The following is a 57671-nucleotide window of genomic DNA, read 5'->3' as shown; positions in this document are numbered from 1 at the left end:
CGACAACCTGGAGCATGATATCTACAAGAAGGGACTCGAAAAATTCCTCGTTTCCGAATGGACGCCCGCGAAATATTCGCCTGCCTTCGACAAGCTGCTGGAAAACTTTTTGGCGGAGTATAAGAAATTCTATCAGGGCATCTACAACAAGGCCGTGGCCGGTCGTGAGAAGCTGATCTTCCAGATGGAAAACGCCACCGAAAATCCTTACAACACCAATGTGGTGAAGAACCTTTACTTCAACGAAAGCCTGGCCGACCTGGTGAAAAACGTGACGGAAAAAGAACGTATCACGGAGTATAACGGCGAGCTGATCCAGCAGATCAACCCGGTATTTCTGGATCCCCGGCCGTCGGGTCCGCTAGACTACCGCGCGCAGTTCTTTGCCCCCCAGAAGGAGTTTCTGGGCATGCGAATCGACACCTTTGTGTTCAACAACATCGTGATCTGGCTCATGACCCTGGTGCTCTACATCACGCTGTACTTCGAATGGCTCCGCAAACTGATCAACTCCTTCGATAAGGTTCAAGGAAAGATCAACCTTCCCAAGGCAAAACCGAAAAATAAATAAAGCATTCAGGTAACTTTTTGGCCGGGAATGCTGAATTTCTAACTTTGTAAACGAATAATTTTATAGCTATGAGAATTGTAATAATTGGGGTTATTCTGGCACTCTTCAGCAGCGCGTGCGGCTCATCCAAAAAGACGGATGACCAGGCGTTCCTCGAGGGGCTAGACACAGCCAAGGCTGAGGGGCCCTCCATATCCGAAGGTGTTATTGGCGATATCCTCCAACAGATTCCCAGCCCACTGGAAATTTCGGTGTTGCTAAAGGAGTCGGGCAAGAAATACAACGTGTCCTACCTCAACTCGGCCGACAATATCTCCAAGTACAACAGCAACTATAAGAAAGCTCTCAACCTTGGCGTGTACGGAACCGATTTGGGATACACCAACATCTATGAGCAGAATCAGGATGGTGTAAAGTATATGGGGTCGATCAAAGAACTTGCCGACGGTTTGAACATCGGCCAATTCTTCGACATCGAAACCATTGGTCGTCTGGCCACCAACAGCAAGAACCTCGACTCGTTGCTGCTCATCACCACACAGAACTTCAACAGCATCAACCACTACCTGCAAACGCAAAACCGCTCGAACCTCAGCGTGTTGTTCCTCACCGGCGGCTGGCTTGAAGCACTTCACATCACCTGCGAAGTGGCCCAGGCAAACCCCACCAACAAGCAGTTGCAAGAAACCATCGGCGAGCAAAAAATCATTCTCGAAAACATCCTGCTCCTTCTCTCTTTCTACAAGGAAAGCGACCAGAACATGGCATCATTGTTGACTGACATGGAAGAGCTGAAAAAAATCTATGACAAGGTAAACATCACCTATACCTACAAAGAATCCACGTTTGAAATTGTGGACGGCGTTATGGTCATCAAAGACAACAGCTCGAGTACGATCGACATCAAGCCCGAAGACATCACCAACATCCGGGCCACCACCAGCGCCATCAGAAACAAGATTATAAGCTAAGTATATTTAACAGGAGCCTATGAAAAAGTTAATTGCAATTGTTCTATCCGTTCTCGTTCTAAGCACATTAGAAGTAATCGGACAGTGCAACTCAGAAGCCTTAAGCAACCAATGCATCCCCAAGCTTGCTGCCGGTTTCAATTTCTTGAAGAGCTATAAAATCGAAAAAGGAGGAAAGGACTTTGTTGAGTATTCATATGTGTTCACCAAGGGCACGCAATATATGATCAACATCTGCGCGGCAGCACAACCCACCGACGGCATCGTGGTGAGCCTCTACGACTCCAACCGTAACAAAGTGGCGACCAGCAAAATCAACGGCCAGTTTATCTCGGCCATTGCCTATCCTTGCAACACCACGGGCATCTACTATATCCAGTACACCTTCGATGGTTCGACCGGATATTGTGGTGGCAGCGCCCTAGGCTTCAAACGCTAGGGAGTTCACCAAACCAGCATCAGAAAGCCCCGACGTTGTCGGGGCTTTTTTTGTTACCTTCGCCTGCCATGGATCAACATCATGTCGCCATTTCCTACCGCGCCCGCTACTTCACCCTGGGCACACTGAACAGCCAAACCCGGCAGATCTGGTTTGTTCTCCATGGCTATGGCCAGCTGGCCGAATACTTCCTGAAAAACTTCAGTGCGCTGGAACAGCAAAACATTTTTGTGGTGGCTCCCGAAGGCCTTTCACGCTTCTATACCGACAGCCTTCAACCCACGGGCCGCGCTTCCGATCGCGTAGGCGCCACGTGGATGACCAAAGAAGACCGCCTCACCGACATTCAGAACTACCTGTCCTACCTGAACACCGTCTATGCCACGGTGGTGACCAACCCAAACCTGCCCGTGACGGTGCTGGGCTTTTCGCAAGGCGCGGCCACAGCCTCGCGGTGGGTGGTGGATGGGAAAATAAAATTTGACCGGTTCATTCTCTGGGCAGGTGTGTTGCCGCCCGACATGAACGTGGAGGTGGGTGTTCATTTCTTCGAAGGCAAGGAAGTCTATTTTGTGCACGGCACAGCCGACCCTTTTCTCAACGACAGTCGCTTCGAAGAAATGAAAGTGTTAACGGCCCGGCTGGGTATCACACCCAAGGTGATCACCTTCGAAGGAAAACATCAACTGCACACCGAGACGCTGCTCACGTTTGCCTAACTTCTTTTCACGATGGTGGCACTGGCCTGTGCTGTGGGGAACACAGTGATGTCGGCAAGCTGCACGTGCGCAGGAGCCTGCAACACATAGAGCATGATGTCGGCAATGTCTTCGCCCACCAGCGGCTTCATGCCCCGGTAGACCAACGACGCTTTGTCTTCGTTGCCCTTGAAGCGCACCTTTGCAAATTCTGTTTCCACGAGGCCGGGATTGATAGACGTTACCTTGATGCCAAAGGCATTCAGGTCCATGCGCATGCCTTGTGTGAGGGCGTCTACGGCATACTTGCTGGCGCAATACACATTGCCGTTGGGATAGACTTCCTTGCCCGCAATGGAGCCGAGGTTGATGATGTGTCCGGAGGCACGTTCGGTCATACCGGGAATCACCTCGCGCGACACATAAAGCAGTCCCTTCACATTGATGTCGATCATGGCGTCCCAGTCGTCGATACTTCCGGTTTGGATGGGGTCGAGGCCGTGGGCATTGCCGGCGTTGTTGATGAGCACGTCGATGGCTTTCCAGGCTGCGGGCAGGGAGGCGATGGCATCTTTCACCGCTGCAGCGTCGCGCACTTCAAAGGAAAGCGTGGTGACCTTAGTTTGGGTTGAGAGCTCCTGCTGCAGGGCTGTGAGCCGTTCCTGCCGGCGGCCGCAGAGAATGAGATTGAAGTTATGTTTGGCCAGCAGGCGGGCAGCGGCTTCGCCAATGCCTGACGTGGCGCCGGTGATGAGGGCAATTCGGTTTGACATGTCAGAGAAAGTTGTGTCGTCGTAAAGTACATCAAAAAATGTATCGTTCTAAAATCGTCTATACGGACAATGTGTATCCTGATGGCAAAGGTTATGGAGATTTATTTCAGAAGGATCCGATTGACACCCGCGACTGGAAGATGATGGCTATGAATACGTCTGCCCTTATGAAATACCGGAGGCTTACTGGAACAGAAAGTATAACGTGATGGTGTTGGTGTTCATCCGTCGCAACGGTTGACCGTATTCGTTGTCGGGATTGCCCAGCATGTTCACGATGCCGCGCGAGAATCGGATCTCGGGAGAAAATTTGAACAAGGGATAATACAAATCAAACCCAAAGCCTGCTTCCAGGCTCATGTTGCTTTTCGAGATCTCCAGGCGCGACGATGCCGCATCTTTTTTGCCCGAGGCTTCGATGGCCGGTTTCACACCGCCGATCATATACATGCGAATGTTGCCACGACGTTCGGACTTGTATTTCAACAACAACGGAAACTCCACCATGGTGGATTCCAGCCGCTGATTGTCGGTGTGCTCGTCGGTGTATTGATACATCACCTGTTGCTCATAGAACGCCACGTCGGGTGTGAGGCGGATGTCGAGAAACTCGGTGAGGCGGTAGTTCACGATGAAGCCCAGCGAAAAACCGGATGTCCACGACGACGTGACGGAATGCACCGTATCGAACGCGTGAGAGACAAAGCGGTCGGAGTATTGAGTCTGGTAGATCGATGAATGCAGGGCGATGAGGAAGCCGTAGGTCAGCTTCTTGTTGTCGTAGTTGGGGTTGTTCTTTTGCACCCAGCGCGTGGACTTCTGGGCCTCGGCGGCAAAGGCGCAAACACACAGTGCAAGTGCAAAAACTATTTTGTGCCGGTGTAAATAGAGCTTATCCCAAAAGTGAGTGACTTGCATTGCGTCTGTTTAAAACCTGTTTGGCCCAAGATGCGAAGAAAATCTTCGCCATCCGGGAATGCCTCGACCGACTCCGGCAAATACGTATAAGCCGCCTTATCGCTCGACACAATCCTGCCTATTTTAGGCAAAATGAATTTAAAATAAAAACTATAACCCTGTTTGAAGGGGAACTTGCGGGGTCTTGAAAACTCCAGCACCACCACCATGCCACCCGGCCGCAGCACCCTGTAGATTTCCTGCAGACCGCGTTCGAGGTGTTCAAAGTTCCGCACCCCAAATGCAACGGTCACGGCATCGAACTTATTTTCCGCGAAGGGAAGATTTTCGGAATCGGCCTGTTGCAACGTGATGATTTCGGCCACCCCGCGCGACGCAATTTTTTTGCGCCCCACCTGCAGCATGCCTTCGGAGATGTCGACGCCCACGATTTTTTCGGGGTTCAACGTGAGGGCCTGCAGGGCAAAGTCGCCGGTGCCGGTGGCCACGTCGAGCAGTTGTGTGGGACGAAGTGGACGCAGCAGGTTGATGGCCTTCTTGCGCCAGCCCTTGTCGATGCCCAGGCTCAGAAAATGGTTGAGAAAATCATAGCGGTGGCTGATGTTGTCAAACATGCGGGCCACCTGCTCCTTTTTGGATGTGTTTTCCTCTTTATACGGTACGACTGCCATGGACTCTGCTTTACCTTCTCCTTAAACAGGGCCGAAGGTAGCGGGTTTGATTTTAGGAAAGAAATTCCGGGTTATTTCTCCAGCACCTTGAACTCCACACGCCGGTTCAGCTCGCGTCCATCCGATTCGTCGTCGTTGCTGGCCAGTGGCTTGGATTTGCCATAGCCAACCGGTTTGATGCGGCGTGTGTCGATTCCCTTCTTGGTCAGGTAGTCTTTCACGGCCTGTGCGCGACGTTGCGACAGTTGCTGGTTGTATTCCTTTGTGCCCACCGCGTCGGTGTGACCGCCGATTTCCACCACCATGCTGGGGTTCTGGTTCAACATGGCTTCCAGCTTGTTCAGCTCGGTGTAGGAGTCGGTTTTGAATGTGGCTTTGTCGAAGTCGAAATAGAGGTTTCGCAGAATCGAGTAGGTGCCCACCACCAGCTTGCGCATTTCGATGGTTTTGTTCACCGTTTTCTCTTTTGTGGTGGCGGCTTCGATTTTCAGGTTCTGGTTAAAGAACACGAAGCCCTCCTGTTCCACCGACAGGCGATAGTCTTTTGCCTTGGCGCTGGTGATGCTGAATTCGTATACGCCGTTGCCCTTCGGGGTCATGGGCACAATGATGTTGTCTTTCGAGCCCACCATCCGGATTTTCGGTTCCATCGGTGTTTTGGTTTCGGCGTTCACCACGGTCACCACATATTTCAGCGGCACCACGTCTTTCTTCGCCACAGGCGTTACCACCGGTGTTTTATCAGGCGTCTTGACCGGTGTTTTGTCAGGTGTCACATCGGGGATGACGGGCACAACAGGGGGCACGTTGGCCACTTGTGCGGTGGTGTCGACCGGTGGTGGATCGGTTGGTGTTTTGGAGGTGACGGGCTCTGTGTTCTTCAGGCCCTCGGGAATGGTGATGAGGTAGATGTCGGTATAGCCCATGCCGTCTTCGCGCACGGAAGAATAGTAGGCACGCTTGCTGTCTTTAGACGACACGAAATAAATGTCATCGTCGGGTGTGTTGATGGGGTAGCCCAGGTTTTCGGGTTCGCTCCATTCGTTGGTCTTCAGGTCGAACTTGGTCTTGAACACGTCGAAACCACCCATGCCTTTGCGGCCCTTGCTACTGAAGTATAATGTCACCAGGTCATAGTCAATGAAGGGACCGTCGTCGTCGAGGTCGGTGTTGATTTTTGGGCCCAGGTTTTTCACGTTGGTCCACTCCCCTTTCGAATCTTTGGTGGCCCTGTATATATCGAGCCCCCCAAATCCGCCGGGACGGTTACTGGAGAAGTAAAGTGTCTTTTCGTCGCTGGAGATGGTGATCGATTTTTCTTCGAAGCTGGAGTTGATGATGCCGGGCAACGGCACAGGTTCTGCAAACTCGCCGGTCTCTTTGCGTTCGGCATAGAAGATGTCGCCTCCCCCTTCGTCTTTGAAGATGAAGAGTGTGTTACCGTCGGCCGACAGGGCGAGGTTGGAGTCATGATAGGGTGTGTTCACGGTGGGGCCGATGTTTTTGGCAAAGGACCAGGCACCGTTCGCTTTTTTGGCGGTGAAAATATCTTCGTAGGGTTTGTTATCGTCGAACACGTTCTGGTTCAAGTTGTCTTCGCGGCGGCGGGTGGTGAACACAATCTCGTCTTCCTTTTCGTTGAGCACGGGGGCGTAGTCTTCAAATTCCGAGTTGATTTCGCGGCCGATGTTCACGATCGAGAAGTTGCCGGGGTGTGAGGTGAATTCCTTGCCATTTTCGCATTCAAAGATGGTGCGGTCCACGGTGGCCATATCGACTTTGTCTTTGCCCTGGTAGCTTGCCTTTTTCACAAGCTTTTCCTTGTAAAGGTTGTAATATTGAAGCGCCTTGTCGAATTGCTCGCCGTATTGGTAGCTGCGACCGATCAGGTATTCGATGTCGAATTTGTAGGCGGGGTCCTGGCGATAGACGCGGAGGAAGTATTTTCCGGCGCGCTCCTTCTGCACGGTGCGGAGGTGCATCCAGCCTGCCTCGTAGTTGGCCTTGATGAACGTGGTATCCAGGTCGGCGGCGGTCACCATCAATTCGCGGGCATCGTCCATAGCTTTTGTTTCGCTGAGGATCAATTCAGCCTGCTCCAGGTATTGGCGAGCCGTTTCTTTGGGATCCTGCTGACTAAAACCGGGGGTGATAAGCGCCAAAAAGAGAGATAAAAAAATCAGTACACTTCGGATACTGGTCATTGTCTAAAAAATTTTAACAATAAAGTTATCTAAAAATCTATTCCAATATAGCGACAAGATATGAAAAACACTGAATTTTGACGCATAAAATTGAAATCATAGCCACACGGTTATTACAATCTTAGTATTTTAACCTTAAATCATTACTTTAACCATGAAGATACGCTCCGCCGAATTCATATCCAGCTTTGCCGACGTAAAAAAATGCCCGGCGCCCGATCTTCCGGAGTTTGCTTTCATCGGCCGTTCCAACGTGGGCAAGTCTTCGCTCATCAACATGCTGGCCCATTCCAACAGTTTGGCCAAGACGTCGTCAACACCTGGTAAGACCCAAACCATCAATCACTTCCTCATCAACAAAACCTGGTATCTCGTGGACTTGCCCGGCTATGGTTTTGCCAAAGGAAGCAAAACCAAACGGGCGGGCTTTGGGCAGATGATCGAAGACTATGTGCTGAAACGCGAAAACCTCGGCTGCCTGTTTGTGCTCATCGACTCGCGCCTCCCACCCCAGGCCAACGACCTCAACTTTATTGAATGGGCGGGTAGCAAAGATGTGGCTGTGGCCCTCATTTTCACCAAAATCGACAAACTGAAGCAGGGCGAGCTTCAGAAAAATCTGAAGGTCTACGAAAAGGCCCTGTTGCTGCGTTGGGAGGAATTGCCGGCCATCATTCTCTCGTCGGCAGCCAAGTCGCAGGGCAAAGATGAAATCCTGGACTTTATTGACGAGGCGCTGAAAGAACCGTTTCCCGAACGGAAAGTATGACGCGGGGCACCCTTCATTTTTCAGTGGTCGTGTTCATGCTGGACTTTTCTCGGCATTTCTTTAGCTTTGCCCCTCATTTAAAAATTGACTATGACCATATCTGAAATCGCAACGGTGTCGGGGAAAGGCGGGCTTTACAAAGTGGTTGCTCCCACCAAATCGGGCGTGATCCTGGAATCGCTCGATGAAGCCAAAACCAAACTGGTGGCCACCACCAGCCATCGCTTGTCGTTGCTGAACGAAATATCCATCTACACCACCACCAAAGAAGGTACCGTGGGTCTTGAAGACGTGCTGAAAAAAATTCACAAGGATTTCAACGACGACCTCGGTGTTGACGCCAACGCCGACGCGGTGGAACTGAAGGCCTTCATGAAAGCCGTGCTGCCGGAGTATGATGAAGACAGAGTGTATGTTTCGGATATCAAGAAACTGGTGCGCTGGTATGCGACCATTTTAAAATATGCTCCTGAGTTGCTGACGGAGACGGAAGCGAAAGCAGAGGGATAATCGTTAATAACGCAAGAGATATACGCATTGCAAGAAGTTTTCTACAGTGCCTTTTGAAGGGCCAGGTCGTCTACCTGGCCTTTTTTTGTGTTTCTCCAGATTCGGAAACTCGCTTTGCAAGGTATTTGTTAATAGATCTTAAGTTTCTAAAATCTTCCAAAATCATTATCTTTTAAATGCTTAAAGCTTCAGAGATGAGTGTAGCCGAGTTGAAAGGAGAACTGTTAAGAATGATTGAGCACGAGACCGACATGGATGTGCTGCAATTAATGCGGCAATTGCTTCAGAAAAAGCATAATGAGGCCGCCTATAGGGAAGAACTTATTCGCCGTACTTTAATATCAGAAGAAGACATAAAAAATGGACGTCTCTTTACCCCTGAAGAGGCCATAAAACGCATTCGTTAGCAAAAACAAAATGAAACTGTTCTACGCAGAACAGGCCCCCAAGACATTCAAGACTGCATCAATTTTCTTCCTTGGCCAAATCAAAGACGAGTTAACGCACATCGGAAAATCGCATCGAAGGCTAATTACCGGATTGAAGACGAAACCATATTGGTAACTTCCGTTTTCGACAGCCGAAGAGATCCGTCAGCCATGAAAGGCTAATTATCTCACAAAAACTCCTCTGTCTTCTCCACCATATTTTTCGACCCCACATAAAACGCCGTGCGCTGATGCAGTTCGGTCACGTCGATGTCGAGGATTCGTTTTTTTCCGTCCGTTGCTTTTCCTCCGGCCTGCTCGGCCACAAACGCCAGGGCATTGCATTCATAGATCAACCTAAGTTTGCCTTTGGGCGATTTGGCGGTGGCGGGATAGATGTAGATGCCGCCCTTCAGCATGTTGCGATGGAAGTCGGCCACCAGCGAGCCGATGTAGCGCGCCGTGTAGTTCTGGTCTTTGCAATATTTCAGGTAGGCAAGCATGGCGGGTGAGAAGGAATTGGCCAAGCCTTCGTTCACGGAAAAGATCTTGCCGTCGTCGGGCATTTTCAGTTGGGGGTGCGAGAGGAAATATTCGCCCAGTGTGGGTTCGTAGGTGAAGCCGTTCACGCCGTGGCCTGTGGTGTAGACCATCATGGTGGAGGATCCATAGAGCACATAGCCCGCCGCCACCTGGTCGGACCCTTTTTGAAGAATGTCGATGTTTTGGATGGGCGTGCCTGCCGGGCTCTTGCGCCGGTAGATGGAGAAGATGGTGCCGATGGAAACGTTCACGTCGATGTTTGACGAGCCGTCGAGGGGGTCGATGGCGATCACGTATTTGCCTTCGTTGTTCAGGTCCACATAGGTGTCTGACTCTTCGGAGATGAGGGCGCACACTTCGCCGCCTTTGGCCAGCGCGCGGGTGAAACGGATGTTAGCCAGCACGTCGAGCTTTTGTTGGTCGTCGCCCGCCAGGTTCTGGGAACCCACGGCACCCATCAGGTCGATGAGGCCCGCTTTGTTCACTTCGCGGTTCACTACTTTCGACGCGAGGGCTATGTCGCGCAGCAGCTGCGACAGTTCGCCGCTGGCATATTGAAATTGCTCCTGGTTGTTTTTGATGAAGCGATCCAGCGTGGTGCCGATAGAATGCGCGATTCTTGAAGACTCAATGCTTGGCGCATTACCATTATTGAATGATCTTTGCATGCTCTTAAAATTGACTCAAAGGTAGTCCGCAAACGATTTAGTACAATAGAAATGAAGGTTTTTAAATTTGGAGGGGCCTCCCTGAAAACTCCCGAACGCATTCGCCACGTGGCCTCCATCATCCAATCGCACGCGGAAAACAACCTGCTGGTGGTGGTGTCGGCCATGGGCAAAACCACCGATTTGCTGGAAACACTGGTGGCTCCTGCGGCCTCTGCGCAAGCGGTGAACACCGCGCTGGCGACCTTGAAGAAATATCACTACGACATCATTGAAGCCTTGTTTCAGGACACCGCGGGCGTCTATGCGGCGGTGAATGCCATCGTGGCCGACATCGAAAAAGAAATCACGCTTGGCGATGGCGATCAGCGCTACGATCAGGTGGTGTCGAAGGGTGAGCTGATGTCGTCGGTGATTGTGCATCACTACCTCCTTTCTCAAAACCTGCACAGCCATTGGCTTGATGCGCGCACGTGCATTGCCACCGACAGCAGCTTTCGCGAAGGCAAGGTGGATTGGGCGAAGACCGCGACCAATGTGCAACCGCTGAAAGCCGTGCTTCAAAAACACATCGTCATTACGCAGGGCTTTGTTGGGCGCACCCCCGATGGGCTCACCACCACGCTGGGGCGCGAGGGGTCCGACTATTCGGCGGCCATCTTTGCATCGTCGCTCGATGCCGCGTCACTCACCATCTGGAAGGATGTGGCCGGGGTGATGAATGCCGATCCGAAGCGTTTCCCGTCACCCATCGTGTTTGAAGAACTGCCCTATAAGGAAGCGGCCGAGATGACCTACTATGGCGCCAACGTGATCCATCCGAAAACCATCAAGCCGCTGGCCAATAAAAACATTCCGTTGCTGGTCAAAAACTTCGACGACCCTTCGTTGCCCGGCACGCGCATCCACGCCTGCACCGTAGAAAATCTTCCCCCGCTCATCGTGTTCAAGGATCATCAGTGCCTGATCTCGTGCAAGGTCACAGACTACACGTTCATATCGGAAGAGCAACTCGGCGTCATTTTCCATGCCTTGTCGACGCTGGACATCCGTATCAACCTCATGCAAAATTCGGCCATCTCGTTTTCGTTTTGCATCGACTTCCGCGAGAGTAAGGTGGTGAAGCTGATCGGAATGCTGCAGCAAAATTTCGAGGTGTATTATAACACCGGGCTCACGCTCATCACCATAAAAAATTATGACGCCGCCTCGTTCGAACGCTATCGCCAGCATCCGGGTGTGATGCTGGAACAGTCGTCGCGCAGCACCTTGCAAGTGTTGGTGAAGTAATGACGCTCGGAGGGATCGTTGAAGACGTGGGCATTTTTTCCGGGGTGCCGTCATCCGTTTCGGCTTCCCAAAAAATTCTCTTCCTAACAATAATGGTACATGCCCGGGGGCAGCGGGTGGTTGTGCTGAAAAAAATACTATTTTGCGCCCTTTAGCAGCCGGAAAATAGTTTCATGAAAAAGATTCTCATCCTGTACTTCACCCAGTCGGGGCAATCGCTCAACATTCTTCAAACGATGGCCAAGCCGTTTATTCGTGCGGGGCACCGTGTTCATTTTGAAGAGATTCAACCGGTGGAGAAATTTCCGTTTCCCTGGAGCGCATTCGATTTTTTCAATGCCTTTCCCGAAACGTTTGGCCAGAAACCGATGACCCTGAAAAGTCTTTCGGCTCAGGCCTTTGAAGCCTACGACCTGGTGATTCTTGGCTACCAGCCGTGGTTCCTCACACCGTCGCGCCCCGTGAGCTCGTTCCTGCAAAGCGACGATGCCAAGCGCGTGCTGAAGCAACGCGATGTGGTGACCATCCTGGGATGCCGCAACATGTGGCTGGGCGCGCAAGAAAAAATGAAGCGTAGATTACTGGAGAATGAAGGACGCCTTCGCGGACACATTGCCCTGGTAGATCGCATGGGCAACCTCACCAGCCTCATCACCATTTTGCGCTGGATGTTCACCGGCAACCGGAAGCCGTTCTGGTTTTTCCCCGCTGCCGGGGTGACCGAAGCCGACGTGCAACATTCCGAAACGTTTGGTGAGCTGATCAACCATGCGTTGGAAAAAGAAAACTACGACACCCTGCAAACCGAACTGAACAAGGAGGGCGCCATCGAGATCAAGAGCAATCTTGTGCTGATGGAACGTCGTGGACAGAAAGCGTTTTCGGTGTGGTCGAAATTTATTGCTTCGGGCGGAAGCGTGCAGTCTACGGGCCGCAAGATCAGGGTCTACATTTTTATGTACCTGTTGCCTACCGCCATCTTTTTTCTGTCGCCGTTGTTGTGGCTTTTATCAAAGATCCAGCTCACCGTGAAGCGCAAGGAATTGCTGGAAGATGTGGAATATTATAAACAGAATTCGCTGCGCCAGAGCCGCTAGAATCTCACAACAAACAGAACGCATGTTAGTGCCCCCAAAATGCGTGAATATTTTATATTCTTGATGGAAAGAGGTACTTTCGGGGCTCGAAACTTTAATCAACATTAGCCAAACATAAAGCAGAGGATGAACAGGAGTGTTTACATTACGAGATTAGCCAGTTTTTTACCAAACGAACCCGTCTCTAACGATGAAATTGAGAGCATACTGGGATTGATCAACAATCAGTCTTCGAAAGCCAAGCCCCTAATCCTGCGTAACAACCAGATCAAGACGCGGTATTACGCATCGGACAAAAAAGGCAATACCACCCACACCAATACAGACCTGACCAGCCTGGCCGTTGAGAAACTGCTGGACAAGGATTTCACCAAAGAACAAATTGAAGTGCTCTCGTGCGGCACCACCACGCCCGATCAAATGCTGCCCGCACACGCGGCCATGGTGCACGGTGTGCTGGGAGGCTATCCCGTAGAAATAAACTCGGCCACAGGTGCTTGCAGCGCGGGCATCCAGGCCATGAAGTTCGGCTACCTGTCGGTGCTTTCCGGCAGTGCCGACAACGCCGTGTGCACAGGTTCGGAACGCTTCTCGAAATGGATGTTGGCCAAATTCTTCAAAGAAGAAGCCGCCAAAGTTTCGCAGCTTGAAGGCGACGGCATCATTGCATTTGAAAAAGACTTTTTGCGCTTCATGTTGTCTGACGGAGCCGGTGCGGCCCTCATGCAATCGAAGCCCAACGCCACCGGCCTTTCGCTGAAAGTGGAGTGGATCGAGCAACGCTCGTTTGCACACGAACTCCCCGCCTGCATGTATTCGGGCGCGGTGAAAGACGGCGATGGAAAATTTATCGGCTGGAGCGACATCGATCAGGAACATTGGACCACCGACTCTGTTTTTGCTATCAAACAAGACACCAAATTGCTGGGCGAATTCATCGTGAAAAAAGGCGGCGAGTTGTTGAAGAAACTCGTGGATGCCAAAAACGTGGATATCGATAACCTTACGTATTTCCTTCCGCACCTGTCGTCACAATATTTTGCGAGCCGCATCGAAAAGGAGCTGACATCGCTGGGCATGATCATTCCCGCCGCCAAGTGGTTCACCAACTTGTCGTGGGTGGGCAACGTGGGCGCGGCCTCGCCCTACCTGATGCTGGAAGAACTTTTCAACTCGGGCAGGCTCAAGAAGGGCGACACGCTGTTGATGATGATCCCCGAAAGCGCGCGCTTCAACTATGCCTATGTGATGCTGACGGTAGTGTAAGCACACCGTTGACGAAGAGAAGGTGTTGACGGCTTGCAGATGACTTTGGAAATTGACCGACCAAATAACCCGTATAGAAAACTGTTAACGCCATGAACCAGGAACAGGTACCCCAGGACAAGGAGAATCTGAACGAAGGCAAACTTGCCAAACTCTACTACGCCACCGACGAAAAAGGTCACTACGTGAAAGTGAACAGCATCGGGTGGGAGCCCGAAACCGTGGCCATGCAACAAGCATGGGACGTGGTGAACGACGACGTGGAAGAAGCCCGGCAAAAAGTGCTGGCCGGCAAAGCCAGTCCGCTGCTATACCAAATCAAAAAGCATATCATGACGCCCGGCATGGTGGCCTCCTATGCCGGCACATTCGGCTTCATGGTGCGCCTTCATTGCCTCCCCTCCTTCTTTGGCCGGCTCAGCAAAAAACAATTGGAGAAATATGCCTACACCTTCCGCATCACGGTGGAAGAACTGACAGATGTTGAACGCTTGAAGAACCCCAAATGATTGTAGACTTCACCCACAAACAATCGGCACATTGCGAAAACGGTGTCGTGTCCAACCTGCTCCGCTTTCACGGCATGGAGTTCGACGAACCCCTGGTGTTCGGCATCGGCTCCGGATTGTTCTTCTCCTACCTCCCCTTCATCCGCGTGAACAGTATCCCTGTGGTTGCCTACCGGATCTGGCCAGGGCAAATTTTCAAACGCTTTTCCGATCGCATCGGCATCCGTGTTGAGCGTCATAAATTCAGCAGCACCGAAAAAGCCATGACCGAGCTCGACAAGATGCTCGACAAAGGTCAGCCCGTGGGCATGCTCACGTCGGTCTATTACCTCGACTATCTTCCCGCGGCCTACCGCTTTCACTTTAACGCTCACAACATCATTGTCTTTGGAAAAAAAGATGGCCGCTATCTGGTGAGCGACCCGGTGATGGAATACACCACCGACATTTCGTATGAAGACCTGGTGCGCGCACGCTTTGCGAAGGGCATGCCCGAGCCCAGCGGCAGAATGTATTATCCCGTGACAGTGCCCGGCGACTTTGAACTGAACAAAGCCATCTGGACGGGCATCAAACAAACCAGCGAGCACATGACGCGCATTCCCATGCCGTTGGTGGGATCGAAAGGCATGAAGTATATGGCCAAGCGTCTTCGTCGCTGGCCCGAGCGCGTGGGCGACCGCAAAGCCATTTTGTGGTTGGGCAACGTGATTCGCATGCAGGAGGAAATCGGCACCGGCGGCGCGGGCTTCCGTTTCATCTATGCGGCATTCCTCGATCAGGCCAGCCAGCGCACCGGCAACCAACAGCTCTTCGATCTTTCACAACGCCTCACCAAGAGCGGCGATGCGTTGCGCGACTTTGCCTACTATGCAGGGCGCGTGTGCAAGAACCGAAAGTCTGACACCAAAACGTTTGTGGAGTTGGGCGACATGCTGGAAGAATGTGCCCGGCAGGAGCACGCGATATTCAATGACCTGTATGACGTGAGCCGATCGAAATGAGCATTGTAGTACGTCTGGATCATCTCACCAAACAATACCTTAAAGCACCCCGGCCTGCCGTGTCGAACATGTCGTTCGAAATTCCGGAGGGCGCTGTGTTTGGCCTGTTGGGACCAAACGGTGCCGGCAAGTCTACCACCGTCATGATGTTGTGCGGCCTTATGCGGCCCGACTCGGGCACGGTGTCGGTGCTGGGACTCGACATGCAGGAGCATGGCGCGGAAGTACGAAAAAAAATCGGCGTCGCCCCTCAGGAGATTGCCTTATTCCCTACCCTTACGGCCCATGAAAACCTGGTTTACTTCGGGCGCATGTATGGCTTGAAGAAAGACGAAATCAAAAGACAGATCGAAAAATACCTGTCGGTGTTTAACCTGCGCGAGAAGGCACACAAACAAGTGGGCACGTTTTCGGGCGGCATGAAAAAACGACTGAACCTTATCGCGGCCCTCCTGCACCAGCCACGCCTCGTTATTCTTGACGAGCCAACGGCCGGGGTAGACGTACAGTCCCGAAACATGATCCTTGATTTTTTGACCGATCTGAAAGCAGAGGGCACGTCCATCATCTATTCGTCGCACGTGCTGGAAGAAGCCGAACGCATCTGCACACACCTGGGCATCATAGACGAAGGCACCGTGTTGCAAACCGGCACCCGCGGACACGTGATGGCGCAGCATCCCGACTGCCAGAACCTGGAACAATTGTTTTTGAAGTTAACCGGTAAAAACATTCGCGATTGAAAATCCTGTCGACCCTCTATAAAGAATTTCTCCTGCTCGCACGCGACCCCGGCGGCATGGCGCTCATCTTCATCATGCCGTTGGCACTGGTGGTGGTGATGGCGTTGGTGCAGGACGCTCCGTTTCGCGACTACCAGGAAATTAAACTTGAAGTGCTATTTGTCGACGCCGATGCCGACTCGCTCAGCGCCAAAATAAAACAAGCCTTTGCCGCTTCGCCCAACGTGAGCCTGGTGATGGAGAAAGATTCGATCGTGGCCAAGAAGCGCGTGCAGGCGGGCGATTTCAAAGCGGCCATCATCATACCCCAAAACACCAGCGCGGCACTGCGCAACAAAACACGTCAGCTCATCACCACGGTGTTTGCCGATTTTGGATTGCCCGCGCAAGCCGACTCCACGCCCTTGCCCGGGGTGGATCTGAAAATACTTTTTGATCCGGCCATCAAAGCAAACTACAAACAGTCGTTGTCGGGCGCTGTCGAAAAAATTATCGCCAATGTGCAAACGGCCTGGGTGCTCGATGAGCTTCAGAGCCAGTTGGGCGAAGGCAAACCCGCACCACCAAAGCGAGATTTCAAGCTCACCGAAATTGTACGCGTGAGCACACAATACGCATCCGAAAATAAATTCCAGGGACTCATGCTCAACTCGGTGCAACACAACGTGCCAGCGTGGACCATGTTCGCCATGTTTTTTATCTTATATCCCCTCGCGGGAAATTTTATTAAGGAACGCGAAGAAGGCAGCATGCTGCGACTGCGACTCATATCGGGCTCACAGTTTCCCGTGATTGCCGGCAAGTTCTCGTTCTACTTTCTGGTGTGCCTCACCCAGTTTGTGATGATGATTGCCGTTGGCATTTTTGTGATGCCATGGCTGGGCCTGAGCAAGCTGGCCCTGGGTGGCGATGCCCTTAACATTTTTATCACGGCTTGCGCCGTGGCGATGGCGGCGACGGGCTATGGTGTGTTGATCGGCGTCTACTTCAAGACGGCCCAGCAGGCATTGTCGTTCGGGTCGGTGTCGGTGGTGATTCTTTCGGCCATTGGCGGAGTTTGGGTGCCGGTGTATGTTATGCCGGAGATTTTACAGTCTCTTAGCCGATTTTCTCCCATGAGTTGGGGCTTGGAATCCTTTAATGACTTATTTTTACGACAGGCATCCATCGGTGTGATCTTGCCCAATGTATTGAAACTCGTTGCCTTCGCCCTGGTGACCTTGCTGGCCAGTGTGGTCATTCACAAGTCGAGGACGGTGGTGTGATTTGGATGAAGAAAGAGATTAAAAACCGAACGACTATAACGGCCGGCCGATCCCCGGGAATGTGAACATAAACATTTCGTTGTCGGCCACCTCAAACGTAATAACATAGGAAAATATAGCATGAGTCAAACGATAGAAGAACTTCAGCTTGAGCTTCGCCAGGAACTTGTAAAACAATTGAACCTGGAAGACATGATCCCCGCCGACTTCAACGAGAACACACCGCTGTTTGGCGAAGGACTTGGCCTGGATTCCATCGACTCGCTCGAGCTGGTGGTGTTGCTGGACCGGAACTACGGCATTAAGCTGAAAGATCCGAAAGAAGGGCGACACGTATTTCAAAGCATCCGCACCATGGCGGAATACATTCAGAAAAACCGGGTGCAGGCATGAGTCAACGTGTGTTCATCACAGGTTTTGGCATCATCACATCCATCGGAAAAAACACAGCAGAAAACGTACAATCTCTTCTTCACCGCCGGTGTGGTTTTGGCGAATTGAATGTGCTTGACACCATTCACGGCAAGACTTTGCCCGCGTGTGAGATCAAGCTGTTCAACGCAGAACTTTGTGCCCTGGCCGGCGTGGCCGAAGGCAAGGGCTACACACGCACAGCGTTGCTGGGGCTGATCGCCTTGCAGGAAGCGATCCAGTCGGCATCGCTCTCTCCGGCCGAAGTGCAGCAGGCAGGCTTGCTGTCGTCGACCACCACGGGAGGTATTCGCGAATTTGAACGTCATTTTTATGAACTGATGGATCCCACACAAGCGGGCGACTTTGTTCAGTATACCGACACAGCCAATCCCGGCGAACACGGCGAGCGTTTGGCCGACGCGGTGGGCATCAAGAAATACATCGCTACACTCAGCACGGCATGTTCGTCGTCGGCAAACTCCATCATGCAGGGCGCACAGCTCATCAAACACGGCAAGCTGGAGCGCGCCATCTGCGGCGGCACCGAGGCATTGTCGCGCTTCACCATCAACGGCTTCAACTCGCTGATGATTGTTGACCCCCAACATTGCCGACCGTTCGACAACACACGCAAAGGACTCAACCTTGGCGAAGGTGCCGCGTTTGTGGTGCTGGAAGGTGAAGACGCCCTGGCCAAAAGCAAGAAACAACCCCTTGCCGAATTGAAAGGGTATGGCAACGCCAACGATGCCTTCCATCAAACGGCTTCCTCGCCCGAAGGCACGGGCGCGTTCAACGCCATGCGCCTCGCGCTCGACATGGGCGGCATTGCTCCTGCCGACGTGGACTACATCAACGCGCACGGCACGGCCACCGAAAATAACGACCTGTCGGAAGGTTTTGGCATTCAAAAACTTTTCGGTGACACGGTGCCGTTGTTCAGCTCCACCAAGCCCTACACCGGCCACACGCTGGCCGCGGCCGGTAGCATCGAAGCGGTCTATTGCCTCCTGGGACTGCAACATCGCGTGGTGTGGCCCAACTTAAATTTTAATGAACAAATGCCCGAGCTCTCTGTTTCCCCCGTTAGAGAACTGAAGCAAAACGTGACGTTGAAGCAAATGCTGTCAAACTCGTTTGGCTTTGGCGGCAACACATCATCACTCCTTATCGCAGCGGTCTGATCTATGACGGGAAATATGCAGTATTACATTCAGGGCATCGGAATGATTTCTCCCCAGAAGACATTCGACAACCAGCTTTTCCTGGATGAAATCTCCACCTACGATCAGAATGTGCTCACCAGTGTGGTGCCCGATTTTAAGGCCTACATCAATCCCATACAACTTCGCCGTCTCAGCCGCATGTTGCGTATCGGGCTGGCCTCGGCCACCATTTGTCTTCGCGACGCCGGCATCGACAAACCCGACGGCATCATCACGGCCACAGGCTATGGCTTCCTGGATGAGACCGAAAAGTTTCTCCGCGAAATGCTGGAGCTGAAAGAAAAGCAGCTCACCCCCACACACTTCATGCAAGGCACCTACAACGCCCTCGCCGGATTGGAAGCGGTGACCATCAAATGCATGGGCTACAACAATACCTACGTGAGCAAAGGCTTTGCGTTCGAGAATGCCTTGCAAGACGCGATGATGCACATCGCCGAAAACGAAACAGCACATTTCCTGGTTGGCTCCTACGACGAAGCAGCTTCGGTGCAGTTCATTGCCAGCATCCGCGAACATCATTATAAGACTGAAAAAATTTCCAACCTCGACCTGTTCAACACACCTACCCTCGGCACCATCCAGGGCGAAGGCTCGGCATTCTTCGATTTAACGGGCGTGCAAACCGACAACACGTGGTGCGTCCTGAAAGATTCACGCATGGTGTATCGCCCCGAAACAACCGACGAGCTTGCTGTTGAGCTCCGGCAATTTCTGAAGGAGAATGACCTGACACTGGAGGATGTTGATGTATGGATCAACGGCATCACCGGCGATGCCACACGCGATGCGCGTCTGAAAGAACTTGAGACACGCGAATTGAAAGCACTTCCCCAGGTGCGCTATAAACACCTGAGCGGCGACTATTGCACGGCCACGTCGTTTGCCCTGTGGCTGGGTGCTTCGATGCTGAAGAAGCAACACATCCCCGACATTGTGAAGGTGAATGGATTTGAAATGCCGAAAGAAATTCGCACCGTGCTGTCTGTGAACCACTACATGGACCGGAACTATTCGTTCCAGTTGTTGCACCGCGCGGTGTAGTGCCTACGCGCCTTCCTTGTTGTTGCCGGCTTCTTTTAACAAGCGCACCGACATGAACCCCAGAATGGCGATGACCAACACCACCGCTCCCCAGATGAACGCCGTTGATGTGAAAAACGTGGGTGTGCCCTCCACTTTTGTTTTTTGTTTCAGCAACGTGATGTTGCCAGCCGAAAGCACAGGTGGTTGCTGTGGAATGCTGTCGCGGAAAAAGGCAAGATCGTAGCTGGGGCTGCCGAGTGTTTCTTCACCAACTTTCAACGTATAGGAATCGCCTTTCTTCAGATAGGCTGTGAGGTAGCGGTTCAGCTGATAGGGTTTGGCCACATCCACCTTGAGCGGAGGATTGTCGCGGTTGTCGATGACCAGCAAAAACGTTTTCACTTTCATGGCGGGAAGCTCAAGGCTGGTGACGTGACGTGAGTTCAATTCTATTTCCTCGATGCTGTTGTAGTACGTTTCTGTTTTTCCTTTTTTGTTTGTGCGTTGGCGCACGTCATAGAGCACGGCCTGGCGCAGAAAATACGGTGATCCTTTTAAAGCCAACTCCAGTTTGTCAACACGGCGGGCTGTATCGAAGTGAAGCGTGACGTAGGTTTTTTTCTCTCCGGCCTTCTCACGCTGAAACATTTCTTTCACGGGCACTGCCGTGTATTTGCCTTCTTCCTGACGGTCTTCAAAATAGCCGGCGTTGAGAATGTTGAGTGGCGCGCTGGTGGAGTCGGCGATGCGCAGCGAATAGTAGCGATAGTTGCTCATGGGAAAATCCACGATCTTGATTTCGGATGTGCCGCTGGCGTTCGTTGATGGATAGAGCATGAAATGTTGCTTCAGCGCAAACCAATGTTCCTTGTCGTCGCTGCCCAGCAGGGTGGCTTCCTTCGACACGTCAGCATTTTTGATGACGAGCTGGATGGAGTTGAGCAGACTTTGCTTGGGATTGTGCAGCATGAGCGAGGTGCAGCATCCCTCCTCCTGTTTCTTTTCCAGAATCTCGTAGGGTCTGAACTGCATGGAATAGACATGCGGCTTTTCTTCGCGCACAAGAAATGGAATTTCATGTCCTTGTCCGTCCACAATCCGCACGTTGCCCAGCGACTCGGTGAGGTAGGCAGCCAACGCAGGAGAAACGGGCACTTCATAGAAACCATCGTTTTCTACCGGGGGCAAGGGTGCCTCTGCCACAAACACCGGGGCCTGCGCCAGCGCGATGGACGTTGACAGAATTGTCGCTATCAAAAATGAGATCTGTTTCATACTTCTTCTTCCGTTGGCGTTTCGAGGGGAGCATCGGGTGGTGTTGTTGCGGGCAATTCGTCGGCCAGCAACAGTTTTTTCAAACGCTGATACATGAACGACACCACCAGCAGCAGCACACCCAGTGAAATGAAGGCCGCAATTTTTCCACCTTCCGAAATGCCGCGAATGTCGACAAAGAAAAGTTTCAGCAGGGTGATGAGGAAGAGCGTGAGCGAGATGATGCGCAGGTGTTTTTTCTTCAGCTTCAGTCCCACGGCAATGAGCAGGAACGACGTGATGCCCCACAGGATGGGATAGCCGATCTTATGGTTTTGGGTGAGAATGTCGTCGATGTAGTCGCCGGGCGAATAGGCCGCCATCACCACTACGTGGTCGAGTTCGGCGCTGGCCACGAACACAAAAAAGAAAACATAGAACCACGAGTAGGCATTATAGGTCTGGTCGTTGAACACCTTCATGTGTTGGATTTTGCGCAGGCTCAACACCGCCACCACCAGCAACACCGCCACCAGCACGTAGTGAAAAATGAAACCGGTGATGGGGGCACCGTTTTCCAGATATTCGTTGCGTGCCATCACGCTTTGTCCCTGATAGAACAACAAATACATCAGAATGGCCAGCACGCCCAGGAAAGGCGGCAGCGGCTCGGCTTCCTTCGGCAACGGCAGTCGTTTTGCGCTCAGCAGCAACCCGGCGATAAACATCATGTTGTAGCAACCGATCACAATGTTCTGTGCCGAATAGGCCACTTCGTTTGCAATGAGGTGATAGCGCAGTTCCAGCAGTTGTGAGAAATACAAAACCAAAATGCCACCAAACGTTAATATCGCGCTGTAGATCTTAACATTCTCCTGCGACTCGCTCTTTTCGAACTTCAGCAGGTAGAGGGTGAGGCCAATGGACATCAGCGACACAATGCCGGTGATATATCCTTTATTGAAAATGATGCGCAGCGTTTGTTCATTGTTGTCGTCGAGGTAAATCTGTCCCCAGTCCATGAGCAGACTGATCGCCATCAGTCCCATGATGATGACGGCGGTGAGCTTCATTAAACGAATGCCCGACTTTTGCGAAAGCCACAGCAGCAACACGGCTTCGGCTGCCCAGAACAGGGTGATGTAGTTGCCTTCCAGCTGAACAGGTGCCGCGAGACTGATGAACGTGAGCACCAACCCGATGAGAAGATAGACCAGGTTCTTGTCCACGCGTGAGCTTTTGAAAAGCGTGTAAGCAAAAATGAAATTAAAAATACCCAGACAGGCCGTGAACAATCCTTTGAACGGTTCGCCATGTGCGTTGTTCAGGATAACCATGCCGGCGCCATAGTAGAAAAATGTCGTGCTCAGCAACAGTGAAATTTCGAGCGCGGCAAACGCCGTTCGCTTGCGCAGGTTATTGATCATGTTCATGGCAAAGAACACCAGATAGAACAGCGTGGCAAAGATCAACGCACCCACAATCATGGAAGGTTTCTCGCCATCGAAACGCGCACCCAGCCAGGAGCCAAACAGCAGGATGGTGAACACGTAGCAGATGATGTTGACGATGTTCCATTTTTTATAATACGCCAACACCAGCATCCCGCCGTCGAGAATGAGGATATAGATGAACAGCACAATGTAGTTTCCTTCGCCCGTGCTCACCATGAACGGCGAAGCAAAACCACCGAGTATGGAGAGTACGGCCAGCTCTTTGCGATCGTAGCCCAGCGAAAGCATCACGGCAAACGCGGTGATCACCACCATCAGAATGAATGCTGCCGTCTGCGAAAATATCTGATATTCATGAAAGGCAATGGCAATGGTTAGATACAAGATTGCCACACCGCCACCCACCAGCACGGAGCTGAATGCGGCGAACGTTTTGCGCATGCGATGCGCCACGCCCAGCAAAATGCCACCACACAAAATGCCGATGAACACACGGCCAATCTCACTGATCCAGTCCTGGTCGATGGCATACTTCACAAAGAAGCCAATGCCCAACACCAAAATGCCGATACCAATTTTGTTTGCGAGGTTCTCGCCGATAAACTTTTCAAGATCCGGGTTGCGTTCAAAAAAGCCAGGCTCTTTGGGCTTGGGTGGAGCCGGAGGTGCAGGGGGACGGCGAACGGGGTCGCGCGAAGGCGGCGCCACAATAACCGGTGGCTTTGGTTCCATTGCAGCGGGTGTGACCACGGGAGGCGGCACGGGTTGTTTCGGTGCCACGTCTTCTTTTGCTTCCGGTGGCCGGGTGGGCTCCAGGATAGAATCTTTTTCCACCACGGGCACAACGCGCTTCGCGGCTGCCTGTGGCATCACAATGTCTTCGAAAGCCGAACGCACCGGTGGCGTTGGGGGCAGCGGTTGCTGACGCGGCGCCTTCTTCAGCTCGTCAGAAAGTGCATCGATCCGTTTTTGCAACGCATCGAGCTGATTCTTTACAGAGCTTTTTAGATTGACAATTAAAACGAGGATGATGACGGCCAGAACAAAAAAAACGGCTTCCATAGACTTGGGTTAGTACGCAATATTAAGTCGAAATGCTTTACGGTTTGCTACATCATGCACAATCAACCCTGCCCCGTTTTCGCCGGAGGCATGACACATGTTGCGTGAATACGTAAACAGGAGCAAAATGATGTATAAATTAAAAAAAAGAATTTGAGCTTGTTTCAGACAGGTCGCGAAGTTCAGGGAGGCGCTTATGCCCGTTCATTAAAATCCATCGTCGCTCTCTTTTTTCTTCTCTTCGTCCTTCTTCTTGATGGTGGCCGTGCCGTCGCTGAAACTATAGGGCACATCGTTGCCAAAATATTCGCGGCGGAACCGGTTGATGAACGACAACGTTTCGTCGTCGCTGCCCGGAATGAAGGCCACTTCGCCAATCTTGGCTTTGCCCGCATTTGATTTCTTGGAGATGATGGAATTGAATTCGGAGTTCGACGAGTGCACCAGCAAGCGGTTGTCTTCAAAACCAAAGAAATACCATGCCTCGGGCGACGCTTTGAAGAACACGTTGAACACCGGCGAACCGTCTTCATTCTTTTTCACTTCCATGAAACCTTCAAACGCTCCGTTAATATCGTTGCGGCCCACGTTCGACATGCCCAGCGGTCCTTCGCTGTAGAACGCTTTGTGTTTGGGCGACCACTTCAGGTTCACGTTCGAGAACACCATGGGCTTGGCCAGTGGCGCAAGTGTGCTCAATGATACATAGCCTTGCAAACTACGCTGTTCAAAATCTTTCACGGCTTTTTCGCCCAGGAAGTCCGCAATCTTATAGAGCAACTCGGTCTGGTCGCCAAGGCCCTCGTCGGCGCCTTCGTTTTTAATGACGTCCTGAATCTGTTTGCCCATGAGGTCGAATGCCGGCACAGGCACGTTGGAGTCGATCATCACAAAAGAGTTCATCTTGATCTCGTTTGTTTCCATGTTGCCCTGGCCCAGCGCCGAAGCCGTCACGTTAAAATCTTTGCTGCCTTTGAAGAGGTTAATGGCGCCTTCGAAGCGCACCTGCATGTTCGCGTCTTTGTAGGCAAATACTTTTCCCGACAGTTTGTTGCCAGCGGCTTTCTCCAAATCCTCGATCTTGAATTCGAGCGACGCCGTGTCGTAGTAGAGCCTGCCGCTCGGGAGGAAAAAGTCTTCGTCGTCGTCCGATTTTTTGTCGGTCATGAAGGTAATGTACAAGTCGTTGTCCGCGCCCACGTGCAGGCCGGCATTTACGCGCTTGCTTTCTTCGGTGATGGCGTTGTCGAAGTCGATGGCCACCGTGGTTTCATCACCCGTTTGGGAATATTGAATCCAGGTGTTGGCGCCTTTAATCTTTTTGATGTCGAGTTTCACAAAGCCCGACAGTTGCAACGCCGGTCGCGTGGCATACATGATCATGTCGCCTTTGTAGAACATGCCCGCACCCAATACCAGGTTTTCTTTGTCAGACACGGCACCCGTAGCCACGGTTTGCATGCTGGCGGCCGACGACTTGCGTCGCGACGAGCGTTTGGTTTGTTCCACCTCCGTGATGGGCTCAAGGTGGAAGTTGGTCATCTTGATGGCAAAGGTGTCCTGCAACAGGTTCACATATTGATAGGTGGCATAGCCGGCAAATTCTTTCCGCGACACGATGTCCACAACGCCTTCGGTGAGGCGGTGATAGCCGTTGAGGGTGTCGAGCACGATGGTGGTGTTTTTCAGCGTTCCGATCTTGGCGTTTTCAAGGATCAACACTTCGTTGTTTTCGGGTGTGATCTTGGCATCGGCCACAATGATATAGGGAATGCCGCTCACCTTCAGCTCCTGTGTCTTCAGGTTATATTCGGCGCTTTCGGCAAGGAAGTTCAGCGAGTCGAGGTCTTTGCGGGTCGTGTAGAAGTAGGAGTTCTCCAGCGGCACAGCCGGATCTTTGCTCATGGTGATTTTTTGTGCGTTCAGATCCCAGCGCATTTTCGGGATAGAGGTTTTGAACTGCGCGAACGGGAACGCGATGGCGGCCACCCCTTCCACTTCGGGGCTCACGTCGGCGTAGTTTTGTTCGAGGTTAAATTTCAGGCGGATGTCGTTACCCTGCAACAAAGGCTTTTCGGGATCGTCCGATTTTACTTTGAAGCGTGCGTGGCGTGCACCAAAATCTTTTGCCGTGAAGTTCATGGCGCGCGATATGAGTTCCGTGCCCCGCGTCTCCAGCTTTCCGGCACCGGCCACACCTTCCTTCGATATGGTCACAGTGCCTTGCATCTGCGCCGTGGAGTCGTAGAAGCTGAAGGGCGCTTTCATGTTTTTGAATTTCATCTGGTCGCTTTTCGGATACCACTTCATCTGGTAGTCGGTGAGCGATGCGTTGGGGAAGTCTATGCCGCCAAATTGTTTTTCCTTGATCACGGCATGCATACCGCGGGCCAGCACCGAGTCGGGATAGAACACAATGTCGTTCGACGTGGCCGATGCAGCCAGGTAGTCTACGTGCCCCGTGCCCCGCAATCCGCGGTTGTTCATGGTGAGTGAGCCGTGCATTTTTCCTTCGCCCTGATAAAGCTGGTAGCCGGTCTTCGGAATGATGTGATCAAACCCCAACGACTTGTCGGGTTGCGTATGCAGTTTCTCTTTAAAGCTTGGGAACATGCCGCTCACAAACGTACCGTCGAAGTTGATAGACGCCGGGTCGGCGTTGTTCAAGCTGTCGAGTTTGAAAGGTGGCACCACAAAAAACATGGACCGGTCGTAGGCGCCGCCCAACACTTCTTCGCGATCAAAATAAATTACACCACCTGCTGCAGCGTCGAGTCGCGGGTAGTGCGACAGTTTTCGTTTACCCGATTTATTGTTGGCTTTACTGATGAACAGCGTGCCCGACGATTTCTGAGAGGTGTCTAACCCGCCGGCCGCGGCCGCCGTGGAGTCGGTGCCCACCATGGAGTTGTTGATCTTTCGCCTGATGCTTTGCCCCTTGGCGTTGGTTTCGGTCACATAAAAATTGATGGAGTCGATGTGCGTGAGGCTGATGTAGAAGCTGTCGTATTTCAGCATGAAGCCTTTCCCGCTGATCTCGAAGTTTCCGGCGTTGATCGTACCGTCGAACTTGATGTCGCGATTTTGCAACAGGGTGATCACACTGCTGTCCGGATCGATGCGCACGTTCAGCGAGTCGCTCACTTTGAATTCCTCCACGCCGCGCACCACCATATACTTCTTGTTGAAGTTCAATGAAGCGTTGGGGAAGCTGTCGATCACGGAGTGGATCTTCAGGTTGTCATAGTCCATCTCGCCGCGGTAAGCTTTATAGAGGAGGATGGCTTTTTCCTTCACGTGCACCACGTCGGTTTTGGGCGAGTAGGTGATCAATCCTTTTTCGCTGAGAAATTCGATGGCCGCTTTCACGTCGCTCATTTTCTTTCCCGAGAAGCTGGCGAGGTCGCCCGAATAAAAATCGCGCACCTTGTTTTTCATACAATAGTTTGCCACCAGTGCCAGCGGGTGAAACGTGAAACCCTGCCCTTTCAGCAAGCGAAAATCTTCGGGATCATAAAAGTCGACCGACTCAATCACCATGGGCACGGTGTTGCTTCCGCCGTCGATGAGAATGTCGAGGCTGTCGGTATACATATCCCAACGGATCACGTCGGCGGCAAAGTCTATGCTGAAGAACGAGGCCGAATAGGGTGTGTGCTTCATGCCGCTCTTGTCTTTGCGGAGGGTGAGGCGCTGCACACTGTCCTTGCCAAAAGCATACTTCATGCGCACCATCGAGTGCGTGAGCGAGTCGCCCTGCATCGGGATATTGACGTTCGATTTTTGGGCGATGATGGTGGAGTCGGTGAATGCAAAGTCGGGCGAGCGCGCAATGAACTTCAGCTCACCGTTGTGCGACACCTCGATGGTGGACGGATCGCCGGTGACCGATGCGCTTGAAATTTTGCGGCCGGTCAACGAAAAGCCTCCTCTGTATTTCACGTTCTCGTCGCCAATGCCTTTGATGGCGAGGTTGTTTTGAAACGACCGGAACCGTGGGTAGGTAGACGGCACCGAATCTTTGCGGGCCTGCGACTTGAACTCGAACGTGCCGGGAATATAGCCGGGTGTCTTGCCGAGGTAGTTCAGCTTCACCAGGTCGGATTTAAATTCCGGTTTGTTCACATTAAAGTTGTAGGCGGTGAGGTTGCACGACACGCTGTCGGCATTCAGGTGGGCCGGCGACCAATCGAATGAACCTTCGTCGCCCACAAACACGGCGGTTCGCAGCGACAACATGCCTTTGGTGTTTTTGAGGAATACGGAATCGTATTTCGTTACAAAATTCAGCGTCACGCGGTTGAAGCGAATCACGGCGCCTTCCACGATGGGTTGGGGTGGCGGACTCATCCACAGTGGCGGTGCTTCGGCATAGGCTGTGTCGGCCGGCGCGTCGGGATCGGAAGAAGGCGAAACCAGCGGATCGTTGTAGGGTGTATCGTTCGATGAGCCGGTGCTGGTGGTGTCGTTCAGATCGATGACGGGCGCGGGCGTTATGTAGTCGAAGGCATAGTCGTCGTCGCGGGCATAGAGGCGAAACGATTTTTCGTAGTGCAGGGCGTGGTGCTGAAAGAACGTGTTGCTCAATTGCAGGAAGTTGGCGGCTTTTGCCACCGGTTCATTCTCGATGACCTGCCCGGCCACTTTCAGGAAGCCGTCGATGCGCGAGGCATCCGCTTTCTCAACCGCCACCGCGTTGGCAATAGCGCCGAAGTAGTTCACCATGTGCGGGCGCAGGGCATACTTCTTTTTTTTCATGCGGCGCACCTGCTTCTGAATGGTGTTTTGCTGGTCGGGACCCAGGCTGTTCCAGGCCGCTCCAAAGCTGCCGCCGATCACGGAGGCATCCACATTGCGGGTGTTTTCCAGCACAATGCGCACACTGTCGGGAAAGCTGAGGGGAATAGAAGTGTCTGGTTTCTTTTGGGCCACCGCAAAGGCTGCTGGCAAAAGAAAAGCGATTAAAAAATATGTTCTGATTTGCTTCACAGAAAATCTAAACCCTGAAATTCGGAAATAATGTGATAATAAACTAAGGACCATCCTGCTCCAAAACGACGATGTAAGAAAAAACGTGTAAAGGCTCGCTAAAAAGGGTTTGAAACAGGTTTTTTGGAGGTCAGGAGGCCGAATGGGTGAAGCTGTTGCGAAAGAAATCGTCCACATATTTCTTGTAGTTCACCCCGATGGGCAGGGCGACCTGGTCCACAAAAACATCTTCGGCATTATAGGCCGTGATCTTCTCGATGTTCACGATGAAGGAGCGGTGGATGCGCACAAAGCCGGGTCCCAAAAGCTTCTCCATTTCGGCGGTGCTCATCTTGGTCACCACCTTGCCGCGGGTGGTGTGGAGATACACATATTCGCGCATGCTTTCCACAAAAAGGATGTCGTTGAACATCACCTTGGTCATGGTCTTCTTCACGTTGAAAAACGCAAAGCTCTTGTCGGCCGACGAGTGGGTCTTGCTGTTAAATTGTTGCACCGTGGCAGGGTCGGGCCGGGTGGCAATGCGGTTCACGGCTTTCAGAAAGCGGTCGAACGAAAAGGGTTTCATCAGATAGTCGCGCACGTCAAGCTCGAAGGCTTCGATGGCATATTGCGAGTAGGCCGACGTGATGATGACCTGCGGTGGGTCTTTGATGATTTTGAGAAACTCAAGCCCCGTGAGCGTAGGAATCTGGATGTCGAGGAAGATGAGGTCTACTTCATTTTTCTTCAGGTAGTCGAGGGCCGACACGGCGTCGTCGAACACGGCGGCCAGTTTGATCCACTCGGTTTTTTGCAGAAAAGATTTCAGCACCTCCTGGGCGGGCTTTTCATCTTCAATCACAATGCAGGTGATGTCAGGCATAGGCTACGGATTGCAAAGACGGAATGGACAACGAAACAACATACTGGTCCTGCGAATCGTCTACTTCCAGGCTATACGTTTTTCCATAGAGCAGCTCCAGTTGGCGGCGGATGTTGGAGATGCCGTGGCCGCGTTTGTGGCCGTTGCGATGAAACGTCGGTTCTTCCTTGTCGTTGGCGATGCGCAGACGCAATGTATCACCTTCTCCGCGAATGACAATGTCGATGGCAATCTGGCCGCGTTTATGACTGAGCGTGTGTTTGAAACTGTTTTCCACAAAGGGAAGAAAAATGAGCGGCGACAGCATCATGTGCGGGTTGATGTCTTCCACCACCAGCTTCACGTGCAGGCGGGCGCCGTGCCGGAGTTCTTCGAGCGCAATGAAGTCGCGCACCACTTTGATTTCGTGCTGGATGGGGATGAGCGGCTTCTGGCATTCGTCGAGCATGAAGCGAAGGAGGTTAGACAAATGCAGTACCACCTGCTGGGCCTTGCCCGAGTCCTGGATGGTTTCCGAATACAGGGTGTTCAGGGTATTGAACAGGAAGTGCGGGTGCATCTGTGCCTTGAGAAATCCCAGCTCGGCGGTTTTCTTTTCTTCGACAAGCGCTTCATTTTTTTGCTGAAGCTCAGTCTTGTTTTTGATGAGCTTGATGGCAATGGCCATGCTGATGACCACCATGGACTGAAGAATTTCAGAGAGGACGCGACGAAAATCCCACACGTCGAAGTCGAGCACCTGGTTGGGGTCGAGCAATGGACCGAGAATGTAGTAGCGATAGAATCGCACGCCTACCCCAAGATAGATCATCATGCCGATGATCCAGAGAAACAATTGCCCCTTGTCGCGCTCGCGCGAATATTTTGGAATGAGGTAGTAGATAAAGAAGTAGGCGGCCAGCGCGATGAGGGGGATGCGGAACAGGATTTTGTTCACCTCCACCGCGTTGATTTCGGTGTTCACAGAAACGATGAGCAGGTAGTTGGCAATGTCGGTGACCCAAAACAACACGTGTCGTGCAATCCGGACGGCCGGACGATTGCTGTAGATCAGGGTGGTGAAAAGGCTCATGAATGAATCGACGAAAGAAGTTTCAAAATACGAAAGAAAAAACATCATCCTTCCGGCGCGCCACCGGATATGGCGCTGCGCCGCACCAATTGGAACTTGCCATGGCCCAATCGGGGTCATCCGCCAAAACCCCCTATTGATGCCCCGGGCGTCTCTGTCTGTAGCCCGTCCCCCGTTTGCGTTATAAAACTTGCGTACTTCAGGGTATCAGTTTCACCCCTAAACTACTCTGCTATGCGCGATATGTTACAAGAACTTCCCGCCGCCTCCGGCAAAATGGTGGTGCAAGCGGGCCGCAAGATCTACTTCATCGACATCGACACGATCAGCTATGTGGAAGCCTGCAACTATTATATCCTCATTCACACCGGCGACAAAACCTTTGTGGTGCGCGAGGCCCTCAAAGATCTGGAGAAAAAACTTTGTCCCCGCACGTTCATCCGCGTGCATCGTTCCATCATTCTCAACATCAACATTTTTAAGTGCATCGAAAAAGCGAAGAACACGCTGATGGTGCGCACCACCATTGGCAAGGATTTTAAAGTGAGCCGATACCGCAACCGCTCCCTGCGCACCAAAATTCTGACGCACTATACCGAACCACTTTCGGCCGTGGCCTGAGCATTCACTCCCTCCCCTGCTGAATTTTCAAAATCGCACGATGCTCATACCATCGTGCGATTTTTAGGTTTGCCCGATCGTTAATCACTCCCCTCAACACACCTCATTCAACCTCCACGCCAACGCCGCCTACAATACTCCAGCCTGACGTCTGCTGCACATAGACAATCATTTCTCCATTTTCCTTTGGCAAGTCGGCGGGCCAGGCCAGTGTGTACGTGCCGTTTTGCATGGGTTTGAGAATTTTCTCCATGGCACGCACCACGTGATAGTGTTTCAAGGTGCGGTCCTTGTTCTCGCCGCGCAACACACGATGCTCCACATATTTTTCGACGATGGCCACATTCAACACCACGCGCTTCGGCTCTTTGCTCAGCGTGTAGGTCAGCTTCACCGAATCTTTTTGCAGCGCGGCATGGGCTTCAAGGGCATAGGTGGCCGGTGTTCGCAACGCCGAGTCCACGGCCATGCGAAACGAAACTGGATTGGAACCTACAAATTCGTGTTTGCCATTCACCACGGCTTCAGGTGTGTACAGCCCTTGCACGTTCAGGAGCTTGCTGTATTTTTTTTGCCGTTCCGTAAACGCTTCCTGACTATAGGGATCTACCCATCCAAGGTGATTCCAGTAGGTGACGTGATAGGCCAGGGCCAGCACGTGTTTTCCTTCTTTCTGCATAATATCTGTCAACTCCTTCAGCATCTCGTCGGCCAGCGGGCAACTGGAACAGCCCTCGGCCGTGAAAAGCTCGACCACGGCCACGGGTGGGGCGGGTTTTGTTGGAACATACCCTTCGGAGAGGGCCAGGAATAAAATCGACAACGCGTAGTGCATAGTTTGATCGGTTAGTCATTTCAAAAAAAACAAAATCATGAACCCCGGCAGGTTCATCCCAAACCTGCGGGGTTCATGTTAATCAGGCGTTTCGTTTGCGCGACATCCTTATTGAAAGATGGAGGTCTTTGTATACAAATCGGGTATCGGGTTTGGTGTGCTGGTGTTGGCGTTGATTTCGTTTTGTGAATAGAGGAACCTTTGCGGAATTCGGTCGCCGGAATTTGGCGGCACACCCACCGCATTGTTGGTTCTGCGTATTTCGTTAAACACTTCAATCTGTCCATAGAGTGACACATACTTTTCTTCCAGTATTTCGCGAAGCAACGCATCCAGGTCCCCTTTGCCATCAGCGTTTTCCAAACCACCCGACGTAAAATCGCCGGCTACAAAATCAGTGTAAGTGCCGGTGGGATATTCGGCGCGCAACAACGCGCGATGTTCATTCAGCACGGCAAGGCCTGCCGCCACACCGTTGAGTCGTGCCGCGCACTCGGCCGCAATGAGTTTGTTTTCGAACGCGCTCATGAGCGGAAAGCTGGCGGCCGTTCCAAAATAGGAAGGTACCTCGTCCGACACGTTGATGTCGTAATCACCGTCGGCCGATTTGCTGTAGAACAGTTTGAAGCGCGTGGTCTCGTTGGTCTTGGTGTTGTTGCGGCTGGTGGCCACCGCGGGGTCGAGCATCAGCGCGAGAAAGGCGTTCTTGGCTGTGAGGTAACCCGACCGCTGGCGTTCGTGAAAATCGAAGTAGATGTTACGGTCCTGGTCGTTGGTGGTGCCGTGTGGCGCCATCAGGTTCGACGCCAGATCGTTCACGCCGGCATTGGCCGACTCCAACGCTTTCGCATAGTTTTTCTGATAGAGATAATATCGTGCCTTCAGGGAGTTCGCCACCTTAATCCACTTCGCAGGAACACCACTGAGCACCACGCCCGGCGCGCCGCCCCCACTAAGAAACTCGCCGTTCAGGTCGCCGACGCCCGAAGAAAGATTGCCAATGGCATCGTCGAGCAACGCGATGAGTTTGGTGAATACCTCCGCCTGTGCATCATACTTCGGATTTGGAAACGACTCATGTTTTATCGCTTCCACATAGGGCACATCTCCCCACACGCCGGCCGCGGTGCCAATCACATGGGCCTCCACAATTTGCCCTACGCCCAGGGAGAGTTTGTTGTTGATGGCCGTGGCTTTCTCCTGCACGATGCGCGCTTGTTTGAAGGTGAACGTATACACATTTCCCCACGGGCTGTCGTAGTCGCCGGCCGTGGTGAGGTAGTTGTAAAGGTTTATGTATTGGCGATCGGAACCTGTGAAGTAGCCGGTCCACAAGCCGGCGGTGCGGGCCATTTCGCCTTCGAGGGTGCTGAGGTATTCCACCTCCATACCCGTCATCACCAGCGACAAGTCGGCATCTACCGGGCGCGTGGGATCTTTTTCGTCCACACCTTCCACAAAGGTTTCACACGCATTCAACGCCAGCGCGCACAGCAGGATCAGAAATATTTTTAAGGTCTTCATATGCATGGTCGTTAGTCTGAATCAATAATTAATTTTTACAGAGAACACATACGACTTCGTGGCCGGGTTGTTAAAGTAGTCCAGCCCGCGGCCGTTGGTGGGGCCCGTCAGGTTTGTTTCGGGATCGTTGCCCTGGAAGGGCGTCCATAAGAAAAGGTTTCGGCCTGTCACGGAGAATTCCACCGAGCTGAGTTTTGTGGCCTTGCGAAAATTGTCGGAGTTCAACGAATAGCCTAATGTGATTTCACGCAGGCGCGTCCATTGCGCGCTTTCAATAAACTGTGATCCCACGGGGCCAAATCCGCTGCCGAGTCCCGTATACCACGCTTCATCCAACACCACCGGCCCGCCGCCAAAGTCTTTCACTTCGCCACGAATGGTGTAGCTGCCGTCGGCATTGGGTGCATAGGCCACACCAAAATCAGACGCGCGTCCATAGCCCGCCACGGTGGTGCCGCTGTAGGTGAAGAGCGTGGAAGCCTGCGCGGCCGTGAGCGTCACCTCATGATCGGTGTCGGCGTGTGTGCCAAAATTCACCATGGCGCCGCGTGTGCCTCCCCAGATTTGTCCGCCATGCGAATGTTCGAAGAGTACGTTCAACGTGAAGCCTTTAAAGCTGAACATGCTGCCCAGACCACCACGCCAATCGGGATTGGGATTGCCAATCACGTTTTCGGTATTGTTGGCCTGCGGAAATCCATGTTCGTCGAGCACCAATTCCCCGGCGGCGTTGCGTTGAAAGTCCACGCCCCAGAGCACACCCACAGGCTGCCCTTCCACGGCACGCGACGATGTGCCGGTAAATCCCTGCAACAACAGTGATGACGTGCCCGAAAGACTTTTCACGTTGTTCCGGATGCGCGACCAGTTGGCATACACATTCCAGCGGAAGCCACCCACCTGCACCACGTCACCACTCAACTCAAGCTCGATGCCTTTGTTCTCCAGCGTGGCCACATTGTCGGTCTTGTTGGTGAAGCCGGTCGACGGTGCCAGGGCCACGGGCAGCAGCACATCTTTCACGGTGTTTGTAAAGTACGTGGCACCCAACGTTACGCGATCGCGCAGAAAACGAAAGTCTCCGCCAAACTCCACTTCAGTTTTCACTTCCGGTTTCAACAGCGAGTTTCCCAGTGTGAAGCTTTGTTCGTAGCCACCGCCATAGGCCGAGGCGTCTACCGTGGTGCTGAAGCTTTCGAGGTAGATGGTGGGGTTGAAATAGGTGGCGGTGTTATACGGCAGCGGTTGTGTGGCCACTTTGCCATAGCCCACACGCAGTTTGCCAAAGCTGAGGAAGTTGCTTTGAATGCCCAGCGTTTTGGTGAACTGCCACGCGACATCGCTCGACGGGTAGAAGTAGGTTGGACTTTGCCCGCGGCCATAGGTGGACGCGCTTTCCGAACGGCCCGTCACGTTAATGAACAGTTGATCGCGCCATCCCAGGTTTGCCGTGGCGTATAGGGCACCCGTACGAACCTGCGTGAATGTGTTGAACGGCACGCGGTTTGAACTGGTGGCGTTGTTGACGTTCACGGGCACATCGCTGGTGATGATGAACGACTGCGTGAGCGCCCCCACGTTGTCGGCCGAACGCTGGTTCAGGTTCATGCCCACCAGCGCGCCGAAGTTGAAGGCGTCGGATAGTTTCCATTCGCCGCGGGCAAACAGGTCGCCGTTGAATTGTGTTTCGCGTGGTGTTTGCAGTTGGATGGAGCCGGCGCTATTGGTGCTAGCAGAGTTCACCGGGAAGAATGCCTGCATGCGGTCGGAGTAGTGATCCACGCCAACGCGAGCCGTGAGGGTGAGCCAGTCGGTGGGCATCACGTCCATTTGCACACTGGCCAGGAAACGGTCCACGGCCGACTTGTCGCGGTTGTTGTTCATGACCCACACGGGGTTGTCGTAGCTCGGGTCGCTGCGACGGCCAATCTGGTTGCGATAGCTGCGCTGGCGACTGGCAAACGCGAGGCCCGTAGCATCGTAGTATGTGCCCTGATAGTAGGCATTGTTAAAGTCGGGTGCCGAACGCACGCCGCCCAGTAGCAGGCCATTCAGATTGGAACCTTGCTGGATGCGGTTGGAAGTGATGTGCGAGTAGTTAAAATTCGAACTCAGCTTGATGATGTCGCGAAACATTTTTTCGGCGCTGAACTTGAACGATGTCCGATGATAGTCGCTGTTGGCTTTCACGATGCCCTTCTGATTCATGTCGCCGATGCTGATGTAGAAGTTACCGCTCTTGTCGCCACCGCTCAGCGAGATGTTGTGATCCCAGAAATGGCCTTTGCCAAAAATGGCGTCGTACTGATCGTAGGTGTCTTTCGAATTTTTTCCACCGTGCACGTTGGTTTCGTCAAATCCGCTTTCGGCAACCGGATAGAATTTTGTGCCGTCGGGCGTTTGAAAATAGCCGATGTAGCCCAGCGAACTTTCGGTGAGCACATCGTCGGCTCCGCCCTTGCGGGTCGATATCTTGTCGCCAAACGAATAGGGGTTTCCGGAGCCTTCGTCGGGGTCGGTCACGTTCGTGTAATAATAGCCCGAGATGCCTTGTCCCCACGTCCGTTGCATCGGGTGCTTGCGCAGAATCTCGTCGGTTGAATAGGAGCCGCTATAGCCCACGTTGATTTTTCCTTTCTCGCTCGAGCCCCGTTTGGTGGTGATCATGATCACGCCGTTGGCCGCACGCGAACCCCACAGCGCACTGGCACTGGCGCCTTTCAACACTTCCACCGATTCCACATCGTTGGGGTTGATGTCGTTGAGACGCGATTGCTGCACCACACCTCCCGTGTCGTTGTTTCCCGGTGCCATCGACATGGTGGTGTTATAGACCGGCACACCGTCTACCACAATGAGCGGCTGCACACTGCTGGTGATGGAACTCTGCCCGCGGATCTGAATGTAGGAGCCCGCACCAGGGTCGCCCGTAGAACGGTTCACATACACGCCAGCCGCTTTGCCCGACAGGCCGTTGATGAGCGTGGCTTCGCCCGAATTTTTCACGGCGCTGCCCGTCACTTTCGACGTGGCAGAGCCGAGGCGATCTTTGCTCACTTCCAGGCCCAGGGCCGTCACCACCACTTCGGTGAGCTGGGTAACATCAGGCGACATGCGCACATCCACAACGGTTCGGCTACCCACTTCCACCTCCTGCGTTTGCAGGCCGATGAAGGTGAAGGAGAGCACACCGCCTTCGTCGGGCACTACAACAGAATAGGCGCCGTCAACATCAGTGGAGCTTCCGGCCGATGTTCCTTTCAAAATAACGTTAACACCGGGCAACGCCGATCCGTCGTCGGCAGACGTGACATGACCGGTGACCGTGTGTTGCTGCGACCAGGCCGTGCAGACGGCGGCGGCCAGGACATACAGGGTGAGTAAAACTTTTTTCATAGGCTGATTTTTTAGATTTATCAAAGTTCACCCCGTCTGACACGGGAAGAAATCACCCAAAAATCACCTCGATGGGGGAGCCTGCACGTTAGGCCCAGCCTCATCCGGCACACAACGCGGTAGTCGCTTAACCTTTGCCGTGAAAAAACAGGCGTGTTTTTTCCGCCGCGCGCTTTGCATACCGTTGCAACATCCGGTCTGTCTTCAAAAAATCAAAAAAAACTTTGCTATCTGTGCCATTGAGCGCGGCAAAGGGCAGACGGCGTTCGGCTGACATCATGAACATGACCATTCACTGCATTTCGGTCCTGGCGATTAGCTTCCGGCTCGGGGGAATTCGTTCTTCGTAGCAGAGATGAAAACAAACTGACCCATGTTACGAAAGAGAATTACACTGATTGACCAAGACGAGAATTTTTGTACGGTGGTTTCTTCCCTGATCAGAGTCTCCGGCAAATATCAGCTGGTGAGTTCGTATAACGATTGCCGCGAAGCCCTTCGAAAAATCAAGGACGATTTTACCGAGATCGTTATTATGGACATCGACTTTGCTGAAATGAAGGGCACGGACTTTATTATGAAGATCCGCGAAAAAATTCCCGGGCTCGAAATCCTCATCACCACCAACTATGAAGACGAAGAAATTGTCTTCTCCACGCTGAGCCACGGCGCCTCGGGCTATTTGCTGAAACGCAACTGCATCGAGCATCTGTTGGAGGCACTCAACACCCTCACCTCCGGCGGTTCGCCTCTGGACCCCATTGTGGCACGACAGCTGGTGCGCTCCATGCACATCAGCGAAATATCGCCTTTGTCTACCCGCGAGTCGATGGTGCTGAAGTTGCTTATTCAGGGAAAAACGTATTCCACCATTGCAACGGAACTTTACATTTCCGGCGAAACGGTGAAGTCGCACCTGAAGAACATCTACAAGAAACTGAATGTGAATTCAAAAGCGGAGGCGGTGAAGAAAGCCATCACCGACCAGTTGGTGACCGGCCACATGGGCTACTTCATGAGTCACTGAAGGTCACGAAAAAGCGCACGCTAAAAAAAACGCAGCGGTGCAGGGAAATGCAAAGGCCGTGTGTGTTCCCTTTGCTTCTCGCGCACCGCTGCGGTTTATTTTTTTTGCTTAAAGATTATTCTTCTTCAGTTCCTTCACGGCAAAGTCAACCGCGCGGGCCGTCAGGGCCATGTAGGTGAGCGAAGGGTTTTGCGTGCTGGTAGACGTCATGCAGGCGCCGTCGGTGACGAACACGTTTTTGCAGGCGTGTAGTTGATTCCATTTGTTCAGCAACGACGTTTTCGGATCATGGCCCATGCGCACGCCGCCCATTTCGTGGATGTCGAGTCCCGGTGCCTGCTTCGAGTCGCGGGTGCGGATGTTGGTGAAGCCTGCTTTGGTGAACATGTCGGTGAGTTGTTCCAGGTAGTCTTTCACCATCTTGTCATCGTTGTCGTCGTAGTCGATGTTCATCTTCAGCAGCGGCATGTCCCACGCATCTTTCTGGTCTTTGCTGAGCGACACCGTGTTGGTTTCTTTGGGAATGGTTTCGCCCATCATGTGCGAGCCCACACCCCAGTTGCCCAGCGACGGGTGAAGCAAGTTGCTCTTCAGGTCTTTGCCCACACCATCCCACGATTGCTCTATGCGCCGGAAGCCGCTGAAGCCTGCCGCATAGCCGCGAAGGAAATCGGTTTCCTGTTTCTCCACATTTCTGAAGCGTGGTATGTAGCAGCCGTTGGGGCGATTGCCATATTTTGTGAAATTCTCAAATCCTTCATACTCACCCGACACTCCCGCGCGATAGTTGTGGAAGGCCACGTATTTTCCCATCAGGCCATTGTCGTTGCCCAGACCGTTGGGGAAACGCGACGACGTGGAGTTTAGCAACAGCAGGTTGGTGTTCAGCGCCGCAGCATTCACGAAGATGACAGGAGCAAAAAATTCAGTCGCGGCTTTTGTCTTGGCATCGATCACCCGCACACCGGTGGCCTTGCCTTTCTTCTCGTCGTAGATGATGGAATGCACCACCGAGTCGGGACGCAGCGTGAGGTTGCCCGTGCGCAATGCCCACGGTATGGTAGACGAGTTGCTGCTGAAGTATCCGCCAAAGGGACATCCGCGTTGACACAGGTCGCGGTGCTGGCATGTGGCCCGGCCCTGCTCAGTATGAATGGGGTTGGCTTTGGTGATGTGTGCCGCGCGACCGATGATGATGTGACGGTCGTTGTATTGTGCGGCTACTTTTTCTTTGAAATGTTTTTCAACACAGGTCATTTCCATCGGCGGCAGAAATTCGCCATCGGGCAATTCTTTGAGGCCGTCGGCATTGCCGGAGATGCCCGCAAATTTTTCTACGTAGCTATACCACGGGGCGAGGTCGGCATAGCGGATGGGCCAGTCCACGGCAAAGCCATCGCGCGCGGGGCCTGTGAAATCGTAGTCGCTCCAGCGTTGCGTCTGGCGCGCCCACAACAGCGACTTGCCGCCTACCTGATAGCCGCGAATCCAGTCGAACGGTTTGTCTTGCACGTAGGGATGTTCATTGTCTTTCACAAAGAAGTGTTGGGCATCTTCGTGAAACGCATAACACTTGCTGGCAATGGGATTGGCCTTGCGCACATCTTCGGTAAGTTGCCCGCGGTGTTCAAACTCGTAGGGCTGCATGCTGGTGGTGGGGTAGTCGATGTTGTGTTTCACATCGCGGCCGCGTTCCAGCACCAGTGTCTTCAATCCTTTTTCGGTGAATTCTTTTGCTGCCCAGCCGCCGCTGATGCCCGACCCGATCACAATGGCATCGAAGGTATTTTCCTTGGTGCCGTCAATATTCATGAAGCTCATCCGATTACAGTTTGTATATCATTCTTGTCTTTAATTTCCACACAGCCGTTGAACCGGCCGGGAATCATGGTGTGCACCAGCACCTCGGTCATGATGTATTTGGATTCGAGAAAACCCTGCACTGTGCGTTCCTTCGCGATGGCGTAGAACTTTGTCAGGTCGGTTTGTGATGCGTTTTCGCCAGCGTTCTTCGTACTTTCTTCAATGCCTTTCAAAAAACCTTCGCGTTCTTCGGGTGTGGCGTCGACAAACGACTTGCCTATTTTTTTGCGGGCTTCTTCGTCGAACTGGGCGAGGCCTGTCACAAAACTTTTTTGTGCATCGGCGTCGTAACAGTCGTCTACCATGCGGAGAACAAAGTTGGGAACTTCAAGCGCCTTGGCGCCGGGGATGTCGGTGGCGGGAATGATCGCTTCCGATACTTCGGCCAGCAAGGCTTCCTGGTCGCCATTGATCACCAGGTTCTTCAAGGCGATGGTGGGTTGTTTCGGTGGCCGCGCACACGCGGGCAACAGCAACACGCCGCCGGTGATGAGGCCCAGTTGTTTGAGGGCAACTCGTCTGTTAATCAGCATATAGGTTCGGGATGTTTTTGATCGTTCATTTGGTCCAAGCCCTTCACCTCAAACATTTGTATTCCGCAAAGGGGCTTAAAGGTAATAAACTTCGGAATTACGGAGATCGCCGAACCGTTTTTTTATGGTGCGCTTCAGGGGAATTTGCATGCCGCCAGTGTGTCCAGCCAATCGTAGATGTCGGCCTTGAGTTGTTTGATTCGCTCCTGGTGTTCAGTGCTTACGATCAGGTTTGTCATTTCACAGAGATCTTCCTGCAAATCATAAAATTCGTTGGTGCCCCAAGCCGTGATAGCGTATCAGGTTCTCTTCTGCGCACGCCTGTTTTTTGAAACGTGGTTCACAAAAGGTTGAGCGACGCTATCGGTCGTTGGTCGTCATCAAACTGCGCTGCATGGCATATACCCGTCGTTGGGTTTGGCGTCGCAGCCAAAATGAAGCCACTGCAATTCTTTTGCAGTGACAGCCCGCACATTTGTAGTCGCCGACGCGATGCATTTTCTCACCGGCGAAAAAAATCGTAACCCCGATCGGCTGATCGTTCATTATGAAAGCAAAAATCCTGAACCCCCTGGCGCGCTTCCACCACAGACGTGTCGTTTTCGGCGCACTTGTGCTTGGCGCGATCCTGCTTCATGCCTGCGGCGGCAACCGCGACGAGACGCCACCTGCCCTTTCCCCCACCATTACCACACTCGATCCGAACACCGGGCTTGGCGGAACCGAAGTGAAGATCGGCGGCAGCGGCTTTGGCTCCAACATCACTAACATCGCCGTGATGTTCAATGGAAAAAACGCCACCGTGAAAAGCGTTAGCGAAACGCTTATTGTAGCCGTTGTGCCAGACGGCGCCGGTGAAGGAAACGTGACCGTGTCCGTGCATGGCACAACCACTACTGGTCCCGTGTTTCACTATCGCGATCGTCTTGCCATCGCATCGGCAAAACCGTTGCAGGGCGCAACGGGCACTATGGTTACGCTGGTGGGCAAGGGCTTCAGCGACAAGTCATCCGAAAATCTGGTGTTCTTCAATAATAAAAATGCCGTCGTGAAAAGCGTGAAGAAAGACACGCTCATCGCAGAGGTTCCCTTCCAAGCCGGCGACGGTCCCATCAGCGTAAAGGTAGGCGCACAACTGGTGTCAGGTCCTCCGTTTGATTTCATCGATCCCACGGGTCTCACCATCACCGACGTGACGCCGCTCACCGGCGTGCCGGGCCAGGACGTTGTCATTACCGGCACCGAATTCAGTGCCATAGCTTCCGAAAATATCGTGAAGTTCAACGGCACGCTGGCCGTGGTGAAAGCCGCTTCGGCAACCGGGCTCATTGTCATTGTGCCGGCTTCGGCCACGTCGGGGTCCATCACCATCGAGGTGGGCAGTCAGAAAATAACCGGACCCGTTTTCAACATTCCCGTCATCACCAGCCTGAGTGCCACCAGCGGTTCGCCGGGTTCTTTGCTGTACCTCTATGGTTCGGGCTTCAGCCCGGCGACAGGCGACAACAGCGTTTTCTTCAACGGGGTGCTGGCCACCGTCATCACAGCATCGACCACGGTGTTGCAGGTGATTGTTCCTTTGAATGCCAGCACGGGCGCCGTGACTTTGCGCATCGGCAATGTGGTGGTGAATGGGCCAGTGTTCACGGTGCTGGCGTCGGCCATCACGTCCATCAATCCGGAGCGCGGTTTTCCGGAGATCGATGTTACCATCTCCGGCCAATCGTTCGACCCGCTGATGTCGGTTGTTAAATTTAATGGCCAGGCGGCCACGATCAAAAACATCACACCAACGCAGATCATTGCAACGGTACCGATATCCGCCACAACCGGCCCCGTCACCGTCGAGAGCGGCGGGCGGGTGTTGAGTGGGCCGGTGTTCACGGTGATCCAGTCGGCCATGACGTCCATTTCGCCGACGCGTGGAATCGTTGGGCAGGAAGTGGTCATTACGGGCACCGATTTCAACACCGATCTTTCGATGGCCATTCTGAAATTTAACGGCGTGCCGGCCGAGATCAAGAGCATCAGTGAAACCCGGATTGTCGCCATCGTGCCACCGGGTGCCACCACCGGCAACATCTCGCTTGAATATGGCCGGCGCATTCTCTATGGCCCCGTGTTCATCGTGTCGTCTGTTACAGTCACAACGGTCTGGACATCTGATGTCAATACCAGGTTATCCAATCCGTCGGGCCTGGCGTTCGATGGTGAGGGCAATCTGTATGTAGTGGACGAAGCGACGCATGTGGTAAACGTGGTCGACCCCGCGGGCACGATGCGGCGGTTTGCCGGCACGGGAAATGCCGGTTTTGCGAATGGCCCGCTGGCTTCGGCAACCTTCTTCAGTCCCATCACCATGGTGTTCGGAACACGTGGTGAACGCTACGTCACAGACGCACATAACAACGCCATTCGTGTCATTGAAAACGAAACCGTTTCTACGCTGGCCGGAGGAAGTGTCGGAAAAAATGACGGCTCGGGCAGCCATGCCCAGTTTAACGCACCTGCAACACTAACCTATTCGGCAGATGGAAATATATATGTAACCGATTTCTTAAATGGCCTGATCCGGAAAGTCACCCCGTCGGGAGAAGTAACAACTTTCATGGGTAGCAATGGGTCGGGTGTTGTGTTGCAATCGCCCTATGGCATCGCCTCCGATGCCGCCGGCAATCTCTACGTAGGCGACAATGCGCAAAACAGGATTGTTAAGATCACACCGGCCGGCATTGCCACCGCACTGGCGTCGGTGCCTGGTCCGCTGTCGCTCGCGGTTAGTCGCTCGGGCTATGTTTATGTGATCAGTGATGATTCAAAGGTCTATGCCATTTCTCCGAATGGAACCCGGACCATCGTGACCGATGTGTTCTACAACCCGATTGGTTTGACGCTCGACGCAAACGATGATCTCTACGTATCCGATGCCGGCACATCGACTATACATAAAATCATGATACGGTAATATCGCTCACAAACACTCCCGGGCACGACATCAAAATCGTTAAGGATTTTTTAAGTCACACCTTCGGCAGGCGGGTGTATTAAAAAGATTTAACACTACAGGTGAAAGAAACCTTGCAGACTTTTTCTACCTTTCCCCGCCGAAGCAACCTCTATTTAGTTTAGCTATGGTAAATCGGTTCATCCTCCTGCTCACCGTTGTCTTTACGGCTGTCTCCTTGCAGGCCCAAAACAGTCTTTCGCTTCAGGCGTCGTTGCAACTGGCCCGGAAGCAAAATCCGGATCTCCAGGTATCGGCCTTCAACATACCGCTGGCCGAAGGCGATGTGACCCAGTCGCAGCTTCGCCCCAATCCGATCTTCAACACGCAGTTACTCTACATGACCAACCGGAATTATCGCAACGAAGCCGGCGTGTTGAACACGGCCAACGGACAGCACTGGTTCCAGGTAACAAAGCCCCTGCAGATCGGTGGGTTGCGGACCAACAAAATAGAATTTGCCAACAAACAGCTCACGCAATCAAAACTGGATTTCAATGAAACCTCGCGCGGGTTGTATTATGCGGTGGCCAGCAAGTGGCTCGACGTGTGGTCGGCCCGCGTGAACCTCGACATCCTGCTGAAGGGAAAAGTATATATCGACAGCCTTGTCAAGATCAACGAGTTTAGACTGAAAGACAAAGTAATCACGGGCACAGACCTCGCCCGCACCCAGTTGCTGGCACAACAATATCAGCGCGACATCATCACGTCGCAGCAACACTACAGCAACGAGCTTCAGAACCTCCGCTACCTGGTGGGCGCATCCGACAGTGTCAGCATTCAGGTTGACGACGCCGTGTTTGCCAACATCAACACGGCGGGCGACAGTCTCCTGAAATTGGGAATGTCGAAGCGCACCGATGTGCTCTCGGCCAAAAATGCCATCGACGCCAGCGAAACCTATATCAAACTCCAGCGCTCATTGGCCTACCCACGCCCGGAAGTGGGTGCCATCTTCAACCCGCAAAACAACATTCCGTATGTGGGTGCCTATGCCACCATCACCATTCCCCTGCTCGACCGCAACCAGGGACAACGCGCCAAAGCCGAAACACAACGCCAGCAGGCACAACAAAACTTACTGGCCACCCAACGCCAGGCCGAAACCGAAGTGACCACCGCCTACCGAACCTATCTGACGCAGCGGCAAAACGTGGCCACCTACGAGAGCAACCTAGCACAGGCCGCCGCCATCCTCAATAGCGTGCGCTATTCGTACCTGAAGGGATCGACCTCCATCATCGATTTGCTGGAGGCACAACGATCGTGGCTCGACACCCAGCAACGCTACTACAACACCATGGAAGATTTCCGGCGAAGCTACATTCAGTTGCTTTACGTCACGGGGCTGATCAATCAACTGGCAGAATAACTTCACCACCGCGACGCTTCACCGCACCGGCATGAACGCCAGCGGAATTTTATCATAGACGATTTAAAGATCTACATACATGAAACGTTTTATTGTAATGCTCGCCTGTCTCGGCCTGCTGTCGTGCGAGAAACCCAAAGGCAAAGAAGCACATCCCGCTGTTCCCCAGGCGACGGTGTCGGACCAGGGTGCAAAAATTGTTTTTCCCGACGACCCAAAGACGCTGTCGTTCTTTGCCACGCAACAGGTGAAAAAAGAAAGCTTCACCGGTCACTACAGCGCGCCGGCGTCGGTGGCCGTGTCTATCGTGGAGTCGAGCGAAGGTGGAAGAAGAAACACGGTGTTGTTTGACGACTCGCGGCTCAACTCGGCCTACACCCAATTTTTGCAACACCTCATCAACATCAACACCTACAAGGTGAACCTGAACCGTGTGAAAGATCTGGCCGAACACAATGCCGCCACCGGCAAGGAAGTGCTGGATGCCGAAACCCAACTGGCCAACGAAGAGGCCGCCATCACCGAACAGGAAGCCAGCCTGAAACTGGCCGGGCTCGACCCCGCGCACCTGAAGACACCCCGCAAGAAAGAAGTTTGGCTGGTGTGCGAAGTGCCTGAAAGCCAGATTGCCGAAATCAAAATCGGCACGCCGTGCTCCGTCACCTTCACGGCCTTCAACGACCAGAAATTCGACACCAAAGTGGATGGCCTCGGTGCGGAAGTAGACAACATCACACGCATGGTGAAGGTGCGCATCGTGCTACCCAATCCCGACAACCGTTTTCAGGTGGGCATGTTTGCCGCAGCCTCGTTTGCCCTGAAGAGCGGCAACAGCATGTCGGTGCCCATGAGCGCACTCGTGAACGTGCAGGGCAAAGACTATGTGTTTGTGAAAACCGACAAGACCACGTTCGAACGAAAAGAAATACTTGCCGGCCAGCAACTCGACGACAAGGTGGTGGTGCTGAACGGTCTTGAAGAAAATGCTGAAGTGGTCACCAAAGGCGCGATGCAACTCAAAGGACTTTCGTTCGGATATTAACCATAACGCACATGCTACAGGCTCAAATTTTTATCGATCTGGAAGAGACCATCGGCGACCAATCGCTGGAAGATTATATCATGCAGTTTCTGGCCGAACATCACATTCTGGGGGCGACATCGTTTCGGGGTCACTCGGGTTTTGGCAAGAATCATCGCATCAAACGCCCCAGCGAATTGTTTTCGTTTGACGAGCCCCCGGCCATGATCCTGTTTATTGACGAAGAAGAAAAAGTACGCCACGTTGTCGGCCTCCTGCGCAAACACATGAAAGGCGGATTCATCACTGTTCATCCCATCGAAAAGCTGTAAGCCATGATCCGCAAACTGCTCGTACTGTCGCTCTCCAACCGTGCTGCCATCATCATCGCCTCCATTGCCGTGATGGTGATTGGTGTGGTGTGTTTCAAGCTCCTCAAAATTGAAGCCTATCCCGACATTGCCGACACCAACGTGGTCGTCATTGCCAAATATCCCGGCCGCGCCGCCGAAGAAGTGGAGCAGCAGGTTACCATTCCCATCGAACGCGCGCTCAACAACGTGCCGCAGGTAATCGCCCGCCGATCGCGCACCGTGTTTGGCCTGGCGCAGGTGCAGCTCTCGTTTCAGGATGGCACCAACGACTACTTCGCCCGTCAGCAAGTGATTGAACGCCTTGCCAACGCCGACCTTCCCGATGGTGTGGTGCCCGAGATGGGCCCCCTCACCACCGCCGTGGGCGAAATCTATCGCTACGTGCTGGAGACCACACCCGACATTACCCCCATCGAACTTCGCGACCTGCAAGACTGGGTGATCGTGCCCGCGCTGTTGCAGGTGCCCGGCATTGCCGACGTGGTTACGTTTGGCGGACCGGTGAAAGAATTTCACGTGTTCACCTCGCCCGAGAAACTGCGCAAGTATCAACTCACGTTGCCCGATGTGCTCAACGCTATTGAATACAATAACCTCAACACCGGGGGCAACATTGTGGAACGCGGTGGCCAGGGCTTTGCCGTGCGGGGCATCGGCGCCATTCGCAAGGAAGAAGACATTGGCAACATTGTGATCACAAGCCTCAACGGCGTTCCCGTGTTCATTCGAGATGTGGCATCGGTGGAAGTGGGGCCTCCCCCGCCGTCGGGCATTCTGGGCTATGCCATTTATCATGAAGGCAAGAATGTGAACTCAGGCATCGAAGGCATTGTGTCTATGCGGCGTGGCGAAAACCCGTCGGAGGTATTGTCGGCATTGAAGGCCCGTATGGACGATCTTCAGCAAAATGAATTTCCCGCGGGCGTAAAACTCACACCCATCTATGACCGCACGTCGCTGGTAGACAACACGCTCGACACCGTGTCGCACACCTTGCTCGAAGGCGTGATCATCGTGATTCTTGTGCTCATGATTTTTCTCGGCAACATCCGCTCGGCACTGGTGGTGGCGTTCACCATTCCGTTTGCTTTGTTGTTTGCTTTCATCCTCATGAAGCTGAACGGCATTCCGGCCAACCTGCTTTCGCTCGGTGCTATAGACTTCGGCATCATTGTGGACGGCGCGTGTGTGATGGCTGCGCACCTGGCGCACAAGTTCAGACACCTCTCCGAAAGTGAACGCAAAACCGGCATCATCAAAGTGACCTTGAACGCTTCGCAGGAAGTGGGCCGCGAAATTTTCTTCTCGGTGCTCATCATCATCCTGGCCTACATGCCCATCCTCACCATGCAGCGTGTAGAAGGAAAGTTGTTTTCACCCATGGCCCTCACCTTGGCGTTTGCCGTGGTGGGTGCCATGATCTGCGCGCTCACCGTGATTCCCGTGTTCATCTCGTTTGTGTATGGAAAATACCTCACCAGCGACATTCAGGAAAACGTGCCCGCGTGGCGCAAGAAGATTGATCTGCTCAGCTGGATGGAACGCAAATATAAAAATGCACTGCCCGGCATTCTGAAGTATCACAAACAGGTTGTGATTGGTGGCTTCATCATCATCGGGCTGTCGTGTTCGTTCATTGTGAAGCTGGGCACAGAATTTTTGCCGCCACTCGATGAAGGCTCCATCTGGATGCGGGTGTTTTTGCCTGCGGGATCGTCCATCAAAGAAACCCAAACCATCGCGCCCATCATTCGCGACGTGGCCGCACACCATCCGCAGATCCTCAGCATCGTGACACAGTCGGGACGCAACGACGATGGCACCGACCCCTATCCTTCCAACCGCACGGAAGTGATGATGGTGTTGAAAGACTATAAGTTGTGGGCACAGGACACCACCAAGCAGGAACTCATCGGCACCCTTCGCCGCGAAATGCGACAGGCGCTTCCGTCGGCATTCATTTCGTTTGGTCAGCCCATCATCGACAACGTGATGGAAACCGTGACGGGTTCGGCTGCCGATCTTGCCATCAACATTCAAGGCTACGACATCAACAAGATGCGCGGCATGGCCGACACCATTCGCCAGATTGTGAAGAACATGGACGGCGCCACCGACGTGGGCATGGAACAGGAAGGACCACAGGCACAACTCAACATCCAGATCAACCGGAAGGAAGCGGCTCGCTATGGCATCAACGTGGCCGACATTCAGAACATTGTGGAAGCCGCCATTGGCGGCAAGTCGGTGGGCTCGATCTATGACCGCGACCGTCGCTACGACATTGTGGTGCGCTATGTGCCGGAGAACCGTAACAGCCTCGACGTGATCAAATCCATTCAGGTGCCGTCGGCCAGCGGCGAGCTGATCCCCATCAACCAGCTTGCCACGGTGAGGCTGCTCGACGGCGAAACCAATCTGTATCGTGCTAATGCCAAGCGCCTGCTCATTGTGAAAACCAACGTGCAGGGTCGCGACCAGGGCGGCTTTGTGGCCGAAGCGCGCGAAAAAATCGGCAAGGCCATCAACCTCCAGCAAGGCTACTCCATAGACTATGGCGGCCAGTTCGAAAATTTGCAACGGGCAGGCAAACAGTTGATGATCGCCATTCCGCTCACGGTGGTGATTGTGTTGCTGGTGTTGTTTATGCTCTACAAAAATCTAAAATATGCGCTGCTCACCCTGGTGTGTGTGTTCTTTGCACTAGCCGGTGGCATTGTGGCGCTGTGGCTGCGCGACTATCACTTCAACGTGTCGGCGGGCGTGGGCTTTGTGTCGCTCTTTGGTTTGTCTGTGATGGCGGGCGTGTTGCTGATCTCGGCCATCAACCGCGAGCGCACGCTCGACAACGAGAACCTAGAGTTTGTGATCAGCAACGCATCGGCCGGGCAATTGCGTTCCATCATGATGATGCTGATCGTGGCCATCATCGGTCTCATACCGGCCGCGAAGTCGTCGGGTATTGGATCTGACATTCAGCGACCACTGGCCACGGTTATCATCGGGGGCCTGACGTCAACACTGTTGTTTACGCCCTTCATGCTCACTGCGCTGTATTACTGGATCGAGAAAAAGAAAAAAGAGTAGACCTCAGAATTCGAAGAGCTCTTTTGGCGACACCTTCAAGGCTCTTGCCAAATCGAAAATCGTGGAGACGCCGGTGTTGAGCCGGCCGTTTTCCAACCGGTTGATGGTGGTGTAGGCCACGTTGGCCAGGTGCGCCAAATCTTCCTGTGATAGTCCCTTCTCAAGCCGGATCCGTTGAAGGTTCGTTCCAAAAGCGATTAGCTTCTTGACATTACGCCGTTTTGCATTCACCGTCATATAGCAAATCTGCTACAAAAACATATGCGAGGGTATAGCAAATTCGCTATACTTTCAGTAATCTTGTTTCAGATAAAGATTTGCGCCCTTCGCGGGGTGCGCCGTGGAGTCCAGCTGAGCCCGTAGCGATTTTTCGTTGCGGGCATTTTTTTTGAAGATGAACAAACGTGATGCGTATTATTTTCCGCTAAGCATCCGCTCAAAGAAAAGTTGTTAGCCTTTATGTTGATGGTATCCCTCCAAACTAAAACGCTTCCATCCTCAGGGACAGAAGCGTCTTCTTTTTTGACGTCTGGTTACTGTCTACTTTCCGCGCGAAAGGTAGAGGTCGTTGATGAGTGTGCGGCCGTTGCGTTCTGTCAGAAAAAGCTGGTTAGCAAGCGCATCGCTGGCGGCCTCCACAAATGCCGCGTCGGCGGCGAAATCTTTTTTCAGATTGGCTTTGGTGAGCTTGCGCAAGGGTGCGTCCCAACCGGTGCTGTAGTAATAAAAAGTTTTGCCTCCGGTTTTGTTGTTGCTCGAACGTTTGGAGTAGATAATCAGTCCGGCATCGTCAAGCACTTTGTAGTAGCCAAAGGTGGAGAAGATGCTTTGTGTGCCATAGGCGCGGTAGCGGTAGCCGTCTTTGTAATAGCCGGAGAGGCTGCCGAATTTATATTTCTTTTCGAAGCCGTCGCGAATCAGCAACACGTTTTTGTCGAGGTTCACCACCACGTTGTTGAGGTTGTCGGTTTTGTTTGCCTGCAGCACGTTGGTGGTGGCCAGATCCTGCGGTGTCACAAAGATGCCGTTGACCAGCACGTTGTCGCGGTCGGCATGTTGGCTGAATGCGCTGACGTGAAGCAAGGGAAATTGCAACAGCATCAGGATAAGGAAATGCATTACGTTTCTCATACACTTTCGGGTTTGGATGGTCGGCCATGTTTACGCCGGTTCACAAGTTCATAAAAAATTGGGAAAATCAGTAAAATCAGAACCGTGGCCGTGATTAACCCCCCGATTATCACTATGGCCAACGGTTTCTGACTTTCTGACCCAATACCTGTGGACAACGCCGCGGGCATAAGACCTATTGACGCCATCAGCGCCGTCATCACAACGGGCCGTGTGCGTTGCCTGATCCCCAACGCAATGGCGTCGGGCAGGTTCATATCGTTTCGTAAATTTTCATTGAATTCCGTAATGAGTATCACCCCGTTCTGCACGCAGATTCCGAACAGGGCAATGAAGCCCACCCCCGCCGAGATGCCGAAGTTGATGCCCGTGAAATGAATGGCCAGGATACCGCCGATCAACGCAAACGGCACGTTGATGAGCACCAGGCCCGCATCTTTGGCATTGCCAAACGTGATGAACAGCAGCACAAAGATGGCGATGAGACTGAGGGGCACTACTTGCGCCAGCCGTGCCGTGGCACGCACCTGGTTTTCGAACTCGCCCGTCCACTGCACGGTGTAGCCTTGTGGAATGTGCACACGTTCTTTCACACGCTGCTGCGCTTCGGCAATGGTGCTGCCCAAATCGCGTTCGCGCACCGTGAACTTCACGCCGATGAAACGGCTGTTGTTGTCGCGATAGATAAACGCGGGGCCCGTGATGGAGGTGACCGTAGCAATTTCATTCAGTGCCACCTTACTACCTTTTAAGGTAGGCACCAAAATGTTGGTGATTTCCTGCTCCGACTTGCGGTATTCGTAGGGAAAGCGCAAGCGTATGTCGAATTTTTTCTCACCTTCATACATCACCGATGCCGTTTTGCCCCCGATGGCCATTTCAATCACGGCTTGTGCATCGCTGGTGGTCACACCATAGAGGGCCATTTTATGATCGTGTAGTTTTATCTGAATCTCGGGCTGTCCCACATTTCTCAAGATGCCGGCGTCTTTTATGCCCGGCACGTTGTTGATGCTGGCCAGCACCTGCGAGGCCAGCTTGTCGAGCTCAGCCAAATCGGGTCCGAATATTTTCACGGCGTTGTTGGCGTTCATGCCGGCCACCGCTTCGGCCACGTTGTCGATGATGGGCTGCGAATAGTTGTAGTTGATGCCCTGGTATTTTTTGAGCTTGTGGTCCATCTCTTCAATGAGACCGTCCATGCTGATCTTGCGCCCCCACTCCTCTTTGGGCTTCAGGTTGACCTGCATCTGCACATAATAAAATCCGCTGGGGTCGGTGCCGTCGTTGGAGCGGCCGGTTTGTGAGAGCACGCCATTCACTTCGTTGAACGAGCTCAGCTCGTTGCGCAGCGTGTGCACCATCTTCACCGTTTCGTTCAGCGACATGCTCATTGGCATCTTTGCTTCCACCCACAATGCACCTTCGTTCAGCTGTGGCAAAAATTCTGTACCCAGCCACTTGGTCGAGAACAACGTGCCCGCCACAATGAGCATGGCCACCGAAACGCTCACCACTTTGTGCGAAAACGTCCAGGCAAATCCTTTGGACACAATGCGATCGAAGAAGGTGACAATGAATGTGTGTTTCTCTTTCACATTCTTTTTCAGCAACACGGCACTCAACACGGGCACCAGCGTGAGCGTGAAGATGAGCGCGCCCAGCAAGGCGAACCCAAGCGTGTAGGCCAGCGGCGAAAACATTTTACCTTCCACTTTTTCAAAAGAGAAAATGGGAAGCAACGCGGTGATGATGATGAGTTTCGAAAAGAACACCGCCAGGCCTGTGCGCGACGCTGTTTTTTTGATGAGTCCCAGCTTGCTGATTTTGTTGAACCGCTCCATTCCATACTTCCGGGCCGTGTGGTCGAGCGTCACAAATATTCCTTCCACCATCACCACGGCCCCATCGATAATGATGCCGAAGTCGATCGCCCCCAGCGAAAGCAGGTTGGCGCTCATGCCTTTCATTCTCAGACAGAAAAATGCAAAGAGCAGTGAAAGCGGTATAATGATAGACACAATGAGCGTGGTGCGCCAGTCGGCCATGAAGAGCAGCACGATGGCCGTCACAAACACGATGCCTTCCACCAGGTTGTGCATCACCGTGTGGGTGGTGTAGGTCATGAGCACGTCGCGGTCGTAGAACGTGGCCATGCGCACGTCGCCGGGCAGAATGTGTGTGTTCAATTCTTCGATCTTTGCCTTCACACGTTGCAGCACTTCGCTGGGGTTTTCGCCTTTGCGCATCACCACAATGCCTTCCACCACATCGTCGATTTTGTTCAGGCCTACCTGGCCCACGCGGGGCAGGTCAGACTGCATTACGCCCGCCACGTTCTTCACCAGCACGGGCACGCCCGCGCGATCGGCTATGATAATGTTTTCGATGTCTTCGGTGGAGTTGAGCAAGCCCATGCCGCGCACCACATAGGCCTGACCGTTTTTCTCGATCACATCGCCTCCCACATTGATGTTGCTTTTGGTCACGGCCTGATACACATCCAGGGGGGTGATGTCATAGCGGTTCAGCAAGGCAGGGTTCACCTGGATCTCGTAGATTTTTTCACGTCCGCCAAAGGCCACCACATCGGCCACGCCAGGCACAGCACGGAGCTGGCGGTCGATGGTCCAGTTCTGGATGGTCAGCAGCTCGCGGGTGTCTTTGCTTTTGGAGGTGAGAACGTAGCGGAAAATTTCTCCCGTGGGACCATAGGGTGGCTGCACCTCGGGGTCCACGCCGTCGGGCAGGTTCACGTTCACCAGCTGGTTGTTCACCTGCTGGCGGGCGAAAAAATCTTCCACGTTGTCTTCAAAAATAATTTTGATCACCGACAGCCCGAACATGGAAATGGAGCGCACGTTTGTTTTCTTCTGCACAGAGTTCATGGCCACCTCGATGGGGATGGACACAAACCGTTCGATCTCCTGTGCGCTCCTTCCTTGCCATTCAGTCACGATGATGATCTGTGTGTTGGTCACATCGGGAAAGGCTTCAATGGGCGTATTCTTATAGCTCACCACCCCGGCAATCACCATGATGGCGACCCAGAAGAAGGTGAAGAACCGGTTCTTCAACGAAAACGCGACGATATTTTTTATCAGCTTGATCATGCGCTAGTCGTTAAGAGCGTCGTAGATGAAAAGTTGGTTATGGCTGATCACTACCTCGCCGGGTTTCACGCCGTGGGTGATCCACGTGGTTTCGTCGGCCGTTTTATACACTTCCACTTCGCGGGTCTCAATGTTGTAGCGGTCTTTGAAGATCATCACAAACTGACGACTGTTGTCGAAGATGATGGCCGACGAAGGCACCGCCGTGAGGCTTTTGTCTTCATGATACACAGCTTTGATCGTGGCCAGCATCTGCGGCTTCAGCTTGAACTGCGGGTTTGGAATTCTGATCCTCACCTTCATCGTCTTTGTTTCCGGATCAAGCACACTGAAAATTTTATCGATGCGTCCCAGAATCACGTCGCCCGGATAGCTGAGCGTGGTGATGGAAACGTTCATACCGTCTTTGATGCGCGAGATGTCGCTTTCATAGACATCGGCAATGGCCCACACTTCGTCCAGCTCCGCCACGGTGAACACACTCTCGGTGTGCCCGGCGGGCAACGTCATGTCGCGCGTAATGTTTTTGTAGATCACAAATCCCTTGATGGGCGCCTTCAGTCTGTATTCCGACTGTTTGTTGAAATTGTAGATGGAAAACGTTTCGGTGATGCGCCGCAGCGAGGCTTCGGCTTTCTCCAGTTCTTTTTGCGCCGCCACCAACTCACGGTCCGACGACAGCTTTGAATCATACAAATCCTGCTTCACACTCAGATTCTTCTGGGCCACCAGCACGTCAGACTGTGCTTCGATAAGCTGACGATCGTATTCCGCCACTTCACCGCTCTTGATTGTTGCCAGCGTCTGGTTCTTCTTCACATAGTCGCCCAGCTCGGCATCCACCTCCACTACGTTTCCGCCCACGATGGGGAAAATTTCGACGAGACGGTTTTCGTCCGCCACAATTTTTCCGTTCAGGTTCAGAGCGCCGTTCACGGGTTTGATCTTCACCGTGTCGAGGCGGATGCTCTTCAGCATCGTGTCGCTCAGGGCAAACGCTTTGTTCTCTGCCACATCTTCCGTTTTCTTCGGTTCGCATCCCACCACCAACAGCACTATCATGGCCACAAACGGTGCCCATGGGTAACGGTCAACGGAGATCTTCACCCACGGCATAATTGAGTTCTTCATAAGACTTATTTAAATCGGCTTTCAGTTGATTCACTTCGATGATGCTGGAGTTATAGGCTTCGAACATGTCGGTGAATTCCAGCAGCGATATGTTGTTCTTGCTGTAGTTGCTCACCAGCCCCTTGCTGAGCAAATCCAACTGGGCTTCGAAGTCCGTGCCCGACGCCTTGTATTGCGCATCCAGCAGTTGATATATTTTCCAGGCGGCCTCCACCTGGCGTGTGATTTCCTGGCGACGGCTTTGCAACAACACGTCGGCCTGGGCTATGCCTATTTTAGATTCCCGAATTTTTCCCTGGTTTCGGTTGAACAGTGGAATCTGGAGCCCTACGGAAACACCGGTATAGTTTGGCACATAACTTCCGTTCTGATCATAGACCGCACCGCCCGTCAGGTTGGGTATGGCTTCCTTGCGCGCCAACGAATAGCGAAGCTGGTGCTGGGCTTGAATGCTTTGTGCTTCTTTTATTTCCGGACGATTTTCCATCGACTTTGCCAGTAGCTCCGGCAGCGTGAGCGCAGGCAGGAGCGCCACCACACCGTCGGTGGCTTCGCGGCGCGGTGCAATGGCGCGGTCGTCGGCCAGCAACACCTTAAGGTTTTCCTGCAGGCGCACCAGTTCGGTTTGCGTGTCGTTCACTTTGTTGTTGATCTCGAAATATGTCGACTTGAGGCGCGTCAGCTCCTGAAGCGATATGTTGCCCTTGTTGTATTGCAGTTCGTAGATGCCGATGAGGTTCTTCAGCAAGTCGAGCCGCGAACGGATGTTCACAATGGCGTTGTTGAGATAGTAGTAGCGATAGAAACTCACGTGCAGCTCATACTTGAGGCTTCGCGCCAACTCATAGTATTGCCACTGCGTCATTCGTTTTTCCTCTTCGGCCAGGCGTATAGACGTTTTGCGTTGGCCGGCAATGCGAAACACCTGTTGCAACTGCACAATCTTCTGCCCGTTCTTGCCGGTGTCGAACCACTTTTGCGCGGTGGGATTGTATAAATTCCACTCGGTGTAGAGTTGTGGGTTGCTGAACAATTTTTCCTGGATCGTTCGTGCATCCGCCATGTCCACCTCATACTTATACGCCAGCAACGACAGGTTGCGCGCCACCAGCAAGCTGTCGGCTTGCAGCATGGTCACCCTCAGGGTGTCTTGCGCGTGAACGAAAAGGCTGACACACAAAAACGCTAACACTGGCACTACTCGAAACAAACGCATCAATATTCTCTTTACACAAAAGAACGGATGTGGTCTTTAGCGCGCCTTAAAGGCAACCTTAAATAAACCTTAAATAAAATATCAGGCGTGGGGAAGGGTGAGCACGAAGTGGTGCCGGCCCGCCTCAAAACGATAGGCAATGGTGCCTTGCATGAGCTCGATGATCTGCTTCACGATGGAGAGGCCCAACCCGTGACCGGGTTTTTCCTGTTGCTGGGTCTGACGGTAGAAGGGTTCGAAAATGCGTGTATCGGGAATGGCTTCATCACCGGCGTTGACAAAGGCGAGTTGCAGGGCCTGCCCGGCTTTTGACAGAATTATGTTCAATTCGGGCGTGGCCGCATACATCGCGGCATTGGCAATGAGGTTGCGAAAACAAATTTTTAACAACAAAGCGTTGGCCTGCACGGTCAGCTGGTCTTCAGTGGCAATAGACGATTCGATGTCGATCTTCACCGTCTGATGCGGAAAGGACACACTCCCATCTTTCACACTTTCATAGAGCGACTCGTCGATGCGCACTTTCGCGGTGTTGACGGGCAGCTGTGATTGCAATCGCTGAATGAGCAACAACGACTCTACCAACGCTGCCTGCCCATCCACATCCTGCTCGAGGCTGCTCAGCAAGATCTGCATCTCCGGATGGGAACCGGCCAACTCGTCGAGACGGTCCAGCTTGGTATGTATCAGGGCGAGGGGCGTTTTTAATTCATGCGCCGCGTTGCGCACGAACGCACGCTGCGACTCGAACGCTTTGAAAAGCCGTGCCAGCATCTGGTTATAGTTCAACGCCAGCCGATCCAGTTCGTCACGATTTTTTTTAACGGCTATAAACTCGTGAAGATTATTTTCGCTGATGTTTTGAATCGATGCGTTGAGCGTGTCGATGGGACGAAACACCTGCCGGATGTAGATGTAGCTCGACAGCGCAATGAGTGCTGTGCCCAGCATCAGCGCAATGATGACTAGGTTTTTCAGGTTTTCCAGTTTGCTGATGCCATAGCGGTCGTAGGCCGATGCGAGCACCACATAGTCGTGGCCCTGGCCGGTATAGTGAACGCCCACCACTTCGTCGCCATCTTCGTCCACATAATATTTGTCGGCGCGGCGGCGGATGTGTTCGATGGTTTTGGTGGAATAGGGAATTTTTTCGTCGTCAAGGCTGCTGTAGATGAGTGCGTTGTTTTCGTCGAAGATGAGGATCTTCTCGTCATACATCTTGTTGATGGAATTCTGATCGATGATTTTTAACAACCCGATGTCGATTTCTTTCACATCGATGAGCAGCTTGGCTGTGTTGAAACTTTTTTCACGAAGACGTTCAAAAAATTCGTCGCGCCGAAATTCGGAATACGAAATGTAGATGAACACGAGAATGGACGAAAGCACAAAGAAGAACAGCCCAACAAAAAGCAGTGTCAGCCTTGTCTTATAATTCATCGCGGTTGTCGTTTAGATAATAACCAAAGCCGGGCTTGGTGAGGATCAGCTTCTTCTCAAACTCCTTGTCGATCTTATTGCGCAGAAAGTTGATATACACTTCAATGGTGTTGTGGGTCACACCATAGTTGGCATCCCACAGGTTCATGGCCAGTTCGTCTTTCGAGACAATTCTGTTCCGGTTCTTTAAAAGATATTCCAGCAGTCCGTATTCTTTGGGCGTGAGGTTTATTTCTTTGCCTTCGCGGATGGCGATCTTTTTGTTGGGATCGAGCTTTATG

At 52.9% G+C, this 57671-nt stretch carries 46 protein-coding genes (2 of these 46 cut by a window edge); 24 read left to right on the top strand and 22 right to left on the bottom strand.

Features of this window, described 5'->3' with window-relative positions; genetic code table 11:
- The 4 genes from JI741_RS06525 to JI741_RS06510 all read left to right on the top strand — a co-directional run.
- Positions 1–571, top strand: partial view of an ATP-binding cassette domain-containing protein gene (locus JI741_RS06525; protein WP_202008243.1) — the end only. It extends 2522 nt beyond the left edge of the window; the window shows 571 of its 3093 coding nt (coding positions 2523–3093); its start codon lies beyond the left edge, outside the window; it ends in the stop codon at positions 569–571.
- Positions 572–639: 68 nt separating this feature from the next.
- A complete protein-coding gene (locus tag JI741_RS06520) occupies positions 640–1542 on the top strand; it encodes a hypothetical protein (RefSeq protein ID WP_202008242.1) in 903 nt (300 codons plus the stop codon).
- A 145-nt stretch (positions 1543–1687) separates the two neighbouring features.
- On the top strand, positions 1688–1981 hold the full coding sequence (locus JI741_RS06515; RefSeq protein WP_236675926.1) for a hypothetical protein: 294 nt from the start codon (positions 1688–1690) through the stop codon (positions 1979–1981).
- Between the two features lie 68 nt (positions 1982–2049).
- Positions 2050–2700 carry an alpha/beta hydrolase gene (locus JI741_RS06510; RefSeq protein WP_202008240.1) on the top strand — a complete coding sequence of 217 codons (651 nt, stop codon included), beginning with the start codon at positions 2050–2052 and terminating at the stop codon, positions 2698–2700.
- Here JI741_RS06510 and JI741_RS06505 read toward each other — a convergent pair.
- The 4 genes from JI741_RS06505 to JI741_RS06490 form a co-directional block, all read right to left on the bottom strand.
- Positions 2697–3452, bottom strand: coding sequence for an SDR family NAD(P)-dependent oxidoreductase (locus tag JI741_RS06505; protein ID WP_202008239.1), 756 nt, complete (start codon positions 3450–3452; stop codon positions 2697–2699). The genes JI741_RS06510 and JI741_RS06505 overlap by 4 nt on opposite strands.
- 183 nt (positions 3453–3635) lie before the next feature.
- Entirely contained in the window at positions 3636–4370 is a 735-nt protein-coding gene (porT, locus tag JI741_RS06500; RefSeq protein ID WP_202008238.1) for a type IX secretion/gliding motility protein PorT/SprT, read from the bottom strand.
- Positions 4319–5041: a bifunctional demethylmenaquinone methyltransferase/2-methoxy-6-polyprenyl-1,4-benzoquinol methylase UbiE gene (gene ubiE / locus JI741_RS06495; RefSeq protein ID WP_202008237.1), complete on the bottom strand. Its 723-nt coding sequence runs from the start codon at positions 5039–5041 to the stop codon at positions 4319–4321. The genes porT and ubiE overlap by 52 nt, the downstream gene beginning before the upstream one ends.
- Before the next feature lie 71 nt (positions 5042–5112).
- A complete protein-coding gene (locus JI741_RS06490; RefSeq protein WP_236675925.1) occupies positions 5113–7203 on the bottom strand; it encodes an OmpA family protein in 2091 nt (696 codons plus the stop codon).
- Positions 7204–7399: 196 nt separating this feature from the next.
- Between JI741_RS06490 and yihA the strand changes: the two genes are divergently transcribed.
- The 3 genes from yihA to JI741_RS06475 all read left to right on the top strand — a co-directional run bounded on the left by yihA (position 7400) and on the right by JI741_RS06475 (position 8931).
- Complete coding sequence (gene yihA / locus JI741_RS06485) at positions 7400–8014, top strand: ribosome biogenesis GTP-binding protein YihA/YsxC (protein ID WP_202008235.1); 615 nt, start codon at positions 7400–7402, stop codon at positions 8012–8014.
- A 90-nt stretch (positions 8015–8104) separates the two neighbouring features.
- Positions 8105–8524, top strand: a complete 420-nt coding sequence (locus tag JI741_RS06480) for a DUF5606 family protein (protein WP_202008234.1) — start codon at positions 8105–8107, stop codon at positions 8522–8524.
- Between the two features lie 194 nt (positions 8525–8718).
- Positions 8719–8931: a hypothetical protein gene (locus JI741_RS06475; RefSeq protein ID WP_202008233.1), complete on the top strand. Its 213-nt coding sequence runs from the start codon at positions 8719–8721 to the stop codon at positions 8929–8931.
- A 209-nt stretch (positions 8932–9140) separates the two neighbouring features.
- Here JI741_RS06475 and fbp read toward each other — a convergent pair whose 3' ends face one another.
- The gene (gene fbp / locus JI741_RS06470; protein WP_202008232.1) at positions 9141–10163 is read right to left on the bottom strand and encodes a class 1 fructose-bisphosphatase; all 1023 of its coding nucleotides are present in this window, start codon (positions 10161–10163) and stop codon (positions 9141–9143) included.
- A gap of 51 nt (positions 10164–10214) precedes the next feature.
- Here fbp and JI741_RS06465 point away from each other — a divergent pair, with 51 nt between their 5' ends.
- From JI741_RS06465 to JI741_RS06420, 10 genes are all read left to right on the top strand, one after another.
- Positions 10215–11453, top strand: coding sequence for an aspartate kinase (locus tag JI741_RS06465; protein WP_202008231.1), 1239 nt, complete (start codon positions 10215–10217; stop codon positions 11451–11453).
- Between the two features lie 173 nt (positions 11454–11626).
- A complete protein-coding gene (locus tag JI741_RS06460; protein WP_202008230.1) occupies positions 11627–12550 on the top strand; it encodes a hypothetical protein in 924 nt (307 codons plus the stop codon).
- A gap of 126 nt (positions 12551–12676) precedes the next feature.
- The gene (gene darB, locus JI741_RS06455; RefSeq protein ID WP_202008229.1) at positions 12677–13816 is read left to right on the top strand and encodes a dialkylresorcinol biosynthesis protein DarB; all 1140 of its coding nucleotides are present in this window, start codon (positions 12677–12679) and stop codon (positions 13814–13816) included.
- A 92-nt stretch (positions 13817–13908) separates the two neighbouring features.
- Positions 13909–14325 carry a DarG family dialkylresorcinol biosynthesis protein gene (locus JI741_RS06450; protein ID WP_202008228.1) on the top strand — a complete coding sequence of 139 codons (417 nt, stop codon included), beginning with the start codon at positions 13909–13911 and terminating at the stop codon, positions 14323–14325.
- Complete coding sequence (gene darH / locus JI741_RS06445) at positions 14322–15329, top strand: BtrH-related acyltransferase DarH (protein ID WP_202008227.1); 1008 nt, start codon at positions 14322–14324, stop codon at positions 15327–15329. Before JI741_RS06450 ends, darH begins: the two co-directional genes overlap by 4 nt.
- A complete protein-coding gene (locus tag JI741_RS06440; RefSeq protein WP_202008226.1) occupies positions 15326–16072 on the top strand; it encodes an ABC transporter ATP-binding protein in 747 nt (248 codons plus the stop codon). The genes darH and JI741_RS06440 overlap by 4 nt, the downstream gene beginning before the upstream one ends.
- A complete protein-coding gene (locus tag JI741_RS06435) occupies positions 16069–17337 on the top strand; it encodes an ABC transporter permease (RefSeq protein ID WP_202008225.1) in 1269 nt (422 codons plus the stop codon). Before JI741_RS06440 ends, JI741_RS06435 begins: the two co-directional genes overlap by 4 nt.
- 120 nt (positions 17338–17457) lie before the next feature.
- Entirely contained in the window at positions 17458–17730 is a 273-nt protein-coding gene (locus JI741_RS06430) for a phosphopantetheine-binding protein (protein WP_202008224.1), read from the top strand.
- Complete coding sequence (locus tag JI741_RS06425) at positions 17727–18935, top strand: beta-ketoacyl-[acyl-carrier-protein] synthase family protein (protein ID WP_202008223.1); 1209 nt, start codon at positions 17727–17729, stop codon at positions 18933–18935. The genes JI741_RS06430 and JI741_RS06425 overlap by 4 nt, the downstream gene beginning before the upstream one ends.
- A gap of 3 nt (positions 18936–18938) precedes the next feature.
- Positions 18939–20021, top strand: a complete 1083-nt coding sequence (locus JI741_RS06420; protein ID WP_202008222.1) for a beta-ketoacyl synthase chain length factor — start codon at positions 18939–18941, stop codon at positions 20019–20021.
- Between the two features lie 3 nt (positions 20022–20024).
- On the opposite strand, the gene JI741_RS06415 is transcribed toward JI741_RS06420, so the two are convergent.
- The 5 genes from JI741_RS06415 to JI741_RS06395 form a co-directional block, all read right to left on the bottom strand.
- Entirely contained in the window at positions 20025–21278 is a 1254-nt protein-coding gene (locus JI741_RS06415; RefSeq protein ID WP_202008221.1) for a hypothetical protein, read from the bottom strand.
- Positions 21275–23773 carry a DUF2339 domain-containing protein gene (locus JI741_RS06410; RefSeq protein ID WP_236675924.1) on the bottom strand — a complete coding sequence of 833 codons (2499 nt, stop codon included), beginning with the start codon at positions 23771–23773 and terminating at the stop codon, positions 21275–21277. Before JI741_RS06410 ends, JI741_RS06415 begins: the two co-directional genes overlap by 4 nt.
- 207 nt (positions 23774–23980) lie before the next feature.
- Positions 23981–28723, bottom strand: coding sequence for a hypothetical protein (locus JI741_RS06405; protein ID WP_202008220.1), 4743 nt, complete (start codon positions 28721–28723; stop codon positions 23981–23983).
- Positions 28724–28892: 169 nt separating this feature from the next.
- Positions 28893–29627: a LytR/AlgR family response regulator transcription factor gene (locus tag JI741_RS06400; protein ID WP_202008219.1), complete on the bottom strand. Its 735-nt coding sequence runs from the start codon at positions 29625–29627 to the stop codon at positions 28893–28895.
- On the bottom strand, positions 29620–30699 hold the full coding sequence (locus tag JI741_RS06395) for a sensor histidine kinase (RefSeq protein ID WP_202008218.1): 1080 nt from the start codon (positions 30697–30699) through the stop codon (positions 29620–29622). Before JI741_RS06395 ends, JI741_RS06400 begins: the two co-directional genes overlap by 8 nt.
- A gap of 234 nt (positions 30700–30933) precedes the next feature.
- Between JI741_RS06395 and JI741_RS06390 the strand changes: the two genes are divergently transcribed.
- Positions 30934–31320, top strand: coding sequence for a LytTR family DNA-binding domain-containing protein (locus JI741_RS06390; RefSeq protein ID WP_202008217.1), 387 nt, complete (start codon positions 30934–30936; stop codon positions 31318–31320).
- 103 nt (positions 31321–31423) lie between these two features.
- Here the strand turns inward: JI741_RS06390 and JI741_RS06385 are convergent, their stop codons facing one another.
- The 3 genes from JI741_RS06385 to JI741_RS06375 form a co-directional block, all read right to left on the bottom strand.
- A complete protein-coding gene (locus JI741_RS06385) occupies positions 31424–32155 on the bottom strand; it encodes a DUF1223 domain-containing protein (protein WP_202008216.1) in 732 nt (243 codons plus the stop codon).
- A 108-nt stretch (positions 32156–32263) separates the two neighbouring features.
- Positions 32264–33679, bottom strand: coding sequence for a SusD/RagB family nutrient-binding outer membrane lipoprotein (locus JI741_RS06380; RefSeq protein ID WP_202008215.1), 1416 nt, complete (start codon positions 33677–33679; stop codon positions 32264–32266).
- Between the two features lie 21 nt (positions 33680–33700).
- The gene (locus JI741_RS06375) at positions 33701–37075 is read right to left on the bottom strand and encodes a SusC/RagA family TonB-linked outer membrane protein (protein ID WP_202008214.1); all 3375 of its coding nucleotides are present in this window, start codon (positions 37073–37075) and stop codon (positions 33701–33703) included.
- Between the two features lie 373 nt (positions 37076–37448).
- On the opposite strand from JI741_RS06375, the gene JI741_RS06370 reads away from it, so the two are divergent.
- Complete coding sequence (locus JI741_RS06370; protein WP_202008213.1) at positions 37449–38102, top strand: LuxR C-terminal-related transcriptional regulator; 654 nt, start codon at positions 37449–37451, stop codon at positions 38100–38102.
- A 108-nt stretch (positions 38103–38210) separates the two neighbouring features.
- On the opposite strand, the gene JI741_RS06365 is transcribed toward JI741_RS06370, so the two are convergent.
- Entirely contained in the window at positions 38211–39923 is a 1713-nt protein-coding gene (locus JI741_RS06365) for a GMC oxidoreductase (protein ID WP_202008212.1), read from the bottom strand.
- A complete protein-coding gene (locus tag JI741_RS06360; protein ID WP_202008211.1) occupies positions 39920–40498 on the bottom strand; it encodes a gluconate 2-dehydrogenase subunit 3 family protein in 579 nt (192 codons plus the stop codon). The genes JI741_RS06365 and JI741_RS06360 overlap by 4 nt, the downstream gene beginning before the upstream one ends.
- Positions 40499–41045: 547 nt before the next feature.
- On the opposite strand from JI741_RS06360, the gene JI741_RS06355 reads away from it, so the two are divergent.
- From JI741_RS06355 to JI741_RS06335, 5 genes are all read left to right on the top strand, one after another.
- Entirely contained in the window at positions 41046–43463 is a 2418-nt protein-coding gene (locus JI741_RS06355; RefSeq protein WP_202008210.1) for an IPT/TIG domain-containing protein, read from the top strand.
- Positions 43464–43629: 166 nt separating this feature from the next.
- Positions 43630–44877, top strand: coding sequence for a TolC family protein (locus JI741_RS06350; RefSeq protein WP_202008209.1), 1248 nt, complete (start codon positions 43630–43632; stop codon positions 44875–44877).
- A 79-nt stretch (positions 44878–44956) separates the two neighbouring features.
- Positions 44957–45919 carry an efflux RND transporter periplasmic adaptor subunit gene (locus JI741_RS06345; RefSeq protein ID WP_202008208.1) on the top strand — a complete coding sequence of 321 codons (963 nt, stop codon included), beginning with the start codon at positions 44957–44959 and terminating at the stop codon, positions 45917–45919.
- 11 nt (positions 45920–45930) lie between these two features.
- A complete protein-coding gene (locus tag JI741_RS06340) occupies positions 45931–46230 on the top strand; it encodes a DUF190 domain-containing protein (protein WP_202008207.1) in 300 nt (99 codons plus the stop codon).
- 3 nt (positions 46231–46233) lie between these two features.
- Positions 46234–49359, top strand: coding sequence for an efflux RND transporter permease subunit (locus JI741_RS06335; RefSeq protein WP_202008206.1), 3126 nt, complete (start codon positions 46234–46236; stop codon positions 49357–49359).
- A gap of 3 nt (positions 49360–49362) precedes the next feature.
- On the opposite strand, the gene JI741_RS32760 is transcribed toward JI741_RS06335, so the two are convergent.
- The 7 genes from JI741_RS32760 to JI741_RS06300 form a co-directional block, all read right to left on the bottom strand.
- Positions 49363–49596 carry a helix-turn-helix domain-containing protein gene (locus JI741_RS32760; RefSeq protein ID WP_202008205.1) on the bottom strand — a complete coding sequence of 78 codons (234 nt, stop codon included), beginning with the start codon at positions 49594–49596 and terminating at the stop codon, positions 49363–49365.
- Between the two features lie 303 nt (positions 49597–49899).
- Positions 49900–50490, bottom strand: a complete 591-nt coding sequence (locus JI741_RS06325; protein ID WP_202008204.1) for a hypothetical protein — start codon at positions 50488–50490, stop codon at positions 49900–49902.
- A complete protein-coding gene (locus JI741_RS06320; protein ID WP_202008203.1) occupies positions 50487–53603 on the bottom strand; it encodes an efflux RND transporter permease subunit in 3117 nt (1038 codons plus the stop codon). The genes JI741_RS06325 and JI741_RS06320 overlap by 4 nt, the downstream gene beginning before the upstream one ends.
- Before the next feature lie 3 nt (positions 53604–53606).
- Positions 53607–54734 (bottom strand): efflux RND transporter periplasmic adaptor subunit, encoded by a 1128-nt coding sequence (locus JI741_RS06315; RefSeq protein ID WP_202008202.1) that lies wholly within the window; start codon positions 54732–54734, stop codon positions 53607–53609.
- A complete protein-coding gene (locus JI741_RS06310) occupies positions 54694–55866 on the bottom strand; it encodes a TolC family protein (protein ID WP_236675922.1) in 1173 nt (390 codons plus the stop codon). The genes JI741_RS06315 and JI741_RS06310 overlap by 41 nt, the downstream gene beginning before the upstream one ends.
- 165 nt (positions 55867–56031) lie before the next feature.
- Positions 56032–57390 (bottom strand): sensor histidine kinase, encoded by a 1359-nt coding sequence (locus tag JI741_RS06305; protein WP_202008200.1) that lies wholly within the window; start codon positions 57388–57390, stop codon positions 56032–56034.
- Positions 57380–57671, bottom strand: the final stretch of a protein-coding gene (locus tag JI741_RS06300) for a response regulator transcription factor (protein WP_236675921.1). It continues 401 nt past the right edge of the window; the window shows 292 of its 693 coding nt (coding positions 402–693); its start codon lies off the right edge, out of view — the gene reads right to left on this strand; the stop codon is at positions 57380–57382. Before JI741_RS06300 ends, JI741_RS06305 begins: the two co-directional genes overlap by 11 nt.

It is taken from the genome of Chryseolinea lacunae (assembly GCF_016735595.1).
GTDB lineage: Bacteria > Bacteroidota > Bacteroidia > Cytophagales > Cyclobacteriaceae > Chryseolinea > Chryseolinea lacunae.
Note: the sequence above shows the minus strand (reverse complement) of the source record. Positions and strands in the feature narration are given on the sequence as shown.

What these genes read in the sequence shown, in the direction of transcription:
- JI741_RS06510 (WP_202008240.1), top strand. Translation starts at nt 2,050, where the DNA reads ATGGATCAACATCATGTCGCCATTTCCTACCGCGCCCGCTACTTCACC.
- JI741_RS06430 (WP_202008224.1), top strand. Translation starts at nt 17,458, where the DNA reads ATGAGTCAAACGATAGAAGAACTTCAGCTTGAGCTTCGCCAGGAACTT.
- JI741_RS06355 (WP_202008210.1), top strand. Translation starts at nt 41,046, where the DNA reads ATGAAAGCAAAAATCCTGAACCCCCTGGCGCGCTTCCACCACAGACGT.
- JI741_RS06505 (WP_202008239.1), bottom strand. Translation starts at nt 3,452, where the DNA reads ATGTCAAACCGAATTGCCCTCATCACCGGCGCCACGTCAGGCATTGGC.
- JI741_RS06360 (WP_202008211.1), bottom strand. Translation starts at nt 40,498, where the DNA reads ATGCTGATTAACAGACGAGTTGCCCTCAAACAACTGGGCCTCATCACC.
- JI741_RS06480 (WP_202008234.1), top strand. Translation starts at nt 8,105, where the DNA reads ATGACCATATCTGAAATCGCAACGGTGTCGGGGAAAGGCGGGCTTTAC.
- JI741_RS06395 (WP_202008218.1), bottom strand. Translation starts at nt 30,699, where the DNA reads ATGAGCCTTTTCACCACCCTGATCTACAGCAATCGTCCGGCCGTCCGG.
- JI741_RS06365 (WP_202008212.1), bottom strand. Translation starts at nt 39,923, where the DNA reads ATGAGCTTCATGAATATTGACGGCACCAAGGAAAATACCTTCGATGCC.
- JI741_RS06350 (WP_202008209.1), top strand. Translation starts at nt 43,630, where the DNA reads ATGGTAAATCGGTTCATCCTCCTGCTCACCGTTGTCTTTACGGCTGTC.
- JI741_RS06375 (WP_202008214.1), bottom strand. Translation starts at nt 37,075, where the DNA reads ATGAAAAAAGTTTTACTCACCCTGTATGTCCTGGCCGCCGCCGTCTGC.
- JI741_RS32760 (WP_202008205.1), bottom strand. Translation starts at nt 49,596, where the DNA reads ATGACGGTGAATGCAAAACGGCGTAATGTCAAGAAGCTAATCGCTTTT.
- JI741_RS06325 (WP_202008204.1), bottom strand. Translation starts at nt 50,490, where the DNA reads ATGAGAAACGTAATGCATTTCCTTATCCTGATGCTGTTGCAATTTCCC.
- JI741_RS06380 (WP_202008215.1), bottom strand. Translation starts at nt 33,679, where the DNA reads ATGAAGACCTTAAAAATATTTCTGATCCTGCTGTGCGCGCTGGCGTTG.
- JI741_RS06475 (WP_202008233.1), top strand. Translation starts at nt 8,719, where the DNA reads ATGAGTGTAGCCGAGTTGAAAGGAGAACTGTTAAGAATGATTGAGCAC.
- porT (WP_202008238.1), bottom strand. Translation starts at nt 4,370, where the DNA reads ATGCAAGTCACTCACTTTTGGGATAAGCTCTATTTACACCGGCACAAA.
- JI741_RS06415 (WP_202008221.1), bottom strand. Translation starts at nt 21,278, where the DNA reads ATGAAACAGATCTCATTTTTGATAGCGACAATTCTGTCAACGTCCATC.
- JI741_RS06315 (WP_202008202.1), bottom strand. Translation starts at nt 54,734, where the DNA reads ATGAAGAACTCAATTATGCCGTGGGTGAAGATCTCCGTTGACCGTTAC.
- JI741_RS06420 (WP_202008222.1), top strand. Translation starts at nt 18,939, where the DNA reads ATGACGGGAAATATGCAGTATTACATTCAGGGCATCGGAATGATTTCT.
- JI741_RS06520 (WP_202008242.1), top strand. Translation starts at nt 640, where the DNA reads ATGAGAATTGTAATAATTGGGGTTATTCTGGCACTCTTCAGCAGCGCG.
- JI741_RS06450 (WP_202008228.1), top strand. Translation starts at nt 13,909, where the DNA reads ATGAACCAGGAACAGGTACCCCAGGACAAGGAGAATCTGAACGAAGGC.
- darB (WP_202008229.1), top strand. Translation starts at nt 12,677, where the DNA reads ATGAACAGGAGTGTTTACATTACGAGATTAGCCAGTTTTTTACCAAAC.
- JI741_RS06305 (WP_202008200.1), bottom strand. Translation starts at nt 57,390, where the DNA reads ATGAATTATAAGACAAGGCTGACACTGCTTTTTGTTGGGCTGTTCTTC.
- JI741_RS06425 (WP_202008223.1), top strand. Translation starts at nt 17,727, where the DNA reads ATGAGTCAACGTGTGTTCATCACAGGTTTTGGCATCATCACATCCATC.
- JI741_RS06345 (WP_202008208.1), top strand. Translation starts at nt 44,957, where the DNA reads ATGAAACGTTTTATTGTAATGCTCGCCTGTCTCGGCCTGCTGTCGTGC.
- JI741_RS06370 (WP_202008213.1), top strand. Translation starts at nt 37,449, where the DNA reads ATGTTACGAAAGAGAATTACACTGATTGACCAAGACGAGAATTTTTGT.
- JI741_RS06320 (WP_202008203.1), bottom strand. Translation starts at nt 53,603, where the DNA reads ATGATCAAGCTGATAAAAAATATCGTCGCGTTTTCGTTGAAGAACCGG.
- JI741_RS06410 (WP_236675924.1), bottom strand. Translation starts at nt 23,773, where the DNA reads ATGGAAGCCGTTTTTTTTGTTCTGGCCGTCATCATCCTCGTTTTAATT.
- JI741_RS06440 (WP_202008226.1), top strand. Translation starts at nt 15,326, where the DNA reads ATGAGCATTGTAGTACGTCTGGATCATCTCACCAAACAATACCTTAAA.
- JI741_RS06385 (WP_202008216.1), bottom strand. Translation starts at nt 32,155, where the DNA reads ATGCACTACGCGTTGTCGATTTTATTCCTGGCCCTCTCCGAAGGGTAT.
- yihA (WP_202008235.1), top strand. Translation starts at nt 7,400, where the DNA reads ATGAAGATACGCTCCGCCGAATTCATATCCAGCTTTGCCGACGTAAAA.
- JI741_RS06400 (WP_202008219.1), bottom strand. Translation starts at nt 29,627, where the DNA reads ATGCCTGACATCACCTGCATTGTGATTGAAGATGAAAAGCCCGCCCAG.
- JI741_RS06340 (WP_202008207.1), top strand. Translation starts at nt 45,931, where the DNA reads ATGCTACAGGCTCAAATTTTTATCGATCTGGAAGAGACCATCGGCGAC.
- JI741_RS06465 (WP_202008231.1), top strand. Translation starts at nt 10,215, where the DNA reads ATGAAGGTTTTTAAATTTGGAGGGGCCTCCCTGAAAACTCCCGAACGC.
- darH (WP_202008227.1), top strand. Translation starts at nt 14,322, where the DNA reads ATGATTGTAGACTTCACCCACAAACAATCGGCACATTGCGAAAACGGT.
- JI741_RS06335 (WP_202008206.1), top strand. Translation starts at nt 46,234, where the DNA reads ATGATCCGCAAACTGCTCGTACTGTCGCTCTCCAACCGTGCTGCCATC.
- JI741_RS06460 (WP_202008230.1), top strand. Translation starts at nt 11,627, where the DNA reads ATGAAAAAGATTCTCATCCTGTACTTCACCCAGTCGGGGCAATCGCTC.
- ubiE (WP_202008237.1), bottom strand. Translation starts at nt 5,041, where the DNA reads ATGGCAGTCGTACCGTATAAAGAGGAAAACACATCCAAAAAGGAGCAG.
- JI741_RS06310 (WP_236675922.1), bottom strand. Translation starts at nt 55,866, where the DNA reads ATGCTGCAAGCCGACAGCTTGCTGGTGGCGCGCAACCTGTCGTTGCTG.
- fbp (WP_202008232.1), bottom strand. Translation starts at nt 10,163, where the DNA reads ATGCAAAGATCATTCAATAATGGTAATGCGCCAAGCATTGAGTCTTCA.
- JI741_RS06390 (WP_202008217.1), top strand. Translation starts at nt 30,934, where the DNA reads ATGCGCGATATGTTACAAGAACTTCCCGCCGCCTCCGGCAAAATGGTG.